Origin of the sequence: Roseomonas sp. E05, assembly GCF_030063475.1 — a bacterium.
Taxonomy (GTDB): domain Bacteria; phylum Pseudomonadota; class Alphaproteobacteria; order Acetobacterales; family Acetobacteraceae; genus Pseudoroseomonas.
Genome location: NZ_JASIRT010000003.1, coordinates 279896 through 335598 on the forward strand (window position 1 = coordinate 279896; position 55703 = coordinate 335598).

The 55703-nt window shown below is 71.5% G+C and carries 51 protein-coding genes, 1 tRNA gene, 1 pseudogene and 1 riboswitch (2 of these 54 running past the window's edge); of the genes and pseudogenes, 35 read left to right on the forward strand and 18 right to left on the reverse strand.

Features of this window, described 5'->3' with window-relative positions; all coding sequences use genetic code 11:
• The 3 genes from QMO56_RS05540 to QMO56_RS05550 form a co-directional block, all read right to left on the reverse strand.
• Window positions 1-1156 carry the start of a glucose/quinate/shikimate family membrane-bound PQQ-dependent dehydrogenase gene (locus QMO56_RS05540; RefSeq protein WP_349362342.1) on the reverse strand. 1289 nt of this gene lie to the left of the window's left edge, so 1156 of the gene's 2445 nt are visible here — the first part of the coding sequence; its start codon is at window positions 1154-1156; the stop codon falls past the left edge of the window.
• A gap of 167 nt (window positions 1157-1323) precedes the next feature.
• A complete protein-coding gene (locus QMO56_RS05545; protein ID WP_283524040.1) occupies window positions 1324-1584 on the reverse strand; it encodes a hypothetical protein in 261 nt (86 codons plus the stop codon).
• A complete protein-coding gene (locus tag QMO56_RS05550) occupies window positions 1581-1826 on the reverse strand; it encodes a hypothetical protein (RefSeq protein ID WP_283524041.1) in 246 nt (81 codons plus the stop codon). The genes QMO56_RS05545 and QMO56_RS05550 overlap by 4 nt, the downstream gene beginning before the upstream one ends.
• Before the next feature lie 188 nt (window positions 1827-2014).
• On the opposite strand from QMO56_RS05550, the gene QMO56_RS05555 reads away from it, so the two are divergent.
• The 9 genes from QMO56_RS05555 to QMO56_RS05595 all read left to right on the forward strand — a co-directional run bounded on the left by QMO56_RS05555 (window position 2015) and on the right by QMO56_RS05595 (window position 11455).
• Complete coding sequence (locus QMO56_RS05555; protein WP_283524042.1) at window positions 2015-2524, forward strand: hypothetical protein; 510 nt, start codon at window positions 2015-2017, stop codon at window positions 2522-2524.
• Between the two features lie 389 nt (window positions 2525-2913).
• On the forward strand, window positions 2914-4806 hold the full coding sequence (locus QMO56_RS05560) for a ribonucleoside-diphosphate reductase subunit alpha (RefSeq protein ID WP_283524043.1): 1893 nt from the start codon (window positions 2914-2916) through the stop codon (window positions 4804-4806).
• A 107-nt stretch (window positions 4807-4913) separates the two neighbouring features.
• Entirely contained in the window at window positions 4914-5954 is a 1041-nt protein-coding gene (locus QMO56_RS05565) for a ribonucleotide-diphosphate reductase subunit beta (RefSeq protein ID WP_283524044.1), read from the forward strand.
• Between the two features lie 92 nt (window positions 5955-6046).
• Window positions 6047-6727, forward strand: a complete 681-nt coding sequence (locus QMO56_RS05570) for an SCO family protein (protein ID WP_283524045.1) — start codon at window positions 6047-6049, stop codon at window positions 6725-6727.
• Window positions 6728-6914: 187 nt separating this feature from the next.
• The gene (locus QMO56_RS05575) at window positions 6915-7217 is read left to right on the forward strand and encodes a hypothetical protein (protein ID WP_283524046.1); all 303 of its coding nucleotides are present in this window, start codon (window positions 6915-6917) and stop codon (window positions 7215-7217) included.
• Window positions 7218-7359: 142 nt separating this feature from the next.
• Window positions 7360-7995: a peroxiredoxin gene (locus tag QMO56_RS05580; RefSeq protein WP_283524047.1), complete on the forward strand. Its 636-nt coding sequence runs from the start codon at window positions 7360-7362 to the stop codon at window positions 7993-7995.
• Window positions 7995-9014, forward strand: a complete 1020-nt coding sequence (locus QMO56_RS05585; protein ID WP_283524048.1) for a cysteine synthase A — start codon at window positions 7995-7997, stop codon at window positions 9012-9014. Before QMO56_RS05580 ends, QMO56_RS05585 begins: the two co-directional genes overlap by 1 nt.
• A gap of 142 nt (window positions 9015-9156) precedes the next feature.
• A complete protein-coding gene (locus QMO56_RS05590; RefSeq protein ID WP_283524049.1) occupies window positions 9157-10698 on the forward strand; it encodes an acetolactate synthase large subunit in 1542 nt (513 codons plus the stop codon).
• A gap of 448 nt (window positions 10699-11146) precedes the next feature.
• Window positions 11147-11455, forward strand: coding sequence for a YciI family protein (locus QMO56_RS05595; protein ID WP_283524050.1), 309 nt, complete (start codon window positions 11147-11149; stop codon window positions 11453-11455).
• Between the two features lie 27 nt (window positions 11456-11482).
• Here QMO56_RS05595 and QMO56_RS05600 read toward each other — a convergent pair whose 3' ends face one another.
• A complete protein-coding gene (locus QMO56_RS05600; RefSeq protein ID WP_283524051.1) occupies window positions 11483-11800 on the reverse strand; it encodes a cupin domain-containing protein in 318 nt (105 codons plus the stop codon).
• The gene (locus QMO56_RS05605; protein ID WP_283524052.1) at window positions 11797-12555 is read right to left on the reverse strand and encodes an isochorismatase family protein; all 759 of its coding nucleotides are present in this window, start codon (window positions 12553-12555) and stop codon (window positions 11797-11799) included. The genes QMO56_RS05600 and QMO56_RS05605 overlap by 4 nt, the downstream gene beginning before the upstream one ends.
• Window positions 12556-12620: 65 nt before the next feature.
• Here QMO56_RS05605 and QMO56_RS05610 point away from each other — a divergent pair, with 65 nt between their 5' ends.
• Complete coding sequence (locus QMO56_RS05610; RefSeq protein ID WP_283524053.1) at window positions 12621-13619, forward strand: GlxA family transcriptional regulator; 999 nt, start codon at window positions 12621-12623, stop codon at window positions 13617-13619.
• A gap of 357 nt (window positions 13620-13976) precedes the next feature.
• On the opposite strand, the pseudogene metZ reads toward QMO56_RS05610, so the two are convergent.
• Window positions 13977-15158: pseudogene (gene metZ / locus QMO56_RS05615) on the reverse strand (O-succinylhomoserine sulfhydrylase); the annotation flags it as partial.
• 62 nt (window positions 15159-15220) lie between these two features.
• A riboswitch (SAM riboswitch) is annotated at window positions 15221-15299 on the reverse strand.
• Window positions 15300-15363: 64 nt separating this feature from the next.
• Here metZ and QMO56_RS05620 point away from each other — a divergent pair.
• Window positions 15364-15438: transfer RNA gene (locus QMO56_RS05620), tRNA-Gly, on the forward strand.
• A 72-nt stretch (window positions 15439-15510) separates the two neighbouring features.
• On the opposite strand, the gene QMO56_RS05625 is transcribed toward QMO56_RS05620, so the two are convergent.
• From QMO56_RS05625 to QMO56_RS05650, 6 genes are all read right to left on the reverse strand, one after another.
• Entirely contained in the window at window positions 15511-16395 is an 885-nt protein-coding gene (locus QMO56_RS05625; RefSeq protein ID WP_283524054.1) for a metallophosphoesterase, read from the reverse strand.
• Entirely contained in the window at window positions 16392-17936 is a 1545-nt protein-coding gene (locus QMO56_RS05630; protein ID WP_283524055.1) for an ABC transporter substrate-binding protein, read from the reverse strand. The genes QMO56_RS05625 and QMO56_RS05630 overlap by 4 nt, the downstream gene beginning before the upstream one ends.
• A 93-nt stretch (window positions 17937-18029) precedes the next feature.
• Complete coding sequence (locus tag QMO56_RS05635) at window positions 18030-19748, reverse strand: efflux transporter outer membrane subunit (protein WP_283524056.1); 1719 nt, start codon at window positions 19746-19748, stop codon at window positions 18030-18032.
• 1 nt (window position 19749) lies between these two features.
• Window positions 19750-21324, reverse strand: a complete 1575-nt coding sequence (locus tag QMO56_RS05640) for a DHA2 family efflux MFS transporter permease subunit (RefSeq protein ID WP_283524057.1) — start codon at window positions 21322-21324, stop codon at window positions 19750-19752.
• Window positions 21321-22631 carry an HlyD family secretion protein gene (locus QMO56_RS05645; RefSeq protein ID WP_283524058.1) on the reverse strand — a complete coding sequence of 437 codons (1311 nt, stop codon included), beginning with the start codon at window positions 22629-22631 and terminating at the stop codon, window positions 21321-21323. The genes QMO56_RS05640 and QMO56_RS05645 overlap by 4 nt, the downstream gene beginning before the upstream one ends.
• 313 nt (window positions 22632-22944) lie before the next feature.
• Window positions 22945-25035, reverse strand: coding sequence for a protein-disulfide reductase DsbD (locus tag QMO56_RS05650; protein WP_283524059.1), 2091 nt, complete (start codon window positions 25033-25035; stop codon window positions 22945-22947).
• A gap of 114 nt (window positions 25036-25149) precedes the next feature.
• On the opposite strand from QMO56_RS05650, the gene QMO56_RS05655 reads away from it, so the two are divergent.
• The 6 genes from QMO56_RS05655 to QMO56_RS05680 all read left to right on the forward strand — a co-directional run bounded on the left by QMO56_RS05655 (window position 25150) and on the right by QMO56_RS05680 (window position 32778).
• Window positions 25150-25977, forward strand: coding sequence for an isocitrate lyase/phosphoenolpyruvate mutase family protein (locus QMO56_RS05655; protein ID WP_283524060.1), 828 nt, complete (start codon window positions 25150-25152; stop codon window positions 25975-25977).
• A 56-nt stretch (window positions 25978-26033) separates the two neighbouring features.
• Window positions 26034-28484, forward strand: a complete 2451-nt coding sequence (hrpB, locus tag QMO56_RS05660; protein WP_283524061.1) for an ATP-dependent helicase HrpB — start codon at window positions 26034-26036, stop codon at window positions 28482-28484.
• Window positions 28485-28568: 84 nt separating this feature from the next.
• Complete coding sequence (locus QMO56_RS05665; protein ID WP_283524062.1) at window positions 28569-29660, forward strand: trypsin-like peptidase domain-containing protein; 1092 nt, start codon at window positions 28569-28571, stop codon at window positions 29658-29660.
• Window positions 29661-29807: 147 nt separating this feature from the next.
• Window positions 29808-30932: an ABC transporter substrate-binding protein gene (locus tag QMO56_RS05670; protein WP_283524063.1), complete on the forward strand. Its 1125-nt coding sequence runs from the start codon at window positions 29808-29810 to the stop codon at window positions 30930-30932.
• Window positions 30929-31987, forward strand: a complete 1059-nt coding sequence (locus QMO56_RS05675) for an iron ABC transporter permease (protein WP_283524064.1) — start codon at window positions 30929-30931, stop codon at window positions 31985-31987. Before QMO56_RS05670 ends, QMO56_RS05675 begins: the two co-directional genes overlap by 4 nt.
• Entirely contained in the window at window positions 31984-32778 is a 795-nt protein-coding gene (locus QMO56_RS05680; protein ID WP_283524065.1) for an ABC transporter ATP-binding protein, read from the forward strand. The genes QMO56_RS05675 and QMO56_RS05680 overlap by 4 nt, the downstream gene beginning before the upstream one ends.
• Before the next feature lie 72 nt (window positions 32779-32850).
• Here QMO56_RS05680 and QMO56_RS05685 read toward each other — a convergent pair whose 3' ends face one another.
• Both QMO56_RS05685 and QMO56_RS05690 read right to left on the reverse strand, forming a co-directional pair.
• Window positions 32851-33669 (reverse strand): siderophore-interacting protein, encoded by an 819-nt coding sequence (locus tag QMO56_RS05685; protein WP_283524066.1) that lies wholly within the window; start codon window positions 33667-33669, stop codon window positions 32851-32853.
• 1 nt (window position 33670) lies between these two features.
• Window positions 33671-34165 carry a PadR family transcriptional regulator gene (locus QMO56_RS05690; protein ID WP_283524067.1) on the reverse strand — a complete coding sequence of 165 codons (495 nt, stop codon included), beginning with the start codon at window positions 34163-34165 and terminating at the stop codon, window positions 33671-33673.
• Window positions 34166-34406: 241 nt separating this feature from the next.
• Here QMO56_RS05690 and QMO56_RS05695 point away from each other — a divergent pair, with 241 nt between their 5' ends.
• Genes QMO56_RS05695 through QMO56_RS05710 form a run of 4 tightly spaced genes read left to right on the forward strand, consistent with a single transcriptional unit; the run spans window position 34407 to window position 38020 of the window.
• Window positions 34407-35087 carry a response regulator transcription factor gene (locus QMO56_RS05695; RefSeq protein ID WP_283524068.1) on the forward strand — a complete coding sequence of 227 codons (681 nt, stop codon included), beginning with the start codon at window positions 34407-34409 and terminating at the stop codon, window positions 35085-35087.
• 10 nt (window positions 35088-35097) lie between these two features.
• The gene (locus QMO56_RS05700; protein WP_283524069.1) at window positions 35098-36519 is read left to right on the forward strand and encodes a HAMP domain-containing sensor histidine kinase; all 1422 of its coding nucleotides are present in this window, start codon (window positions 35098-35100) and stop codon (window positions 36517-36519) included.
• Between the two features lie 58 nt (window positions 36520-36577).
• Entirely contained in the window at window positions 36578-36853 is a 276-nt protein-coding gene (locus QMO56_RS05705) for a hypothetical protein (RefSeq protein ID WP_283524070.1), read from the forward strand.
• Window positions 36854-36862: 9 nt separating this feature from the next.
• Complete coding sequence (locus QMO56_RS05710) at window positions 36863-38020, forward strand: YbfB/YjiJ family MFS transporter (RefSeq protein ID WP_283524071.1); 1158 nt, start codon at window positions 36863-36865, stop codon at window positions 38018-38020.
• Here the strand turns inward: QMO56_RS05710 and QMO56_RS05715 are convergent.
• Window positions 38004-38996 (reverse strand): enoyl-CoA hydratase/isomerase family protein, encoded by a 993-nt coding sequence (locus tag QMO56_RS05715; protein ID WP_283524072.1) that lies wholly within the window; start codon window positions 38994-38996, stop codon window positions 38004-38006. The genes QMO56_RS05710 and QMO56_RS05715 overlap by 17 nt on opposite strands.
• 106 nt (window positions 38997-39102) lie before the next feature.
• Here QMO56_RS05715 and QMO56_RS05720 point away from each other — a divergent pair, with 106 nt between their 5' ends.
• The 5 genes from QMO56_RS05720 (at window position 39103) to QMO56_RS05740 (ending at window position 44132) form a co-directional block, all read left to right on the forward strand.
• Window positions 39103-40206 carry an ABC transporter ATP-binding protein gene (locus QMO56_RS05720; RefSeq protein ID WP_283524073.1) on the forward strand — a complete coding sequence of 368 codons (1104 nt, stop codon included), beginning with the start codon at window positions 39103-39105 and terminating at the stop codon, window positions 40204-40206.
• Window positions 40207-40282: 76 nt separating this feature from the next.
• The gene (locus QMO56_RS05725) at window positions 40283-41332 is read left to right on the forward strand and encodes an ABC transporter substrate-binding protein (protein WP_408906508.1); all 1050 of its coding nucleotides are present in this window, start codon (window positions 40283-40285) and stop codon (window positions 41330-41332) included.
• Between the two features lies 1 nt (window position 41333).
• Window positions 41334-42527 carry an ABC transporter permease gene (locus QMO56_RS05730; protein ID WP_283524075.1) on the forward strand — a complete coding sequence of 398 codons (1194 nt, stop codon included), beginning with the start codon at window positions 41334-41336 and terminating at the stop codon, window positions 42525-42527.
• Complete coding sequence (locus QMO56_RS05735) at window positions 42524-43312, forward strand: ABC transporter permease (protein ID WP_283524076.1); 789 nt, start codon at window positions 42524-42526, stop codon at window positions 43310-43312. The genes QMO56_RS05730 and QMO56_RS05735 overlap by 4 nt, the downstream gene beginning before the upstream one ends.
• A gap of 73 nt (window positions 43313-43385) precedes the next feature.
• Window positions 43386-44132 (forward strand): superoxide dismutase, encoded by a 747-nt coding sequence (locus tag QMO56_RS05740; protein WP_283524077.1) that lies wholly within the window; start codon window positions 43386-43388, stop codon window positions 44130-44132.
• Between the two features lie 224 nt (window positions 44133-44356).
• On the opposite strand, the gene QMO56_RS05745 is transcribed toward QMO56_RS05740, so the two are convergent.
• Together QMO56_RS05745 and QMO56_RS05750 are read right to left on the reverse strand one after the other, a co-directional pair.
• Complete coding sequence (locus QMO56_RS05745; RefSeq protein ID WP_283524078.1) at window positions 44357-45076, reverse strand: LrgB family protein; 720 nt, start codon at window positions 45074-45076, stop codon at window positions 44357-44359.
• Window positions 45076-45447: a CidA/LrgA family protein gene (locus tag QMO56_RS05750; protein WP_283524079.1), complete on the reverse strand. Its 372-nt coding sequence runs from the start codon at window positions 45445-45447 to the stop codon at window positions 45076-45078. The genes QMO56_RS05745 and QMO56_RS05750 overlap by 1 nt, the downstream gene beginning before the upstream one ends.
• A gap of 410 nt (window positions 45448-45857) precedes the next feature.
• Here QMO56_RS05750 and QMO56_RS05755 point away from each other — a divergent pair, with 410 nt between their 5' ends.
• From QMO56_RS05755 to QMO56_RS05785, 7 genes are all read left to right on the forward strand, one after another.
• Window positions 45858-46760, forward strand: a complete 903-nt coding sequence (locus QMO56_RS05755) for a hydroxymethylglutaryl-CoA lyase (protein ID WP_283524080.1) — start codon at window positions 45858-45860, stop codon at window positions 46758-46760.
• A 29-nt stretch (window positions 46761-46789) separates the two neighbouring features.
• Window positions 46790-47284 carry a CHAP domain-containing protein gene (locus tag QMO56_RS05760; protein ID WP_283524081.1) on the forward strand — a complete coding sequence of 165 codons (495 nt, stop codon included), beginning with the start codon at window positions 46790-46792 and terminating at the stop codon, window positions 47282-47284.
• Window positions 47285-47351: 67 nt separating this feature from the next.
• Window positions 47352-48326 (forward strand): tripartite tricarboxylate transporter substrate binding protein, encoded by a 975-nt coding sequence (locus QMO56_RS05765; RefSeq protein ID WP_283524082.1) that lies wholly within the window; start codon window positions 47352-47354, stop codon window positions 48324-48326.
• Window positions 48327-48375: 49 nt separating this feature from the next.
• Complete coding sequence (locus tag QMO56_RS05770) at window positions 48376-49308, forward strand: acetylhydrolase (RefSeq protein WP_283524083.1); 933 nt, start codon at window positions 48376-48378, stop codon at window positions 49306-49308.
• Window positions 49309-49935, forward strand: a complete 627-nt coding sequence (locus QMO56_RS05775; protein WP_283524084.1) for a ribonuclease HII — start codon at window positions 49309-49311, stop codon at window positions 49933-49935.
• 82 nt (window positions 49936-50017) lie between these two features.
• Entirely contained in the window at window positions 50018-51106 is a 1089-nt protein-coding gene (locus QMO56_RS05780; RefSeq protein WP_283524085.1) for a site-specific DNA-methyltransferase, read from the forward strand.
• 327 nt (window positions 51107-51433) lie between these two features.
• Entirely contained in the window at window positions 51434-52507 is a 1074-nt protein-coding gene (locus QMO56_RS05785; protein ID WP_283524086.1) for a hypothetical protein, read from the forward strand.
• A gap of 46 nt (window positions 52508-52553) precedes the next feature.
• Here the strand turns inward: QMO56_RS05785 and QMO56_RS05790 are convergent, their stop codons facing one another.
• The gene (locus QMO56_RS05790; RefSeq protein WP_283524087.1) at window positions 52554-52784 is read right to left on the reverse strand and encodes a DUF3072 domain-containing protein; all 231 of its coding nucleotides are present in this window, start codon (window positions 52782-52784) and stop codon (window positions 52554-52556) included.
• A 561-nt stretch (window positions 52785-53345) separates the two neighbouring features.
• Here QMO56_RS05790 and QMO56_RS05795 point away from each other — a divergent pair.
• Complete coding sequence (locus QMO56_RS05795; RefSeq protein ID WP_283524088.1) at window positions 53346-54290, forward strand: hypothetical protein; 945 nt, start codon at window positions 53346-53348, stop codon at window positions 54288-54290.
• A gap of 221 nt (window positions 54291-54511) precedes the next feature.
• A protein-coding gene (locus tag QMO56_RS05800; RefSeq protein WP_283524089.1) for a hypothetical protein crosses the window boundary here: on the forward strand, window positions 54512-55703 show its 5' portion. Its footprint extends 317 nt past the window's final position; 1192 of the gene's 1509 nt are visible here — the first part of the coding sequence; its start codon is at window positions 54512-54514; its stop codon lies off the right edge, out of view.

A 55703-nucleotide genomic window follows, 5' to 3' on the forward strand; every position in this document is an offset into this window, starting at 1 on the left:
CCATGTTCCAGACCAGCCGACCGGTGAAGACGTCATAGGCGCGGATCACGCCCGAGGGCTCGGTGGTGGAGACGTTGTCGCTGACATTGCCGGCGATGATGACCAAGTTGTGCGCCACCACCGGGGGGGATGTCGAATAGTAGAAACCCGGCTGCAGGTCGGGCATGCCCCGCCAGAGGTCCACATGGCCGTTCTCGCCGAAGCCGGGGCAGGGCCTGCCGGTCTCGGCGTCGAGCGCGATCAGCCGCGCATCGGCGGTGGGGAGGAAGATGCGGCTGGGGCAGGCGCCGGCCGCCTCCGCCTGCTCGGGCGCGGCCGCGTGGTAAGAGACGCCACGGCAGGTCAGGTGCTGCAGGTCCTTGGAGACCTTGATCTGCGGGTCGTAGCGCCACATCTCGCGCCCCGTCTCGGCGTCGAGCGCGATGGCGTAGTCGTGTGGCGTGCAGATGAAGACCTTGTCGCCCACCTTCAGCGGCGTCAGCTCGAAGGTGGTCTCGTTGGGGTCGCCGGGCTGCGGCATGTCGCCGGTGCGGTAGGTCCAGGCCACCTTCAGGTCGGCGACGTTCCGCGGCGTGATCTCGGCCAGCGGCGAGTAGCGGTCGCCGTGGTCGGTGCGGCCATAGGCGTGCCAGTCGCCGCTCGGCACGCCGGCATAATCGGTGGCCGGGGCGGTGTCGGCGCGGGGCAGGGTGCCGGTATGGCCGTGCGAATCGGTGACCATCGTCACCACGCCATAGGCGCCGCCCAGCACCAGGGCGGCGAGCAGCGGCACCGCGGCGCCGGACCATGAGAGCGGCGGCTGCCCCTCACGTCGCCGCAACGGCCGCGTGATCCAGGGCATCAGCAGGTACAGGCCGATGATGAAGATGATGTCGCCGCGCGGCGCGAGCTGCCACCAGTCCAGCCCGATCTCGTACCAGGCCCAGATGACGCTGCCGAGCACGACCAGGGCATAGAGCCAGAGCGCCGAGGGGCGGCGCAGGATCAGCAGCGCGCCGGTCAGCACGAAGGCCAGGCCGGTGATGGCGTAGTACCAGGAGCCGCCCAGGACGGCGAGCCAGACGCCGGCGGCGCCCAGCGCCAGGCCAAGCAGGAGGATGACGAGCCCGGAAATCCAGAGCGCGGGAGGGGAAGTTTGCGATCTGCGCATTGTCATGTCGTGCCCATTTGCCGGTTGCCGCAGCAACCGGCCCCGCCTGGGCGAAGTTCCCCCGTGAAGCATTCCGGCAGGGATGAGAGGATGCGCTGGCCTGCAGCCGCTGGGTGTGGCGGCGGGCCTTCCCCGGGGATGGGGGGCGCCTGGCTAAGCCCCCGCCCCCGCCTTCAGCGGTCCGTGTTGGAGGTCCCGCTGCCAGCCGCCTCCGGGCCGGCCTTGCCTCCGGCGCGCTGGCCGGGATTGGCGCGCCGCAGCAAGGCGTCCGCCGCAGCCTGCGGGTCCGGCGCCGGCTGTCCGCCGCCTGGGTCGAAGGGCTTGCCAGCGGTGTCCGGCTCATGCTCCGGCGGAATGCCATGCGCATTGCCCGGCCCCTGCGCCCCGAGGCCCTGGTGGGTCGGGGCCTTCTCGTCCGGATTCCGGCCGGTCATGCCCGGTCCCCCTTCTTCACGGCGCCGCTCGGCGCGCCGCCGGTGCTGGCGCCGCCCGTGCCGAGGCTGCCGAGGCCGGCGCCTGGCGTGCTGTCCGGGATGCTGCCCCCCGGATGCAGGCCGGAGGAAATGCCGTGGCCTCCACCGGGAGCGGATGAGGTCTGCGCGCCGGCATTCTTCTCCGCCAGGCGGTCGGCGGGGCTCTTGCCGGCGTCGGATGGCTTGCTGTTCTGGTCTGCCATGCGTGGCTCCTTCGCTGCCGTGCCGGAAGCGTTGCCGAAGCGGCGCCTCCTCACCGGCTCAGGACAATAACCCGCCAGTCGGACCGGAGGTTCCGCCGTGAAGCGAGCAGCGAGAGGGCGGGCTGAACCCTGGCCGGCCCGGCCGGTTGCTCTCCGCAGAACGGCCATGAAGGAGGACGAACATGCCGATGCAGAAGCCGCTGCTGGCTCTGGCGATGATGCTGGGCCTGACGGGGGGCGCCCTGGCGCAGGCCGATCCGCGCCAGGCGCCGGTCACGCCCCCGCAGCCGAGCCGGCCGCAGAGTGACGCGAACACGGAGTTTTCGCCGCAGCCCGCCGCGAACAGCCTGCAGGAATACGCCCGTATCCTTGGTGAGGCGCAGTCGCAGCTCGAGACCGCCATTCAGCGCAGCGACGACGAACCGGCGGAGAACCAGCAGAACGCGATGACGCCGGCGCGCATGGACGTCAAGGCGGCCGCCCAGCAGGTCCACCAGGCCATGCGCCGCGCCCCGCGCGAGCTGCATGACGAGGCGCTGTACGAGGATGCCGAGCGGTCGGTGCGGGAAGACCTCTTCAAGCTCTCGCAGCCGCTGACCCTTGACGACAAGGGCGGCGGCGCGCGCCAGATCCTGAACACTGTGGACAACCTGCGCCGGAAGGTTGAGCAGCGCGCCGCCGGCGGCAGAGCCGGCTGACCCGGGCAGGGCGGCGCGCAGCCGCGCCGAGAGGGGAGACTGCGAAGAGGGGGGAGGCCGCGGCGCGGTCTCCCCCTTCGCCGTGCAAGGGGGTGGTGCCGGCCGCCCGATTCCATACAGGCTCCGCGAGGTGCGGCATCTCGGCCACCGGATGAAAAATTTTGCGCCCCGCCGGCCTTGCGAGGCCGCCTGAACAGGATGGTGGATAACCTTGGCTTCACCAGATTTTCCGGGGATTCGGGGGCCGGCGCCGCCTGTGGACAGCGGGAAGGCGGACCAATTTGTAGCGGTCCGTCCTGCATCCCACCCACCACATCTGGGTTGAAGCGCGCGGCGGCAGGGTGCAAAGGTGCGCCCGACAACGCCCCAGCGATTCAGGGATTCTCGCCGTGTTCGATGCCGTACAGCTTGCCGATGACGTCCAGCTCGCCGGGCATGGTCAGGTGCGTGTGGACCGTTCGCGGGACGCCTTGCTCACCGATTTCGGGAAGGCGACGCTGAGCGACCGCTACCTGATGCCGGGTGAATCCTACCAGGACCTCTTTGCCCGCGTTGCCAGCGCCTTCGGCGACGACGCCGCGCATGCGCAACGCATCTATGACTACATCAGCCGCCTCTGGTTCATGCCGGCGACGCCGGTGCTGTCGAACGGCGGCACCACGCGCGGCCTGCCGATCTCCTGCTTCCTGAACGAGGCGAATGACAGCCTGGACGGCATCGTCGGGCTGTGGAACGAGAATGTCTGGCTGGCCTCCAAGGGCGGCGGCATCGGCTCCTACTGGGGCAACCTGCGCTCGATCGGCGAGAAGGTCGGCCAGAACGGCAAGACCTCGGGCATCATCCCCTTCATCCGGGTGATGGACAGCCTGACGCTGGCGATCAGCCAGGGCTCGCTGCGGCGCGGCTCGGCGGCGGTGTACCTCCCGGTCTCGCATCCCGAGGTCGAGGAGTTCATCGACATGCGCCGCCCGACCGGCGGCGACCCGAACCGCAAGGCGCTGAACCTGCACCACGGCATCCTCATCCCCGACGCTTTCATGCGCGCGGTGGAGAACGACGAGGAATGGGCGCTGACCTCGCCGAAGGACGGCGCGGTGATCCGCAAGGTGCCGGCGCGCGGCCTCTGGATCCGCATCCTGATGGCGCGCATCGAGCAGGGCGAGCCGTACATCATCTATTCCGACCACGTGAACCGCGCGCGGCCGGAGCACCACAAGCTGGCCGGGCTGGAGGTGAAGACCTCCAACCTCTGCTCCGAGATCACGCTTCCCACCGGGCGCGACCAGCACGGGCAGGAGCGCACCGCCGTCTGCTGCCTGTCCTCGCTGAACCTCGAGACCTGGTTCGAGTGGAAGGACGAGCCGCGCTTCATCCCGGACGTGATGCGCTTCCTCGACAACGTGCTGCAGAGCTTCATCGACAGCGCGCCGGACTCCATGGCGCGGGCGAAGTACAGCGCGATGCGCGAGCGCTCCGTCGGCCTCGGCGTGATGGGCTTCCATTCCTTCCTGCAGGCGCAGAACGTGCCCTTCGAGAGCGTCATCGCCAAGGTCTGGAACAAGCGGATGTTCAAGCACATCCGCGAACAGGCGGACGCCGCCTCGCGCCAGCTCGCCGAGGAGCGCGGGCCCTGCCCGGATGCGGCCGAGTACGGCTCGATGGAGCGCTTCTCGAACAAGATGGCGATCGCGCCGACCGCCTCGATCTCCATCATCTGCGGTGGCGCGAGCCCGGGCATCGAGCCGATCGCGGCCAATGTCTATAACCACAAGACGCTGTCCGGCAGCTTCATCGTGCGCAACCCGTACCTGAAGAAGGTGCTGGCGAAGCACGGCCGCGACGACGACGAGACCTGGACCACCATCACGGTCAGCAAGGGCAGCGTGCAGCACCTGGACTTCCTGGACGAGCAGGAGAAGGCCGTCTTCAAGACCGCCTTCGAGCTGGACCAGCGCTGGGTGGTGGAGCACGCCGCCGACCGCACGCCCTTCATCTGCCAGAGCCAGTCGGTGAACCTGTTCGTGCCGGCCGACGTGCACAAGCGCGACCTGCACCAGATTCACTACCAGGCCTGGAAGAAGGGCGTGAAGTCGCTCTACTACTGCCGCAGCCTCTCGATCCAGCGCGCCGACACGATCAGCGAGAAGGTGGCGGCGCAGCCGGCGCTGGGTGCTGCCGGAATCAGCATCGAGGCCGTGCTGCCGACCACGCCGGCCCGCCCGACCCGCGCCGTGGCCGGCGAGAACGCCACGAACTACGAGGAGTGCCTCGCCTGCCAGTGAGGCAGGCGCCGGCCCCTCACACAGACTCTCTTTGACCCGCGGCGGCGCCGCCTGTCCCCTCCGGGGACGGGGCGGCAGCCCCACGACCGAATGCCGGAGATCCCGCCATGTCCGCGACCGCCGAAAGCGCGCCCGAGAAGTTCGACCTGCTGACCGCCAACCCCGTCTACAAGCCCTTCCGCTACCCCTGGGCCTATGACGCCTGGCTGACCCAGCAGCGCGTCCACTGGCTGCCGGAAGAGGTTCCGATGGCCGATGACGTGAAGGACTGGCAGAAGAACCTGACCGACGTCGAGCGCAACCTCGTCACGCAGATCTTCCGCTTCTTCACCCAGGCGGATGTCGAGGTGAACGGCGCCTACATGAAGTACTACAGCCAGGTCTTCAAGCCGACCGAAGTGCTGATGATGCTGTCGTCGTTCAGCAACATCGAGACGATCCACATCGCGGCGTACTCGCATCTGCTCGATACCATCGGCATGCCGGAAACCGAGTACCAGGCCTTCCTCAAGTACAAGGAGATGAAGGACAAGTACGACTACATGCAAACCTTCTCGGTCGAGAACAAGACCGAGATCGCCAAGACGCTGGCCGCCTTCGGCGCCTTCACCGAAGGTCTGCAGCTCTTCGCCTCCTTCGCCATCCTGCTGAACTTCCCCCGCTTCAACAAGATGAAGGGGATGGGGCAGATCGTCACCTGGTCGGTGCGCGACGAGACGCTGCACTGCCTCTCCGTGATCCGGCTGTTCCGCACCTTCATCCAGGAGAACCCGGAGATCTGGACGGCGCAGTTCCGCCAGGAGCTGACCGAGATCTGCACCACCATCGTCGAGCACGAGGATGCCTTCATCGACCTCGCCTTCGAGCTGGGCGGCGTCGAGGGCATGACGCCCGAGGACATCAAGAAGTACATCCGCTTCATCGCCGACCGCCGCCTGCAGCAGCTCGGCCTCGATCCCCATTACGGCATCGAGAAGAACCCGCTGCCCTGGCTGGACGAGATCCTGAACGCGGTCGAGCACATGAACTTCTTCGAGGGCCGCGCGACCGAGTACTCCAAGGCCAGCACCCAGGGCACCTGGGAAGAGGCCTTCGCCGAGGGCATCTTCTCCGAGAAGCAGCCGGAAGGGGCGATCCTGCCCGGCTGAGCCGCGGCGGTTACGCAATGAAACACGGTGCGGCTGATCGCGCGGGCCGCACCCCCTGACCAAGCGGCGCGGGATGGTTTAAGCAGGGCGCCATGCAGCGCGCCCTCCGCCTCCTGGTCCTGGTCCTGATCGCCGGCCTCGCCGTGCTCTGGGGCGTCGCCTGGTTCGGCCGCGAGCCCGGGGAACCGCTGGCCGAGGCCTTCACCCGGCAGGTGGCCCGGCTGACCGGGCAGGAAGCCTCGGTGTCCGCCACGCCGGGCAGCGTGCAGCTTCCCGGCGGCATGTCCCTCGGCGGGCCCTTCACCCTGGTGAACCAGGATGGCCGCACCGTCACCCAGGCCGACTTCAAGGGCCAGCTCCTGGTGGCCTATTTCGGCTACACCTTCTGCCCCGATGTCTGCCCGACCGAGCTGGGCGGCATCGCCGGCGCCATGGACCTGCTGGCCCCCGAGGAGGCGGCGCGGGTCACGCCCGTGCTCTTCACCATTGACCCCGAGCGCGACACCCCGGCCCAGCTCAAGGCCTATGTCAGCAACTTCCACCCGCGCATGGTGGGGCTGACCGGCTCCCCGGAGCAGGTGGCCGAGACGGCGAAGCGCTTCCGCGTCTTCTATGCCAAGGTCGAGCGGCCGGAGATGAGCGAATACCTGATGGACCACTCCTCCTTCGTCTATCTGATCGGCGAGGGAGGGCGGGTGCTGTCGCTGCTGCGTCCGCAGACCCCGCCGGAGGCGATCGCCGAGGCGATCCGCGCCCAGCTCGGACGGCTCTGAGCGCGCTATTGACGCAACGTTAACCTTCTGGAAGTCAGGATCCAGGGGCCGCGGCTGATTTGTGCGGCTTGGTTAACCGGGGCATCGTCCGGTAAATTCATACAAACGCGATTCGCCACAACCGAAGAGGGTGTGGCGGAATTCATTGCAAGTGTGTAGCGACATCTTGCTGGCGAGGATGAGGAGTATGGGCGACATGGCGGATGAGTGGTCTGACGGCCCCGCAGGGCATGCCGGGCATGATGCGTCTCGCAGCACGCCTGCGACCCCCCGCCATACCCGCCGCCTGTCCGACAAGATCCTGATCGCCTTCCATCAGGCCTGTGACCAGGGCGACCTCGAAGTGGCGCAGGAGCTGCTTCTGGTCCTCGAGAAGATGGTGACGCGCCGCCCCACCATGCCTGACCAGAACCGGCGCAAGAGCATGGAAAGCCTGGTCGCGGCGCATGAGCGGCTGTGGCTTCTGCGGCATCCGGAGACCATGCTGTAAGCCTGTCCGTGTGATCCGCCGCCCTGCGGAGCACAATTTTACGCGATTTTCTGCGCCTTTTGGCCGCGCTGGCGCGGCTCCGAGCCGATTGACCACCTTCCTGGGGCGTGATTTCTTCTCCCCGAGAGAAGGAGTACGCCGCATGACCATCCAGCTCGGGCAGATCGCCCCGGATTTCACGGCCGAAACCACGGCCGGCACCATCCGCTTCCATGACTGGGCCGGCGATTCCTGGGTGGTGCTGTTCAGCCATCCCAAGGATTTCACCCCCGTCTGCACCACCGAACTGGGCGAGGCCGCCCGGCTGAAGCCGGAGTTCGATCGGCGCAACACCAAGGTCATCGGCCTTTCCGTGGACCCGCTGGACCGCCATGCCGGCTGGGAGGCCGACATCGCCGAGACGCAGGGCGCCGCGGTCAATTTCCCGATGATCGCCGACCCGGAGCAGAAGGTCTCGAAGCTCTACGGCATGATCCACCCGGAGGCCGACCCCTCGGTCACCGTGCGGACGGTCTTCGTCATCGATCCGCAGAAGAAGGTGCGGCTGATGCTCACCTATCCGCCCTCCACCGGCCGGAACTTCCAGGAGGTGCTGCGGGTGATCGACAGCCTCCAGCTCACCGACCGGCACAAGGTGGCCACGCCGGTGAACTGGCAGAAGGGCGACCGTGCCATCATCGTCCCCAGCGTGAGCGACGAGCAGGCGAAGGAGCGCTTCCCGCAGGGCTGGGAGGCGCAGAAGCCCTATCTCCGCTGGGTGGAGCTGAAGGACTCCTGATGCCGGCCTCGCCGATCGCCGACGGCTTCTGGGGTGCGGTGCACAACACGCCGCTCATCCGCCTGCGCCGCGCCTCCGAGGAAACCGGCTGCGAAATCCTCGGCAAGGCGGAGTTCATGAACCCGGGCGGCTCGGTCAAGGACCGCGCCGCGCTGGGCATCCTGCAGGACGCCGTCGAGCAGGGGCTGCTGGTGCCGGGCCAGCCCGGCACGGTGGTCGAGGGCACCGCCGGCAATACCGGCATCGGGCTGGCACTGGCCGCCAATGCGCGCGGCTGGCGCAGCGTCATCGTCGTGCCGGAGACGCAGAGCCGGGAGAAGCTCGATTTCCTGCGCATGATCGGCGCCGACCTGCGGCTGGTGCCGGCCAAGCCCTATGCCGATCCCGGCAACTACGTGCATGTCTCCCGCCGGCTGGCGGAGGAGATGCAGGCGGCGCAGGGAAGCACCATCTGGGCCAACCAGTTCGACAACCTGGCCAACCGCCGCGCCCATGAGCAGTACACCGGCCGCGAGATCTGGGAGCAGACGGACGGGCGCGTGGACGCCTTCACCTGCGCCTGCGGCACCGGCGGCACCCTGGCTGGCGTCGCCCTGGCACTGAAGGCGCGCAACGAGAAGGTCCGCATCGTGCTGGCCGATCCGGAGGGCAGCGCGCTCGCCCCCTGGGTGAACTCCGGCACGGTGAAGGCCACCTCCGGCAACTCGATCGCCGAGGGAATCGGGCAGGCCGCCCGTGTGCCTGGGAACCTGGAAGGCGCCCCGATCGACGGCGCCGAGACCATCCCGGATGCCGAGGCGCTGCAGTGGGTCTTCTCGCTGCTGGTCGAGGAAGGGCTCTCCGTCGGCGGCAGTGCGGGGCTGAACGTGGCGGCCGCCGTCCGCCTGGCCAAGGCGCTGGGACCGGGGCACACCATCGCCACCATCCTCTGCGACGGTGGGGCGCGGTATCAGTCCAAGCTGTTCAACCCGGAATTTCTCCGGAGCAAGGGGCTGCCCGTCCCGCACTGGCTGGCCTGAAAGGGCAGGGGGCGCCGCCCCCTGCGACCCCCGCCGGGGAGACAGTGTCCCCCCGGACCCCGCCATTCCGCTCCCGCCCCACTTGGCCCGCCCCGGTTTTGGCGTCACCCTTCGCGGCTGATTCGCCAAGGGAGGACGGTTGATGAACGGCGCCGAGAGCCTGGTCCACACGCTGCTGAAGAGCGGAGTGGACACCTGCTTTGCCAATCCGGGCACCAGCGAGATGCATTTCGTCGCGGCGCTGGACCGGATCCCCGGCATGCGCTGCGTGCTGGGGCTGCAGGAGAACATCGTCACCGGCATGGCCGATGGCTACTGGCGCATGGCCGAGAAGCCCGCCGCGACCCTGCTGCATTGCGGCCCCGGCCTGGCCAACGGCCTCGCCAACCTGCACAACGCCCGCCGGGCCCGCAGCGGCATCGTCAATATCGTGGGCGACCAGGCGACCTATCACCGCCCGCTCGACGCACAGCTCACCGCCGACACCGAAGGCTGGGCGCGGCCCGTCTCCGGCTGGGTGCGCACCGCGATGGACGCCAGGCGCGTCGGCGCCGATGCCGCCGTGGCCGTGCAGGCTGCGCGCACCGCGCCCGGGCAGATCGCCACCCTGATCCTGCCCGCCGACACCGCCTGGAACGAGGGCGCCGAGCCGGCCGAGGCGCTGCCCGTGCCGCCGGCCACGGCGCCAGACCCCCATGCGGTGAAGACCGCCGCCCGGGTGCTGCGCGAGAAGAAGAACGTGCTGATCCTGCTCGGCGGCATCGGCCTTCGCGCCGAGGCGCAGGCGCTCGCCTGGCGCGCCGCCCAGGCCACCGGCCAGCGCGTGCTGGCGGAGATGTCCAACGCCCGCGTCCAGCGCGGCCGCGGGCGGCTCCAGCTGGAGCGCGTGCCCTATCCGGTGGACATGGCGGTCGAGTCGCTGAAATGGGTCGAGCACCTGATCCTGGTGAACGCCAAGGCGCCGGTCGGCTTCTTCGCCTATCCGGGCAAGCCGAGCCGCCACTACCCCGAGACGGCCGAGGTGCATGTCCTCTCCCGCTACGAGGAGGACGGCATCGCCGCGCTGCGGGCGCTGGTGGAGGAACTGGGCGCGCCGGAGGCCGCCATCCCCGATCCCGGCCCGCGCCCCGATCCGGCCCGTGGCGCGCCGACGCCGGAAGGCCTGGCCCGCACCCTGGCCGCGCTGATGCCGGAAGGCAGCATCGTGGCGGATGAGAGCGTTTCCTTCGGCCGCGGCTTCTACAAGGAAACGCACGCCGCCCCGCCGCATGACTGGCTGCAGATCACCGGCGGCGCCATCGGCTGCGGCATGCCGCTGGCCACCGGTGCGGCGATCGGCGCCGGCGCACAGCGCCGCGTCATCAACCTGCAGGCCGACGGCTCGGCCATGTACACGCTGCAGGCGCTGTGGACCCAGGCGCGTGAGAAGCTGCCCGTCACCACCATCATCCTCTCGAACCGCAAGTACCAGATCCTGATCGGCGAGTATCAGAACGTGGGCGCCAACCCCGGCCCGACGGCGATGAGCATGCTCGACCTCGGCAACCCCGAGCTCGACTGGCTGCGGCTGGCCGGCGGCATGGGGGTGGAGGCCGCCCGCGCCACCACGCTGGAACAGTGCGGCGACCTGCTGGCGCAGTCCTGCGCACAGAATGCGCCCTTCCTGATCGAACTGGTGATCTGAAGGCGGGCCGGCGGGGCGGCAGCGCCGCGCCGGCTTTTTTTCGTCTCCCCCGCAAAGCGCGCTTGACGGGGGAGGGCTGCAGGATTTAACTGCGAATAACTCGCAATTGCATCGAGGGCTGGCGGAACGCGGTTACTACCGTCCCACCGCGCAGAGGGTCCCGCTTTCTCCCCCCCGGATCCGTCAGCCCACACCGCTTTGCGAGATCCGGCGCCGGCCTGCAGGGGAGGCCGGCGCCGGAAGCGGACCGGGGCGATCGGGCGCAGACTTGCGAACCGCCCGATCGACCGCGCGGTGCCTTGAAGGGGGTGCCGCCGGTCACTGAGTTTGCACGCGGGCAGGGCGTGCAGGTCCCGGTCCGCGCCCTTCCTTCCAGCAGGGGGATGGCGCGCACTGCCCCAGGCGCTAGGCTGGCCGTCGCCATAAAACACCGGAGGAACGGCGGCCCATGCCCTACATCATCGAGACCTTCGACAAGCCGGACAGCCTCGCGCTGCGCAAATCCACCCGCGACGCGCATCTCGACTATCTCGATGCCCATGTGAGCAAGCTGCTGGCCTGCGGCGCCAAGCTCAGGGACGACGGCAGCGATGCCGGCGGCGGCCTCTACATCGTCGATGTCGAGACCCGCGCCGAGGCCGAGGCCTTCATCGCCGAGGATCCCTTCAGCAAGGCCGGCCTCTTCGAGCGCGTGCAGATCTCGCGCTGGCGCAAGGGCTATCTGGACGGCAAGAGCTTCTTCCCGCCGCGCAAGTAGCCTGGCCATCGTCGCGGGCCGGCGCCCTCAGTCGCTGCCGGCCTGCTCGACGACCAGCAGGCAGGCCGGGCCTTGCGGACGGGCGACATGCTCGGCGCCCGCCGGCAGGTGCAGCACGTCGCCGGGGCCGAGCGTGACCACGCGCTCCGCCCCATCCTCGCGCAGATGCATCGCCACGCGCCCGGCGAGCACCGCAAAGACCTCCTGACCCGTGTTGACGTGCCAGCGGTAGGGCTGGTCGGTCCAGCGCAGCTTCACCACCGCATCGGGGATCTGCGCCACATCCGGTCCGGACCAGGCCGGGCCGCCCGGCAGGGCGGCGCCATGGAACAGGCTGGCGCTCATGCGGGCACCGCCTCCACCGGAACGACGGCGGCGAAGCGGTCAGCCAGCGCCGCCAGCGCCGCGCGCTGCACCCAGGCGGCGGGAAGGCGCGGGCCGCCGAGCGGATCGGGCAGGGCGCGCGTCGCGGTGGCATCGCCGGCCACTGTCACGGGCAGGCCCAGGTCGAGCGCCGCGCGTGCGGTGGAGGAGACGCACATATGCGTCATGAAACCCGCCAGCAGCAGCTTGCCCCGGCCGGTCCCGGCGATCCGCGCCCGCAGCTCGGTGCCGGCGAAGGCGTTGGGCAGGGCCTTCTCCACGACCGCCTCGCCCGCTTCCGGCCGGGCAGCCTCCAGGAAGGCGCCGCCACGCCCCGCGCGGTCGAACAGGCCGCCCGGCCGGCCGCGATGCGCCACATGGATCACCGGCGCCCCGGCCGCGCGGGCGCGCGCGAGCAGGGCGGCGAGACGGGCGCCCGCCGCTTCGATCCCGCCGAGCGGCAATTGGCCGCTGCGGTACTCTTCCTGGGCGTCGATCACCACCAGCACCGCCTCGCCCAGGCGGGCCGGCACCGGCTGCGCCCCGGCGAGGCCGAGCAGGGTGGGCGGGGGTGGCAAGGCGGTGGCGGCGGCCTCGAAATGCGCGGCCGCGGCGGCGAACTTGTCGCGGCAACCGGGATTGCAGAAGCCGACGGTTTCTTCCTGCCAGAGGGTGAGGGCCTCCGGCACGACCGGCTTGCCTGACCAGGGGCAGGCCTCGTTGATGGGTTTCGGCATGGAAGGCGTTCTCCTGCTTCGTCGGCCCTATCCTGCTGCGGCGCCGCTCTGGCATGAAGGACGTCATGCCCTCCTTTCCTGCCAAGCCGCGCCATATCGTCCTGCCGCTCTATCCCGGGGTGATGCTGCTCGACCTCGCGGGGCCGGCGGAAGTCTTCGCGACCGCCCTCCGCCTCGCCGGGGCGGCCGGGCCGCCTCCCTACCGTCTCCACATCGTCTCGGCCGCGGGCGGCGCGGTGCCCACCGAGTTGGGCCTCGGGCTGGACAGCGCGCCGTGGTCCAGCCTGGAGGGGGTGCCGGTCGATACGCTGCTCGTGCCGGGCGGGGATGGTGCCCTGGCCGCGGCGGAGGATGCCGCGTTCCTGGACTGGCTGCGCGGCAGGGCGGGTGAGGCGCGGCGGGTGGCCTCGGTATGTCTCGGTGCCTTCATCCTCGCCGGGGCGGGGCTGCTGGAGGGCCGCGCCGCCACGACCCACTGGCGGCACTGCGCCGCGCTGCAGCGGCGCCATCCCGGCGTGACGGTGCGGCCCGAGCCGATCTTCGTGCGGGATGGCCGCTTCTGGACCTCCGCCGGCGTGACGGCCGGGATCGACATGGCGCTGGCCTTGGTGGAGGAGGATCTCGGCCATGCCCTGGCGCTGGAGGTGGCGCAGCGGCTGGTGGTGTTCCTGAAGCGCCCGGGCGGGCAGGCACAGTTCAGCGCCGCACTGGCGGCCCAGGCCAGCAGCCGCGACAGCGACTTCGCCGCGCTGCTCGGCTGGATGGCGGCCAACCTCGCCGCCGACCTGCGGGTGGAGGCGCTGGCCGAGCGCGCCGGCATGGCGCCGCGCAGCTTTGCCCGCGCCTTCCTCGCGCAGACCGGCGAGACGCCCGCCCATGCCGTGGAGGGGCTGCGCGTGGAGGCGGCGCGGCATCTGCTGGAGGCAGGAGAACTGCCGGTGGCGGAAATCGCCCGCCGCTGCGGCTTCGGTGACGATGAGCGGATGCGGCGTGCCTTCCTGCGCCGGCTCGGGGCTTCGCCAGCGGAATACCGCGCCCGCTTCGGGCAGATGGCGCCCTTATGAAGAAGGCTGGGGGAAAGAATTCCCCCAGACCCCCATCTTTTTTCTTCGGGTTTCCCGTGCGGGCTGCGCGCGCGGCTTCCCCCGATCGTCCTTGTATCAGCCGCGCTTGCGGCGGGGCGCCGGTGCAGCGAACAGGTCGGGCTCCGGTGCTTCGGCAGCGGCCGGTTCCGCCGCCTTGGCCCTGGGCGCCGCCTTGCGCGGCGCGGGCTTGGCCGGCTTCGCGGGGGCCGGCTCGGCCCTGGCGGGCTTGGCCTTGGTGCGCGCGGCCGGCTTCTTGGGCGCCGGTGCCACGCTCTCCTCCACCACCATCCGGGCCAGCGGCTTCTTCTTCGGCGCGGGGTTGCCCGCCACCACGTCGAGTGCCGCGGCGATATCCTCCACCAGATCCTCGACGTCCTCCAGGCCGACCGAGAGCCGCACCGCACCCTCCGAAATGCCGAGCCGTGCACGCTCCTCCGCCGAGACCTTGCTGTGCGTCGTCGTCGCGGGGTGGGTGATCAGGCTCTTGGAATCGCCCAGGTTGTTGGAGATGTCCACCACCCGCAGCGCGTCGAGGAAGCGGAAGGCCGCCTCCTTGCCGCCCTTCAGCTCGAAGCTGACCAGCGTGCCGCCGCCCGACATCTGCTGCTTGGCGAGCGCATATTGCGGATGACTGGCGAGGTAGGGATAGCAGACGCGGCCGATCTCGGCGCGCTCCTCCAGCATCTGCGCGATGGCGGCGGCGCTGCGGCACATGGCCGGCACGCGCAGGTGCAGCGTCTCCAGCCCCTTCAGGATGACCCAGGCGTTGAAGGGCGAGATGGCCGGGCCGGTGTTGCGGATGAAGGGCTGCAGGATCTCCTCGACCCACTTCTTGCTGCCCAGCACGGCGCCGCCGAGCACGCGGCCCTGCCCGTCGAAATGCTTGGTGGCGGAATAGACCACGACGTCGGCGCCGAACTTCATCGGCTTCTGCAGCAGCGGCGTGGCGAAGACGTTGTCCACCACCACCACCGCGCCGGCGGCATGCGCGAGCTCGCAGACCGCCTTCAGGTCCACCAGCTCCAGCATCGGGTTCGAGGGGGTCTCGATCAGCACCATCTGGCAGGGACGCTTGAAGGCCGCTTCCCACTGCGCAAGGTCGCCGCCGTCCACGAACTCGGTCTGGATGCCGTAGCGCGGCAGCAGGGTGGAGACGATCCAGTGGCAGGAGCCGAACAGAGCGCGCGAGGCCACCACGCGGTCCCCCGCCTTGAGGTGCGAGAGCATCGCGGAACTGACCGCGGCCATGCCGGTGGCGGTGGCGCGACAGGCCTCGGCCCCCTCCAGCGCGGCGAGCCGCGCCTCCAGCATCTGCACGGTCGGGTTGCCGAAGCGGGAATACTGGAAGTGCTGTGCCGCGCCGGTGAAGGTCTGCTCGGCCTGGAGGGCGTTGTCGTAGACGAAGCCCGAGGTCAGGTAGAGCGACTCGGAGGTCTCATCGATGTTGCTGCGCATCTGCCCGCCACGGACCAGCAGGGTGGCGGGGCGCAAGGGGCGGTCTGAGGCGGGCTTTGCCATGGGGCGGGCGACTCTCGGGCTTGCATCACACAAACCGGCCCGGTCGGGCGGGGACTCCGCACGGCAGCCCCGCCGCGGCCGTTTAGCGCGATTGTTTAAGCTCGCCGCAAGCTGGCCGGACAAATCGCGAGCGCCTCTCGCGAGGCCGCCGGACCTTACGCCCGGCTTGCCCCCCGCACAAGGCCGGGCTACAACCACCCGCGACGCGGGCGTAGTTCAGAGGTAGAACGTCAGCTTCCCAAGCTGAATGTCGTGGGTTCGATTCCCATCGCCCGCTCCAATTTCCCCCTTCAGTATCCTGCCGCCCCGGCCGCCCCCTTTCGCGAAGGCGGCAAGGCTCCCGCCATCCGGTTCAGGCGCCGACCAACTCGGCCGGGTCCGGCATCGGCGGCAGGGTGGTGGTGGTGCCGCCATTCGCCTCGGTCCAGCCGGTCATGTCGATCACGAACATGCGCTGCGGCTCCACCAGGCGGTGGCGCGCCGACTGGCCCTCCAGCGTCCATTCCAGATAGCCCGGGCGCGGCAGCCGGCCGTCCCGCTCCAGCCCGCGTCGCGCGCCGACCATGGCCGTGGCTGGCGCCCAGACGATCTCCATCTCCCGGTGCCGCATCCTCCGATAGACGTGCAGGTGCCCGCAGGCGATGACCTTCACGCCGCCCCCGGCGCAGGCATCGAGGAAGGCCCGCCGCGCCTCGAAGGGCATGCTGGAGGTGGTGAAGCGCCGGTCCTCCGGATCGCTGTCGAAGGGAGGCATGTGGGTGAAGACCATCACGGGGCGGCCGCCGCGTGTTGCCAGGGCCTCGGCGAGGAAGGCCTGCTGCGCGGCCTCCTCCGGCAGGCCGCTGCCCATCAGCGCGGTGTCCAGCCCGACGAGGCGCCAGGCGCCGAGGTCGCGCAGCCACCATTGCGGGCCGACATGCTCCCGCCAGGCCGCCAGGCGCGCCGGCGTCAGCGGCTGCTCCAGGCGCGAGAAGCGGGGCGCCTCGCCGATGTCGTGGTTCCCGGGAATGGCCAGCCAGGGAACGCCGAGCGCGGCCATGGCCGCGGCGCCGTAGCGCAGGTCCTCCGGCGCGACGGGGCCGTTGAAGGCAAGGTCGCCGCCATGCACGATCAGGTCGGGCGCCGCCTCGCGCATGGCGGCGCGGAAGGCGGCGAAGTTGACGGCGAAATAGCCGTGGCTGGGCGAGAGATGCGTGTCGCTCACCTGCACCAGCCGGATCGGGGCGTTGTCGTTCATGCGAAGCTCAGATTGTCCGGCCGCAGGTCCATGAAATAGAAGGTGTAGGGGCGCCACTTCACCCGGCTCCGCACGGCGTAGAACTCGGCGGGCTGGTAGAGCACCGTGCCGGGCGCGGCATCCTCCCAGGCATCCAGCATCGCCCTGAACAGCGCCTTGCGCTTCGCCGGGTCGGTTTCGCCTTCCAGCGCACGGCCGGCGGCGTTGAAGGCTTCCGTCGAGGCGAAGGCGCCGGACTTCTGGAACCAGCTCGACGGCCCCCAGGAGATCCAGAGCGAGCCGAGCGGATCGGGCAGGCGCGTCGAGTTGGAGTTGTTGCCGACCTGCCGCCCCTCGGCGCGCATCTGGCTGAAGTTCTCCACCACCTGCAGCCGCGCGTTCACGCCGACGGCGCGCCACATCTCGATCATGACCTGCGCCGCGCGCAGTGCGTTGGTGTAGTAGTTCGGCAGGGTGCGGTAGATGATCTCCTGGCCGTTGTAGCCGGCCTCGCGCAGCAGCCGCTTCGCCCGCTCCGGGTCGTAGGGCAGGGAGCGGCCCTGCAGGAACATGTCGCCGTATTCCGGGAAGTTGTGGCCCGGCGGCACCACCGCGGCGCCGCCCCAGAGCGTGTCCACCAGAAGCTGGCGGTCGATCGCCAGGCCGAGCGCCTGGCGGAGGCGCTTGTCGCCCATGCCCGGGCCGCGCTCGTCGAAGGTCAGCACATGGACATTGGCCAGCACCACCTGGCGGATGTCCACATCCTCGATCGGGCGGAAGGTTTCGAGCTGGTCGGGCGGCACGTTGGTGATCAGGTCCACGTCGCCGGCCTGCAGCGCCGCGACGCGCGCGGCCAGTTCGGGGATCTGGCGGAACACCACCTGCCGCGCCGTCGGGCGCGCCATCCAGTAGTCGTCGAAGGCGTCGAGCGTGATGCGCTGGTAGCTCTGCATCGCGCGCAGCTTGTAGGGGCCGGTGCCGACCGGGTCGCGGCTGAAGCCGTCGAAGCCGCGCTCCTCATAGGCGCGCTTGTTGACGATCCAGGCGCACCAGGAGGCAAGGCGCTGCTCCAGCAGCACGTCCGGCACGCGGGTGCGGAAGCGCACGGCCTTGTCGCCCACCGCCTCGACGCTGGCCAGCGTGGCGAAATAGGATCTCGCCTCCGGCATCAGCGGCTTCTCGCCATGCATGCGGTTGGAGGTGAAGGTGTAGACCACGTCCTCCGGCGTCAGCAGGTCGCCGTTGTGGAAGCGGACCCCCTCGCGCAGCGTCAGCACCAGCTCGCTCGGCCCGTTGCGCGTCCAGGAGGTGGCGAGATGCGGCTTCAGCTCCGCGCCGCCGCCGTCCGGCGCGGCGAGAAAGTCACGCCGGATCAGCGTGTCGAAGATCGAGTAGGTGATGCGGGTGCCGACATTGGAAAGCTCGCGCGCCGGCTCCAGCGTCGGCGGCAGTTCGGGCACCCCGATGTTGAGCACCGGCCGGGCACCGCCCTGCGCCGTGGCGGCGCGTGCGAAGGGCAGTGCCATGCCGGCACCGAGCAGGGAACGACGAGGAAGTTTCATGACAGGTCACCCGTTTGTCCGGGCGAAGAGTTCGCATTCCTCCGTGATGCCGGTTTGACAGAGCTGCGTCGGTTCCGTGACGGTTGCCGGTCCTCAGGGCCGCACCGCCGGCGGCAGCCGCGCCGGCCCGGCCGCCGGGAAGGAGGGCTGGAGCGGCCCGACCCCCGCCGTGGTCGGCACCGGCCTGCCCGGCGGGTCCACCCCCGCGAGGCTGTCGGCCGAGTAGGATTCCACGGGTTTCTCGCCCTCCAGTGGCGGGATGGAGACGACCGAGGCCACCAGCCCTTCCTGCCAGCCGCCGCCCAGTGCCTTGTAGAGCGAGACCAGATCGGTGGTCAGCGCCAGGGTCGCGCGCACCCGCTGCTGCCGCGCATCCACCAGGCTGCGCTGCGCGTCCAGTACCTCGATGAAGCTGGAGAGCCCGTTGTTGTAGCGGCTGCGCGCCAGGCTCAGGGCGGTCTCGGCGGATTTGACGGTGCGCTCCAGCAGGTCCCGCTGCACCTTGTCGGTGCGGTAGGCGACGAGGCTGTCCTCCACCTCGCGCAGCGCGTTGAGCACGGCGCTGCGATAGGCCAGGGCAGCCTCGGCCTGCTGCACGCGGGCCAAGCGGAGGTTGGCGGTCAGCCTTCCGCCCTGGAAGATCGGCAGCGAGATGGCCGGCCCGAAGGAATAGAAGTGGCTGGCCCAGTTGGTCAGGTAGTCGGAATCCACGGCGCGGAGGCCGATGCTGCCGGTCAGCGAGATGTCCGGATAGAACTGCGCCGTGGCGACGCCGATGCCGGCGGTGGCGGCATGCAGCCGGGCCTCCGCCTGGCGGATGTCGGGCCGCCGCCGCGCCAGCGAGGAGGGCAGGCCCACCGGCACCGAGGGCGGCGTCGGGGGGATCGGCGCGGTGACGGAAAGCTCCCGGTCCAGCGCGCCGGGTGGCTGGCCGGTGAGCACGCTGAGGCGGTTCATCGCCTGCTGCACCTGCCGCTTGAAGGGCTGCAGCTGTGCTTCGTAGGCGGTGACCTGGGCACGCTGGTTGGCGACGTCCAGCTCGGTGGTCAGGCCCTGGCGCCGGCGCCGTTCGGTCAGTTGCAGCAGCTCGCGCGCGGTGTCCACGTTCTGCTGCTGGCTGCGCTCCAGGGCCTGGGCGCCGCGCAGCCCGGCATAGGTCTGCGCCACCTCCGCCAGCAGCGTGACGAGCGCGTCGTTGGTGCCCTCCACCGCCGCCTGGGTCTGCGCGTTGGCCTGCTCCACCGAGCGGCGGACGCGGCCGAACAGGTCCAGCTCCCAGCTGGAATCGAAGCCGAGCTGGAACAGGTTGGCCGGCTCGGTGGCGCTGTTGAGCGCGCCGCCCAGTGCGTCCGCCACCCGGTTGCCGAGGCCGGGCTCCTGGTCGTTGAGCTGCTGGTTGCTGCGCAGCTGCTCGATGGAACTGAAGGCGCCCTGCGACTTCAGGATGCCGCGCAGGCCGAGCTGCTGGCGGGTATAGGTGCCGCTGCCGTTCAGGCTGGGCAGGCCGGCGCCGCGGGCCGCCGCCTCGGCCTGCCGCGCCTCGGCGATGCGCAGCACCGCCTGCTGCAGGTCCGGGTTGCCGGCCACCGTGCGCTCGATCAGCGAGGTCAGCACCGGGTCCTTGAAGCCGGTCCACCAGCGCGGGTCCGGATCGGCCTGGAGCGAGACCCCGCCGGCTGGATTGTGGGCGGCATCGCTCCAGGCCGGCGGCACATCGGCGCGCGGCGGGACGAAGTCGGGGCCGACGGTGCAGGCGCCGAGGCCGGCGGCCAGGGCGAGCGAAAGGGCGGCGCGAAAGCTCGAGACGTGCAACTCAATGTCCTCCGGCGCCGCCCTGGATCTTCTTGCCCGTGAACAGGAAGGCGAGCGGGACGATCAGCAGCGCCAGCGCCGCGGTGATCCTGAAGGTGTCGGCATAGGCGAGGATGGCCACCTGCTCCCGCAGCATCTGCGCCATCTGCCCCATGGCGAGCTGCCCCGCGGCGGCGGCGGAGTAGCCGTGGTCGATCAGCGCCTGCTCGATGCGCTGCAGCGTCGTGTTGAAGGGCGCGTAGAGCGGCGTCATGTACTCGGAGAGATAGCTGGTGCGGATCTGCTCGTGGTTGGCCACCAGGGCGGTGGAGACCGAGATGCCCACCGAGCCCAGCACGTTGCGGATCATGGTGAACAGCGCGGTGGCGTCGCCGTTCAGCTCGCGCGGCAGCGTGGCATAGGCGATGGTGCTGATCGGCACGAAGAGGAAGGCGAGGCCCACCGTCTGCGCCGACCGCATGATGGCCAGCTCCAGATAGTCGATGTCCGGCGTCAGGCCCTGCGAGTAGTAGAGCGCGGCGCTGAGGCAGAACCCGCCGAAGGCCACCATGTATTTCGCCGGGATGACGCCCATCAGCTTGCCGGTGACCGGGATCAGCATCACCAGCACCACGGCGCCCGGCGCCAGCACCAGGCCGGACCAGGTGGCGTTGTAGCCGAGCTGCTGTTGCGCCATCTGCGGGATCAGCACCGCCGAGGCATAGAGCACGAAGCCCATCAGGCCGATCGCCGCGCAGCCGACCGAGAAGTTGCGGTCCTTGAAGACCCGCAGGTCCACGATGGGGTTGCGGGAATAGAGCAGCCAGTAGACACCGCCGACATAGCCGAAGGCGGAGACCAGCGCCGCCTTGCGGATGAAGTCGGAGGAGAGCCAGTCGTAGGTCTCGCCGCGGTCGAGCGCCACCTCCATGCCGCCCAGCGCCAGCACGATGAAACCGAGGCCGACATAGTCGAAGCGGAAGGGGCGGGCCTGCTCCTCCTTCACCCAGGGCGGGTCCTCCACCACCTGCAGCACGCCGAACACCGTCAGCGCGCCGATCGGCACGTTGATCAGGAAGATCCAGTGCCAGGAATAGGTGTCGGTGAGATAGCCGCCCAGCACCGGCCCGAGGATGGGCGCCACCACGATGGCGATGGCGGTGACGGAGAAGGCGGTGCCGCGCCGCTCGGGCGGGAAGGTATCAAGGATGATGGCCTGCTGCGTCGGCTGCAGCCCGCCGCCGAAGAAGCCCTGCAGCGCGCGGAACAGCAGCAGGTGCCAGAACTCGGTGGCCATGCCGCAGCCGAGCGAGGCGAGGGTGAAGACACTGATGCAGATGACGAAGTAGCGCCGGCGCCCGATCATCCGGCTGAGCGCGCCGGAGATGGTCAGCACGATGCCGTTGGCGACGAGATAGGTGGTCAGCGCCCAGGTGCTCTCGTCGTTGCTGACCGACAGGCTGCCGGCGATGTGCGGCAGCGAGACGTTGACGATGGTGGTGTCGAGCACCTCCATGAAGGCGGCCATCGTCACCACCAGGGTGATCACCCAGGGATTGGCGGCGGGCCGCCAGCCCCGGCCGGCGGAGCCGCTCATTCCACCTTCACCGTCGGCACGACGGAAATCCCGAGGGGCAGCGGCTCGTGCTCCGGCAGGCCGCTGTCGATGGCGATCTTCACCGGCACGCGGCGGACGATCTTGACGAAGTTGCCGGTGGCGTTCTCGGCGGGGAAGGCGCTGAAGCGGGCGCCGCTACCCATCTGGATGCTGTCCACATGGCCGCGCAGCTCCAGATCGGGATAGGCGTCCACCTCGATCGTCACCGGCTGGCCCGGCTCCATCGCGGTGAGCTGCGTCTCCTTGAAGTTGGCGGTGATCCAGAGATTGGGCGTGACGAGGCTCATCAGCGTGCTGCCGGGCTGCACGAAGCCGCCCTGCTCGACATTGCGCCGCGTCACCCAGCCATCCTGCGGCGCGCGCAGCACGGCGTAGGAGAGCATGGTCTCGGCCTCGCTGAGCTGCGCCTCGGCCTGCGCCACCTGCGCCTTGCGCTGCTCCACCGCCGCCTGGGCAAGCTGGATGTCCTGCTCGGTCAGTCTGGCGATGCGGAGCTGCGCCTCGGCCTGCGCCACCTGCGCGGTTTGCGCCTGCAACTGGGCGTTGGCGGTGTCGATGCTGGACTGGGTGGTGGCACGTGGGTCCACGCGGCGCTGGCGGCGGTATTCCGCCTCGGCCTGGGCCTGGCTGGCCTGGGCGGCCCTGAGCTGCGCCTGCGCCTGCTCAAGTTGCGCCGGGGCGCGCACCTGCGCCACCTGGAGCTGCACCTGCGCGGCGTCGAGCTGCGCTCGGGCCAGCTGGAGATTGGCGCGCGCCTGGTTGCGCTGCGCGGTGAGGTCGCTGGCATCGATCCGCAGCAGCAGGTCGCCGGCATGGACGAACTGGTTGTCCTTCACCGCCAGCTCGGCGACATAGCCGGAGACCTTGGGCGCGATGGTGACGGCGCGGCCTTCGGTATAGGCGTCGTCGGTGGATTCCTGGTTGCGGTGGCTCCACCAGTACCAGGCGCCGCCGATGATCGCGATCAGCAGCACGAGGCCGCCGATGATCAGCGGCCAGCGGCCGGGCCGCTTGCGGCCCTTGTCCTCCTCGCTTTCGCGCCTGTCCTCGCCCTGCACATCCTCCTGGGGCCGTTCCCGGTCGGCCCGGTGCTCCTGGCGCCGCTCGTCGGCGTCGCCGCGCCCGCGTGCCTCTTGCGGAGGGGGGGTGTCCTCCGGCACGGCGGGGCCGTCGGAAGCCGGAGCCGCTGCGGGGGGAGCGGGACGGCTGGCATGCGTGTTGCGTCCGAAGGCATGCCGCTTGTCCGCGACCGGCGCCGCCTGCGCGCCTTGCTCTCGATCAGCCACTTGGAATCCTCGTCACTCAGCACGCAAGTCTGCCCGGCAACAGGATCTTCACATACGAACGCGAATGTATGCAAAACACACTTGGTTGATGGGGTCGCAGGCGCGATCGGCTCAAGGCCGGAGGGCGCTGCACCGGGCGGACAGCGCCGCGCCTCGGTTTTGGGTTCCCTGCGGCGCCGCCCCGCTACCGGGAAATCGCCGCCGCCGCGCCTGGATCGCGCCCGGCCTTGCCGCAGGGCCGTGGACCGGGCGGGTGCGATGGCTCCGCTCAGGTGCATGGCGGCCTCAGATCCCGCCCTGCGCCTGCCGCGGATCAGGCCGGCCCGGCGCCGATGGCACGCAGCACCATGCTCTCGGTGAGGATCTGCGGCAGCACGGCGGGCTCGCCGCCGCCGGCCGGATAGACGAGGTAGAGCGGCACGCCGGCGCGGCCATGCGCGCGCAGCACCGCGGCGAGGGTGGCGTTGCCGTCGGTCCAGTCGCCCTTCAGGTAGGCCACGCCCTGGCGCGCGAAGGCGGCGCGCACGGCCTCGGTGCCCAGCGCCACACGCTCGTTCACCTTGCAGGTGATGCACCAGGCGGCCGTCAGGTTGACAAAGACCGGCCGCCCCTCCGCCCGCAGCGCGGCCAGGCGGGTGGAGGAGAAGGGCTCGGCGCCATCCTCGGCAATGGCCGCCGCGCCGGCGCGGGCCACGGGTGCGGTGGCAAGGCCCGGCAGCGCCGCCAGCGCCGCCAGCAGCGCCAGCGCCCCGCCGGTGCGGCCGAGCCAGCGCCCGCGCGGCGTGCGCGCCCGCTGCGCCGCGCCCAGCGCCCAGGCCGCGAAGCCGATGCCGAGCGCGCCGGCCAGGGCGGCGGCCAGCCCTTCCGGCCCGACCAGCTGCGCCAGCACCCAGAGCAGCCAGAGCGCGGCGCCGTACATCGGGAAGGCCAGGAACTCCCTCAGCCGCTCCATCCAGGTGCCGGGGCGCGGCAGCAGGCCGGCCAGCCCGGGGGCCAGGGCCAGCAGCGCATAGGGCGCGGCCATGCCAAGGCCCATCGCGGCGAAAATCGCCAGGGTCGCCGCCGGAGGCATGGTCAGGGCGGCACCGATGGCGGTGGCCATGAAGGGCGCTGTGCAGGGCGTCGCCACCAGCACCGCCAGGGCGCCGGTCGCGAAACTGCCGAAATGGCCGCCGCGCGCCGCCAGCCCCGTGCCGGCGCCCACCGGCCCGCCGATCTGGAATACCCCGGAAAGGTTCAGCCCGACCGCCAGCATCAGCCAGCCCATGCCGGCGACGAAGGCCGGCGCGGTGAACTGGAAGCCCCATCCGGCCACCACCCCGGCCGCGCGCAGCGCCAGCAGCAGCCCGGCGAGTGCCAGGAAGCACAGCAGGACGCCGGCGGTGTAGCTGGCCGCATGGCCGCGCACCGCCCCCTTCGCCGCGCCGGAGAGGCGGGCCAGCGCCATCGCCTTCATCGCCAGGATGGGGAAGACGCAGGGCATCAGGTTCAGGACCAGGCCGCCCAGAGCCGCCAGCAGCGCCGCCTGCCAGAGGCTGAGGGCCGCGGGCGCCACCTCCAGCGCGGCCGGCACCGGCCCCGGCGTCGCGGCGAGGCTGTAGGCGCTGCGGCTGCCGGCGGCATCGGTCAGCACCACCACGCCGGCCACGGGGCCGGGCGGCAGCGGCGCGGCGCCGCGCGTGAGGCCGAGCCGCAGGGCGCCTTCGGCCACCGTCAGGGGCTGCGGCGCCGCATGGTTCAGCACGGTGGGCTCGGCGGGGAAGAAGGCTGCCTCCCGCACGCTGGCGGGGGCCAGGTCGGTGCCGTCCAGCCGCAGGGCGCCGCCTTCTCCGGCGAAGCCGAGGCTGGCCCGCCAGGGGGAGGGGCGGGGCAGGGCGGCCTCGGCCTCGCGGAAGGCCCCGGCGAGCGCCGGGTCGGGTCGGGCAGCGGCCTCCACCGGGAAGTCGAGCCGGAAGCTGCCCTCCTCGGGCACGCAGACCTGCTCGCAGACCAGCCAGTTGGCTTCCGCCTCCAGGGTGAAGACCTCGCCGGGCTTCAGGCTGGCCGGCGGCGTCACGGTCAGCGGCAGCAGCACGCTGCCCTCATAGCCATAATTGACCAGCGGGCCGAAGGGGATGCGCTGCGGCGCCGGCCAGTCGAAGCCGGTGGTGCGGGTGCCCTCCGGCGCCGTGAAGCTGATTTCGGGCGGGGCGCCGGCATCGCCCGGATTGCGCCAGTAGGTGTGCCAGCCCGGCGCCAGGACCTGCCGCAGCCCGAGCCGGAAAGGCTGGCCCGGCGCCACCGCGTCCAGTTCCGCGGCCAGGCTCATGCGGGCACGCTCCGAGCGCACCGGTGCGCTCTCCAGCGCAAGCGCCGGGGCGGCGAGGCTCAGAATGGCGAGGAAGGGAAGAAGGGCGCGCAGCATGGCAGGACTGAAACCCTATTCCGGCGCTTCGGGGAAGCTTGCCAAGGTGACGAAAGGTTGCGTCCGGGCCGTGTTCCTGTTCTGTTTTAGCCAAAGCGGGAAGGAACGCAAATCATGAACCAGGCGGAGAAGGTGGCGTGCTTCCGCGCCCTGCACCAGGGCCGGGGTGCCTTCGTCATGCCCAATCCCTGGGATGCCGGCAGCGCCCGCATCCTTGCGGCGCTGGGCTTCGAGGCGCTGGCCACCACCAGCGCGGGGCTGGCCTTCTCGCTGGGCCGGCGGGATGGTCAGGGGGCGGTGAGCCGGGAGGAAACCCTGGCCAATGCCGCCGCCATTGTCGCCGCCACCGATCGGCCCGTCTCGGCCGATCTGGAGAACGGCTTCGGCGATGCGCCCGAGGATTGCGTGGCCACCCTGCGCGCGGCCATCGCCATCGGCCTGGCCGGTGGCTCCATCGAGGATGCGACGGGCGATCCCGCGAACCCGATCTATGACTTCAACCAGGCCGCCGAGCGGGTGGCCGCCGCCGCCGAGGCGGTGCGCGGCCAGCCTTTCGTGCTGACCGCCCGGGCCGAGAACTTCCTGCACGGGTGCCCGGACCTCGACGACACCATCCGTCGCCTGCAGGCCTTCGCCGCCGCCGGGGCGGAGGTGCTCTATGCCCCCGGCCTGACCGAGATCGGCCAGATCCGCACCCTCTGCGCCGCGGTGGACCGGCCGGTGAATGTGGTCATGGGGTTGGCCGGCAAGCCCTTCAGCGTGGCGGAGCTGGCCGAGGCGGGGGTGAAGCGGATCAGCCTGGGCGGCTCGCTGGCGCGTGCCGCGCTGGGGGCGCTGCTGCGGGCCGGGCGCGAGATCCGTGAGCAGGGCCGCTTCGGCTTCGCCGCCGAAGCCCTGGGCAGCGCAGAGGCCGAGGCCTTCATGGTGTCGCGCGCCGGGTGAGGGAGCGGGGCTCCGGCGGATACCGCCGCGCGCCGATCTGCTCTATGCCCCGCCCCATGTCCCTGGTCATGCTCCCCGAACTGCCCGTCACCGAGGCCCTGCCGCGCCTGGCGGAGGCGCTGCGTGCCGGCAGCAATGCCGTGCTGGTGGCGCCGCCCGGCGCCGGCAAGACGACGCTGGTGCCGCTGCTGCTGAAGGACGAGCCCTGGGCGGAAGGACAGAAGATCCTGGTGCTGGAGCCGCGCCGCGTCGCCGCCCGTGCCGCCGCCCGCCGCATGGCGGAACTGCTCGGCGAGACGGTGGGGCAGACGGTGGGCGTCGTCACCCGGCTGGACCGGGCCGTCTCCGAGGCCACGCGGGTGGAGGTGGTCACCGAGGGGCTGCTGGTCCGCCGCCTGCAATCCGACCCCGGGCTGGAGGGCGTCGCGGCGGTGCTGTTCGACGAGGCGCATGAGCGCAACCTCGACACCGACCTCGCCCTGGCCCTCTGCCTCGACCTGCAGTGGGCCCTGCGGCCGGAGCTGCGGCTGCTGGCCATGTCCGCCACCATCGAGGCGGAGGGTTTTTCCCAGTTGCTCGGCGGCGCGCCGGTGATCGAGAGCCTCGGGCGGGCCTGGCCCGTGGCCCTTCAGCACCGCCCGCGCGACATCCAGGACCCCCGCGACCTGCCCGAGGCCATGGCCAGCACCATCCGCGCGGCACTGGCTGAACATCCGGGCGACGTGCTGGCCTTCCTGCCGGGCTGGGGCGAGATCCGCCGCACCGCCGAGCGGCTGGGCGGCGTCGCCGCCGATGTGTTCCCCCTGCATGGTGAGCTGCCGCCGGCCGAGCAGGACAAGGCGCTGAACCCGTCCTCCCGGAGGAAAGTGGTGCTGGCCACCTCGATCGCCGAGACCTCGCTGACCGTGCCGGGGGTGCGGATCGTGGTGGATGGCGGCTTCCGCCGGGCGCCGCGGCTCGACCCGGCGACCGGCCTCTCGCGGCTAGCCACGGTCCGTATCTCCCGCGCCGCCGCCGAGCAGCGCGCCGGCCGCGCCGGCCGCACCGAGCCGGGCGTCGCCATCCGGCTCTGGACGGAGGCGCTGCACCGTGGTTTGCCGCAGGCCGACCGGCCGGAGATCCTGGAGAGCGAACTCTCCGGCCTGGCGCTGGACTGTGCCGCCTGGGGCGCCGAGCCCTCGGAGATGGCCTTCCTCGACCCGCCGCCGGCCGGCGCCATGGCCGTCGCCCGTGCCCTGCTGCGCGACCTCGACGCACTCGACGCCGATGGCCGCATCACCCCGATGGGCCGGCGGATGGCGCGGCTGGGGACGCATCCGCGCCTCGCCCGGATGATGGCGGCGGCGGAAACGCCCGAGGCGGCGGCCCTGGCAGCCGAACTCGCGGCTTTGCTGGAGGAGCGCGATCCGATCCGCGGTCGCGAAGCTCCCTGCGACATCCAGTTGCGCCTGGACCTGCTGCACGGCGCCGACGACCCCAATGCCGACCGCGCCGCGCTCGGCCGCATCCGCCGGGCGGTCGGCCTGCACCGGCGCCGGCTCGGCGTGCCCGGCGGGGTGGCGGCGGAGGGCGAGGCCGGGCTGCTGCTGGCCGCCGGCTTCCCCGACCGCATCGCCGCCCGGCGCGGCAGCATGACGGGCGCCTTCCGCATCGCCTCCGGCCAGGGCGCCCGCCTGCCGGCCACCGATCCCCTTGGCAAGGCGCCGCTGCTGGCGGTGGCGGATCTCGAGCTGCTCGGCACCGAGGCGCGCATCCGCATGGCCGCGCCGCTGACGCGCGAGGCGCTGGAGGCCGCCTTCCCCGGGCGCCTGGTGCGCGAGGAGGGCGCCGCCTTCGATCCGCGCGTCAATGCCGTGGTGGCGCGGCGGCGCCTGCGGCTCGGCCCGCTGGTGCTGGAGGAGGCGACGCTGCCGCATGCCGACCCGGCCGCCGTCGCCTCCGCCCTCGCCGCCGCGGCGGCCTCACGCGGCTTCCGCGACCTCGACTGGAGCGAAGCGGCCCGCCAGACCCGCGCCCGCATGGGCTGGATGCACCGCACCGAGGGCGGCGAATGGCCGGACGTCTCGGATACGGCGCTGGCGGCGGCGGAGGGCGCCTGGCTCGCCCCCTGGCTCTCCGGGATGACGAAACTCGCCGAGCTGCGCGGGCTGGACGCCACGGCGATCCTGCGCAGCCTGCTGCCGCACGCCTTGCAAAAGCGCCTGGATGCCGTGCTGCCGCCGCGCGTGGCGCTGCCCAACGGACGCAGCGCCGCCATCGACTATACCGGCGAGGTGCCACGGCTGGAGGCGCGGGCGCAGTGGCTCTTCGGCCTCGCCACCCTGCCGCCGCTGGCGGAAGGGCGCATTCCCCTGCAGGTGGCGCTGCTCTCGCCGGCCGGCCGGCCGATCGCCGTCACCGCCGACCTGCCGGGCTTCTGGCGCGGGGCCTGGGCCGATGTGCGCAAGGAGATGCGCGGCCGCTACCCGAAGCATGACTGGCCGGAGCACCCGGCGCGCGGCACGTAAAGGCCTTGCCTTCGCCGCCTTCACTGCAAATCTGCAACGCACATGCCCCCCAGCACTCCCGCAACCCGGCCGATGGATGATGGAATGACGCCCCCCAACCCCGCCTCCCGCCGCATGGTCCTGTCCGGCCTCGTCAGCCTGGCGATGCTCTCCGCCTGCCAGGCGCCCACCGCCATGGCGCAGCGCGGCGCGCGCACCCCTGTGCCGGACTTCGCCGACCTGGCCGAGGCGGTGCTGCCGGCGGTGGTCAACATCGCCGTGCTCTCGGAGCAGACCACGACGCAGATCCCGCCCGAGCTGCGTGGCACCCCCTTCGAGCGCTATTTCCGTGAGCGGCGGGGGCGGCAGCAGGTGCAGGGCGCGGGGTCCGGCTTCATCGTCGATCCGGCGGGCTACATCGTCACCAACAACCATGTGGTCGGCGACGCGGTGCGGGTGGTGGTCTCGCTGCAGGACGGTACCGAACTGCCCGCCCATGTCGTCGGCACGGACGACCTGACCGACCTTGCCCTGCTGCGGGTGGAGGCGCCGAAGCCGCTGCCCTCCGTGCCCTGGGGCGCCTCGGCCGAGTTGCGGGTCGGGCAGTGGGTGCTGGCGGCGGGCAATCCCTTCGGCCTGGGCGGCACCGTGACCTCGGGCATCGTCTCGGCCCGCGGACGGGAGATCGGCGCCGGGCCCTTCGACGACTTCATCCAGACCGACGCTGCCATCAACCCGGGCAATTCCGGCGGGCCCCTGTTCAATGCGGCGGGCGAGGTGATCGGCATCAACACCGCCATCTTCTCGCCCACCGGCGCTTCCGCCGGCATCGGCTTCGCCACGCCCTCCGATCTGGCGCGCGGGGTGATCGATCAGCTCCGGCGTGACGGACGGGTGGAGCGTGGCTGGCTGGGCATCGCCGTGCAGGATATGGGCGAGGAGGCCGGGCCGGGCATGCGGAACCGCGGCGTGCAGGTGCAGAATGTGGAGCGCAACAGCCCCGCCGCCCGCGCCGGGCTGCGCCAGGGCGACGTCGTCACGGCGCTGAATGGCGAGCGCATCGAGACCTCGCGCGCGCTGATCCGCGGCGTGGCGGGGACGCCGCCGGGCCAGACCATCCGCCTGACCCTGACGCGGGACGGGCGGCAGCGCGAGATGGCGGTGCAGGTTGGCCGCCGGCCGGGCTCGGCGGGCTGAAGCGGGGGCGCGCCGACCCTTCGCGCGGCGCGTTCCGCCGGCTCTCTTGCGCTGGGGAGGGGGCTGGCCCGTAAACAAAGGGTTGGTCCGGCGGTTGCGACTGATTATTGGTTGCCGGTCACTTCTCTCCGCTGGAAGGCTTGCCCGGTGAAGTTCCCCCGCCTGCTCCGCGCCACGGCGCTGCTGCTGTTCGCCTGCGTCCTGCAGGCCGGCACGGCCCGCGCCGAACCGATCACGCTGCACGACCTCGCCGGCCAGGAGGTGACGCTGCCCGGCCCCGCCAAGCGGGTGCTGCTGGGGGAGGGGCGCTTCATCCAGGCCCTTTTGCTGCTGGAGCGGCAGGACCCGGTCGCCCTGGTGGCCGGCTGGATGGGCGAGTTCAAGCGGCTCGACCCGCAGGGCTACGCGCAGGTGGCTGCCCGCTTCCCGGCGGCCGAGCAGATCCCGGTGGTGGGCGCCAGCAGCGCGGAAAGCTTCTCGGTCGAGCGTGCCCTGGAACTGCACCCCGACCTCGTGGTGATGAGCGCCGCCGGCGGCCATTCCCCGGACAAGGACAGCACGGTGGTGGCGCAGTTCCGCAGCGCCGGCGTGCCGGTGGTCTTCATCGACTTCCGCGCCCATCCGCTGGAGAACACGCCGAAGAGCCTGCGCCTGCTCGGCCAGGCCCTGGGGCGGGAGAAGCAGGCGGAGGCGTTCCTCGCCTGGCGGCAGGCGCACCTGGACCGCATCGCCCGCACCCTGGCGGAGGCGAAGCCGGCGGCGCCCAGCGTGCTGATGGAAATGCGCGCCGGCGGCGGCCGCGAGTGCTGCGGCTCGCCCGGCCAGGGCAATCTCGGCGAGTTCATCGAGTTCGCGGGCGGCAACAATATCGGCGCGGCAGTGATCCCGGGGCCGCTCGGGCCGCTGAACCTGGAATATGTCGTCGCGCAGGACCCGCGGGTCTACATCGCCACCGGCGGCACCAACCCGGCCGACGGCACCGCGCCGCGCATCGGCCCGGGCGTGACGCCGGAGGCGGCGCGGGCGGCGCTGCGCGGCACCGTCTCGCGTTCCGGTATCGCCAGCCTGACGGCCGTGCGGCAGGGCCGCGCCCATGCGCTCTGGCACAATTTCTATGACAGCCCCTACAACCTGCTGGCGGCCGAGGCGCTGGCGCGCTGGCTGCATCCGGACCTCTTCGCCGACCTCGATCCCGCCGCCACCCTGGCCGAGATGAACCAGCGCTTCCTCGCCGTGCCGCTCGAGGGCACCTTCTGGGTCAGCCTGAAGTGACGGTCCTGTCCGTCTCCGCGGCCGGCGCGGCCGAGGGCTACCGCGCGCTGCTCTGGCGGCGCTCGGCGCTGCTGGTGGCGCTGGCGCTGCTGCTGACCAGTTCGCTGCTGCTCGACGTGGCGACCGGCCCCTCGCGCCTCGGCCTCGCCGACGTGGCCAATGTGCTGCTGCATCCCGCCACGGCCACCGGCCCGGTGCGGGTCATCGTCTGGGACGTGCGGCTGCCCTATGCGGTCATGGCGGTGCTGGTGGGCGCCGCCCTGGCGCTGGCCGGCGCCGAGATGCAGACGGTGCTGAACAATCCGCTGGCCAGCCCCTTCACCCTCGGCGTCTCCTCCGCCGCCTCGCTGGGCGCGGCGCTGGCCATCGTGCTCGGCGTGGGCCTGCCCTGGATCCCGCAGGCCTGGCTGCTCTCCGGCAATGCCTTCATCTTCGCCTTCGGCTCGGTGCTGCTGCTGCGCAGCCTGTCGCGGCTGCGCGGCGCGGGGGTGGAGGCGCTGGTGCTGTTCGGCATCGCCCTGGTCTTCGCCTTCAACGCCGCCGTGGCGCTGCTGCAGTTCGTCGCCACCGAGCAGGCGCTGCAGCAGCTCGTCTTCTGGTCCATGGGCAGCCTGGCGCGCGCCTCCTGGCCGAAGATCGGCATCCTCGCTCTGGCGCTGGCCCTCGTCATCCCCTTCACCGCCCGCGCCGCCTGGAAGCTGACGGCGCTGCGCCTCGGCGAGGAGCGGGCGCTCTCCTTCGGCGTTGACGCCAACCGCCTGCGCGACGGCGCGCTGCTGCGCGTCTCGCTGCTCTCCGCCGTCTCGGTGGCCTTCGTCGGCACCATCGGCTTCGTCGGGCTGGTCGGGCCGCATGCGGCGCGGCTGCTGGTGGGGGAGGACCACCGATTCTTCCTACCGGCTTCGGCGCTCTGCGGCGCGCTGCTGCTCTCGCTCTCCTCGGTGGCGAGCAAGCTGCTGGTGCCGGGCCTGCTGGTGCCGATCGGCATCGTCACCGCGCTGGTCGGCGTGCCGGTCTTCATCGCGCTGGTCTTCACCCGGGGGCGGCGCGCATGAAACGGCTCGAAATCAGCGGCCTCACCCTCGGCTACGGCCGCCGCCCCGTGCTGCGCGAGGCCAGCCTCGCCCCGCTGGAGGCGGGAGCGATCACGGCGCTCGTCGGGCCGAACGGCGCCGGCAAGTCCACCTTGCTGCGCGGCCTCGCCGGCCTGCTGCCGGCGCGCGGCTCGGTGAAGCTGGACGGGCAGGAGATGGTCGGCCTGCCGCTGGAGCGCCGCGCCCGGCACATCGCCTACATGCCGCAAAGCCTGCCGCAGGGGGTGGCGCTGACGGTGCTGGAGACGCTGGTTGGCGCGCTGAAGGCCAGCCCGAGCGGCTTCGGCACCTCCGGCCTTTCCGCCCGCGCCGCCGCCGACCGGGCGCTGGCGCTGCTGGAGCGGCTCGGCATCGCCGACTTGGCGCTGGTCGGGCTGGACCGGCTTTCCGGCGGGCAGCGGCAGATGGCGGGCTTGGCCCAGGCGCTGGTGCGCCAGCCCGAGGTGCTGCTGCTCGACGAGCCGACCAGCGCGCTCGACCTGCGCCACCAGCTCGCCGTCATGCAGCTCGTGCGGGCGCTGACCCGCGAGAAGGCGCTGGTGACGGTGGTGGTGCTGCATGACCTCGGCCTCGCGGCGCGCTTCGCCGATCACGTGGTGATGCTCTCCCATGGCGAGGTGCGCGCCGAAGGCGCGCCGGAGGAAACCCTGACCCCCGCGCTGCTGGCGGAAGTCTATGGGGTTTCGGCGCGGGTGGAGCGCTGCTCGCTCGGGCATCTCCAGGTGCTGGCGGACGATCCGCTGCCGGCCTGAACCCACCAAAGGGGGCGCCGCCCCCTTTGGAAACCCCCGCCGGGGTGGCAACTGCCACCCCGGACCCCGCGATCAGTCCTCCGCGTGCTGCTCGTGCACCGCGGACTGGCCGAGCTTCCAATAACCTGCCGCCTTCAGCCAGCGCGGCTCGGCGCCCTTCTCGGCGATCAACTGCCGCCGCAGCACCTTCGCCACCTGCGATTCAGCCGCCACCCAGGCATAGAAGGCGCCCGGCGGGAACGCCGCGGCGGCCAGTGCGGCGGACAGACCATCCAGCCGGCCCGGCGCGGCGCCCCGGCGGTGCACCCAGCTGACGGACACGCTGGCCGCGCTCTGGAAAGTCTGCTCCTCCTCCGGCCCCTCCACCTCGGCGACCACCACGGCGCGGCTGCCGGCGGGCAGCTCCTCCAGGCGGCGGCCGATGGCAGGCAGCGCCGTCTCGTCGCCCACCAGCAGGTGCCAGTCGAAGGCGGTCGGGATGACGAGGGAGCCGCGTGGGCCGCCGACCAGCAGCGTCTGGCCCGGCGCCGCCTGTTCCGCCCAGGCGGTGGCGGGGCCGGCCTCGTGCAGGGCGAAGTCGATCGCCAGGGTGCCGGCCTGGGCGTCGTACCGGCGCGGCGTGTAGTCGCGCGCCGGCGGGCGCGGGGCGCTTTCGGGGAAGCTGACGCCCTCGGCGCCGGCCACCGGCAGGGCGTCCCCCGGCCGGGGGAAGAACAGCTTCACATGGTCGTCGAAGCCGAGGCTGGTGAAGCCCTCCAGCGCCGCGCCGCCCAGGGTGACGCGCAGCATGCGCGGCGTCAGCCGCTCGGCCCTCAGCACCTCCAGCGGGCGCAGGCGGACCGTGTGGCGGACGCGCTGCGGCGTGCGGTCGGTCTCGGTGGCGCTGGACATGTCAGATCCGCTCCAGGTTGCGGGCGGTGGCGTCGAGCAGGTCGGCGACCGCCTCCGCCTGCTCGGTGGTGAGCGGCCCGCGCTCCAGCCGCAGGTGCAGCGCCAGGCGCAGGTTCTCGACCGCGCGGACCACCTGCGGCGGCCGCTCGTGCCGCTCCTCGTGCCTCAGCCGCGCCATCACGGCGTCCAGCTCGGGGCGCTGCTCCTCCAGCCAGGAAAGGCCCGCGGCGGTCGCCGCGTAGAGCTTCCGGCCATCCTCGGTCGGGGTGACGGTGGCGTAGCCAAGTTCCTCCAGCATGGTGAGGGTCGGATAGACCACGCCCGGGCTGGGGCTGTAGGCGCCGCCCAGCCGCTCCTCGATCGCCTTGATCAGCTCATAGCCGTGGCGGGGCTTCTCGGCGACCAGCTGCAGCAGCACCAGCCGCAGCCCACCATGCCCGAAGCCGCGGCCGCGCCGCCCCCCGCCTTCCAGCCTGCCTCGTCCGAAACCACGCATCTTTCGTCTCCGATCTATCGTTTGAATTAGATATATCTAAACAGATTATGGACGCAAGCGCTTTGCTGCCACTCTTGCGGGCGGGGTCATCCGGGGAGGGAGGCTGCCCCGCCCGCAGGGAATGGCGGGGGCAGGGCTGCTCTGGCGCGGCGGCGCGCGGCGAGGCATCTTGCGCCGGCTGCGCCTCCCTCCGCCTTGCCGGCCCGCGGGAGGCGGCGCACAGGACAAGGAGCGTGGCACCATGCGAATTCTGCTGGTGGAGGATGATGCCGAGGTCGGCCGCTTCGTGAAGAAGGGCCTGCAGGAGGCCGGGCATAACGTCGAGCACGCGACCAGCGGACGGGACGGGCTGTTCATGGCCGCCGGCGAGAGCTTCGACCTGCTGGTGCTCGACCGCATGCTGCCCGGCGGCGTCGATGGCGTGCGCCTGGTGGAGACGCTGCGCGGCCAGGGCAACCACACCCCTGTGCTCTTCCTCTCGGCGCTCGCCGGGGTGGACGAGCGGGTGAAGGGGCTGAAGGCCGGTGGCGACGACTACCTGGTGAAGCCCTTCGCCTTCGCCGAGCTGCTGGCGCGCGTCGAGGCGCTGGGCCGCCGCCCGGCGGTGGACACGCCGGCGACGCGGCTGAAGGTGGCCGACCTGGAGCTGGACCTGCTCTCCCGCACCGTCACCCGCGGCGGCAAGAAGATCGACATCCAGCCGCGCGAGTTCCGCCTGCTGGAGCACCTGATGCGCCATGCCGGGCAGGTCGTCACCCGCACCATGCTGCTGGAGAAGGTGTGGGACTACCACTTCGACCCGCAGACCAACGTGATCGACGTGCATGTCTCCCGCCTCCGGCAGAAGCTGGACAAGGGCTTCGACAAGCCGCTGATCCACACCGTCCGCAACGCCGGCTACATGATCCGCGGCGAGCCGTGACGCGCGCCTGATGCCCCATACGCGGCGGCGGCAGCAGCATCCCGGGCCGCTCTGGCGCCTGCTCTCCTCGGCCGGGTTCCGCTTCGCCGTGCTCTTCGCGGCGATGTTCCTGATGGCCGGCCTCGCCTTTGCGGCGGTGCTGTGGTGGGGCACCGCCGGCACGCTGGAGCGGCAGACCGATGCCGCCATCCGCGCCGATGCGCATGCGCTGAGCGACCGCTGGCGCGATGCCGGCCAGCCGGGGCTGGTGGGGGCGATCGAGGAGCGGCTGGCGGTGGATGTGGAAGGGCAGACCCTCTACCGGCTGCAGGACGCCGCCGGAAACCGCATCACCGGCAACCTGGCGGCGCTGCCGCCGGCGCGCCCCGGGAACTCGGACTGGTACAGCCTCACCTTGCAGCACGAGGACGGCCAGCCCGGCGAGGGCCGCCTCCTCGTGCTCGATCTCTCGGACGGCAGCAAGCTGGCGGTGGGCCGCGAGGTGGGCGAGAAGCAGCGCCTGCGTGCCCTGCTGACCGACGGACTCTACTGGGCCGCCGGCGCCGCGCTGGCCTTTGCCCTGATCGGCGCCTGGCTGATGCGGCGGGCGCTGGAGCGGCGCCTCGCGCCGGCCTCCGCCACGGCGGCACTGATCGCCGGCGGCGACCTTTCGCCGCGCGTGCCGCTCTCCCTGCATGACGACGAGTTCGACCGCCTCGGCGCCAGCATGAACACCATGCTGGACCGCATCGCCCAGCTGATGGACGGGGTGCGCGGCGTGTCGGACGCCATCGCGCACGACCTCCGCACCCCCATCGCCCGCGCCCGCAACGGGCTGGAGGAGGCGCTGCTCAGCGGCAGCGACGACCCTGCCGAGCTGCGCGGCGCCATCGACCGCGGCATCGCCGATCTCGACAACATCACCCGCGTCTTCCAGGCGGTGCTGCGGATCGCGGAGATGGAGGCGGGCGCCCGCCGCGCCGCCTTCGCCCCCTTCGACCTCGCGCAGGTGCTGGCCGATGCGGCGGAGCTCTACGGCGCCTCGGCCGAGGCGCGCGGCCAGACCCTCGATACCGCATGGCCGGAGGCGCTGCCGCTGACCGGGGACCGCGACCTGCTGCTGCAGGTGCTGGCCAACCTGCTGGACAATGCGGTGAAGTTCAGCCCGCCGGGCAGCACCATCAGCCTGACCGCCGTGCAGGAGCCGGATGCGGTGGTGGTGCGCGTCGCCGATGAGGGGCCGGGCCTTTCGGTGCAGGACCGCGCCCGGGTCGGCGAGCGTTTCTTCCGGGCCGATACCGCGCGCACCACGCCCGGTTCCGGCCTCGGCCTCTCCCTGGTGCGGGCGGTGGTGCAACTGCATGGCGGTACGCTGTGGTTCGCGGATGCCGGCGGACCGCCCGACCGGCCGGGCCTGGCCGTGCTGTTCCGCCTGCCGGCCAGCGCCGCATGACCGAGGCTTCATGCCACGCTCATCGCCGCGCAGGGGGGGCGGGGCCAGACTGTGCGCCATGCCGCTGTACCACTTCTGCCTGCTCTTCGCCTTTCTGGCCGCCGTTCCGGCCGGCGCGGCGGAGCTGCGCGTGCTCAGCCCTGGCCCGGAGGATTGCGAGGATCTCGCGCAGCGCCTCTCCCTCCTGCCGCGCGGGCGGCAGGAGCCGGCGCGCAGCCTGGGGGAGGAGGGCATCCAGCTCTGTCAGGAGGGGCAGGTCCGGCAGGGCGTCGCCAAGCTGCGCCGCGCCCTGCGCACCGCCCAGCACCATCCCCGCGCGGTTCCCGCCAACTGAGGCCTTCCTGTGAGCCGCACTGACCTGGCTGTCCCGCTGGCCGGGGCGGGCGCGCTCTGCGCCGGCGTCGGGCTGGCCCGCTTCGCCTATGTCCCGCTGTTTCCCGCCCTGGTCACGGCCGGATGGGTGGATGGGGCGGAGGCCGGGCTGCTCGGCGCCTGCAACTTCACCGGCTATCTGCTGGGCGCCCTGGGCGGGCGCGGTCTCGGCCGCCGGCTCGGCATACCGGCGGCGCTGGATGCCGGCATGGCGCTGGTGGTGGTGGCCTTCCTGGCCTGCGCGCTGCCCCTGGGGGTCGCCTGGCTCGGCCTCTGGCGCGGGCTGGCCGGCGTGGCGGGCGGCGTGCTGATGGCGCTCGCCGGGCCGGCGGTGCAGGCGGTGACGGCACCCGCGCGACGCGGGGCGGCCGGCGGCATCGTCGTCGCCGGCGTGGGGGCGGGGGTGGTGCTGGGGGCGCTGGCCGTGCCGGCGCTGCGGCCGGCCGGAATTGCCGGGAGCTGGCTCGGCCTGGCGGTGCTCGGCGCGCTGATCTGGGGGGCGCTGCGCCGCTTCTGGCCCGACCCGCCCGCGGCCGAGATCACCCGCCTGCCGCAGGGGCTGCCGGTGCCGCGCGCGGGCGGGCTGCTGCTGGCCTATGGCCTTTCCGCCGCCGGGATGGTGGCGCCGATGGTTTATCTGGCCGATCTCGGCGTGCGCGGTCGCGGGCTGGGCGCGCTGGTGGTGGGGCTGCTCTGGGTGCTGTTCGGCCTTGGTGGCGTCGCCGGCACGCTGGCGGGCGGGCGGATCGCCGGCCGGGCGGGCGGGCGGCGGACGCTGGTGGCCTGGATGGTGGTGCAGGTGGCGGCGCTGGGCGCCACGCTGCTGCCGGGCGCTGTGGCGGTGCTGCTGGCGGCGCCGCTCTGCGGCTTCTCCGGCATCGGCGTCAGCGCCGTGGCGCTGGCCGCCGCGCGGGAGCGGGCCGGCATGGCCGCCGGGCGGCTCTGGGTGCGGGCCACGGCAATCTACGCCCTGGCCCAGGCCGGCACCGGTTTCGCCCTGGCGGCGCTGTTCCGCGCCACCGGGGACAGCCACGCCGCGGTGTTCGGCGCCGGCCTTGGCCTTTCCCTCGCCGCCCTGGCGGTGGCGCTGGCGGATGCGCGGCGCGGCGCGCTCAGCCGAACAGGCTGACCGGGTCCGCCGCCGGCTGCCAGCGCGGCGCGTTGTCCTTGTCCACCAGCACGGCGCGCACGCCCTCGGCGAAATCCGGGTGCCGGGTGACGCCGCGGGTGAGGGACAGCTCCATCTCCAGGCAGGCGGGCAGATCCAGCGCGGCGCCGCGCTTCAGCAGCTCCAGCGTCACCGCCACGCTGGTGGGGGAGACGTGCTCCAGGATGGCGAGCTGCTCGCGCGCCCAGTCACTGTCCTCCGCCCGCAGCGCCGACTCGATGGCGGCGCGCTCGTCATGCGCGAAGCAGCGGTCGATGGCCGGGAGCAGCGCGGCGATCCGTCCCGGCGGCACCGGCGCGGCGAAGCGCTCCACCACCCTCGCGTCGCCCTCCGCGAGCAGCGCCGCATGCAGCTCCCCGAGCCGCTCGCGCGGGACGAAATGGGTGGCGAGCCCCGCCTCCACCGCCTCGGCGCCCTTCAGCCGCCCGCCGGTGAGCGCCAGCCAGCGGCCGAGGCCGCCCGCGAGGCGCGGCAGCACGTAGCTGGTGCCGACATCAGGGAAGAGGGCGATCGCCGTCTCCGGCATGGCGAGCATGGCATGCTCGGTGACGACGCGGTGGCTGCCATGCACCGCGACGCCGATGCCGCCGCCCATGCAGACGCCGTCGATCAGGCTGACCCAGGGGCGCGGGAAGGCGGCGATGGCGCCGTTCACCGCGTATTCGTGGCTGAAGAAGGCCTCGACGGAGTCGTAATCGCCGGCCAGCACCTGCTCGCGCACCCGCCGCACGTCGCCGCCGGCACAGAAGGCCCGGTCGCCGGCCCCCTCCAGCAGCACCAGGCGGAGGGACTCGTCCTCGCGCCAGGCGGCGATGGCCTCGGCCATGGCGTCGATCATCGGCAGGTCCAGCGCGTTCAGGGCGCGCGGGCGGTTCATCAGCAGCCGCCCCACCGCGCCCTGGCGCGTGGCGATCAGGGTGGCATCCGTTTCGGCCATTCTCATCCTCCGGTTTCCTCGTGCCCAGCCTCGCGGCGCGGCGACCGGTTGACAACCCCGCCCGGCCGCCGCGATGCACCTTGCCGGGATGCGAAGGAGTGGGGCGATGGCGGAGCCGCTGGTCCGGTTCGAAGGGGTGCGCAAGGCCTATGGGCCGGCGGCGTCAGGCTATGCCGTGCGGCAGCTCGACCTGGCGGTGGAGCGCGGCGAGCTGCTGACCCTGCTCGGCCCCTCCGGCTCGGGCAAGACCACCACGCTGATGATGCTGGCGGGCTTCGAGCTGCCCAGCGAGGGACGCATCCTGCTGGAGGGGCGGGACATCGCCCGCCTGCCGCCGCACAAGCGGGGTATCGGCGTGGTGTTCCAGTCCTATGCGCTGTTTCCGCATATGAGCGTGGCCGAGAATGTCGGCTTTCCGCTGGAGGTGCGCGGCGTGCCGAAGGCCGAACGCGCCGGGCGGGTGGCGAAGGCGCTCGCCATGGTGCGGCTGGAAGGCTTCGACGAGCGCCGCCCGGCGCAGCTCTCGGGCGGGCAGCAGCAGCGCATCGCGCTGGCCCGCGCCATGGTCTTCGAGCCGCCCATCGTGCTGCTCGACGAGCCGCTCGGCGCGCTCGACAAGGCGCTGCGCGAGGAGATGCAGTACGAGATCCGCGCGCTGCACCAGCGGCTCGGCCTGACCATGATGTACGTGACGCACGACCAGGCGGAGGCGCTGACGCTTTCCGATCGCATTGCGGTGTTCGAGGGCGGGCTGATCCGCCAGCTCGCGCCGCCGCGCGAGATCTACGAGCGGCCGGCCAACGCCTTCGTCGCCGGCTTCGTCGGCGAGAACAACCGCCTGCCGGGCAAGGTGCTGGCGGCGGAGGACGACCTGGTGCGGGTGGCGCTGGACTGCGGGCCGGAAGTGTCCGCCCGCCCGGTGGATTGCGGGCCGCCGGGCAGCCGATGCTGCGTGACGATCCGCCCCGAGCGCATCGCCGTCGCGCCGGTGGCGCCGGAGGATCTGGGCGAGGGGGCGCTGGCGGCGAGGCTGCAGGAGGCGATCTTCCAGGGTGATCACGTCCGGCTGCGGCTGTCGCTTGGCCAGGGGGAGGAGGCGCGCGGCGAGGTGCTGGTCAAGCGGCCGGTCGGCGGCGGGCAGCTCCCCGGCATCGGCGGGCCGGCGGCGCTGGCCTGGGAAGCGGCGCATGCGCTTGCCTTCGCGGTCTGAAAACCCCCTTCGCAAGCCGCGCTCCCCGGCACTACCCTCGCCGCGGGAAGCGCCGGGCAAGGCGCAGAGGGAGAGCATGATGCTGCGGAGAGGCTTTTGCGCCGCCTTGGCGCTGGGAACGGTGCTGCTGGGCGGCCAGGCGATGGCCCAGGGGCGGGACCTGACGGTGGTCTCCTGGGGCGGGGCCTACCAGGACGTGCAGCGGGACATCTTCTTCCGCCCCTTCCAGCAGGAGACCAATATCCGCCTGCTGGAGGAGACCTGGGATGGCGGCGTCGGCGTGCTGCGCGCCAAGGTGCAGTCCGGCGCCAACAACTGGGACGTGGTGCAGGTGGAGAGCGAGGAGTTGCTGCTCGGCTGCGACGAGGGGCTGTTCGAACGGATCGACTACAGCACCATCGGCGGCAAGGACCGCTTCATCCCTGCCGCGGTGAACGAATGCGGCGTCGGCACCATCCTCTATTCCTTCGTGCTGGCCTACGACAAGGACCGGCTGAAGGAGGCGCCGAAGGGCTGGGCCGATTTCTTCGACACCAGGAAGTTCCCGGGCAAGCGCGCGCTGCGGCGCGGTCCCAAGACCACGCTGGAAATCGCCCTGCTGGCGGATGGCGTGAAGCCGGGCGAGGTCTACAAGGTGCTCGGCACCAATGCCGGGGTGGACCGCGCCTTCCGCAAGCTCGACACGCTGAAGGCCGACCTCGTCTGGTGGGAGCGCGGCAGCCAGCCGGCGCAGCTGCTCGCCAGCGGCGAGGTGGCGATGACCGACGCCTATAACGGCCGCATCACCGCCGCCAACCAGAACGACAACCGCAATTTCGGCATCACCTGGACCAACAACCTCTTCACGCTGGATTCCTGGGTGGTGATGAAGGACAGCCCGAACCGGCAGAAGGGGCTGGACTTCATCCGGTTCGCCACCCAGCCGCAGCGCCAGGCGCAGCTTGCCCAGCGCATTCCCTACGGCCCGACGGCAAAGGGCGCGGCGGACGGCATTCCGCCGGCGGTGCAGGCCAACCTGCCGACCACGCCGGAGAACCACGAGGATGCCCTGCGCATCGACGACCAGTTCTGGCTGGACAACCTCGACAAGCTGAACCAGCGCTTCAACAACTGGGTCGCGAAGTAGCTTGCGGGGACGGCTCGCCGCGGCGGCGCTGGTGGCGCCGTTGCTCCTTTTCCTGCTGGCCGTCTTCGTGCTGCCGATCGGCGCCTTCCTGCTGCGCGCCGTGGGCGAGCCGGACGTGCCGCCGGTGCTGCCGCGCACCCTGGCCGCCCTCGATGGCTGGGACGGCCAGGCGGCACCCGGCGAGGCCGCCTTCGCCGCCCTGGTCGAGGACCTGCGCGAGGCACGCGCACGGGACCGCGCGGCCGGCGAGGGCGCGGTGGCCCGCGCCGCCGCCCGGCTGAACAATGACTGGCCCGGCTTCCGTTCGCTGCTGCCGATGACCGCCCGCCGCGTCGCCGCGCCCTTCGAGGGCGGCGCGCGCGAGAAGCTGCTGGACCTCGCGGAGGAATGGGGCACGCCGGCGCCCTGGGCGGCGATCCGCCGCGCCGCCGGGCCGGTCTCGGACTTCCAGCTGCTCGCCGTGCTCGACCTGAAGCGCGATGCCGCCGGCAGTATCGGCACAGCGCCGCCGGAGCAGGCGATCTTCCGCGGCATTCTCTGGCGCACGCTCTGGATCGGCGTGCTGGCGACGCTGATCTGCCTCGCCATCGGCTATCCATTGGCCTGGCTGATCGCCACCGCGCCGCCACGCGCGGTGCCCTGGCTGCTGGCGGGGGTGCTGCTGCCCTTCTGGACCAGCCTGATCGTCCGCACCGCCGCCTGGACGGTGCTGCTGCAGCGCGAGGGCGTGGTCAACGCCGCCCTGCAGGCGCTGCAGCTCACCACGGACCCGCTGCCGCTGCTGTTCAACCGCGGCGCCGTGCTGCTGGGCATGGTGCACATCCTGCTGCCCTTCATGGTGCTGCCCATCTATGCCAGCCTGCGCGCGCTGGACTGGCGCCTGCCGCGCGCGGCGCTCTCGCTCGGCGCCTCGCCCTGGCGGACCTTCTGGCGCATCTCGCTGCCGCTCTCCCTGCCGGGGGTGGGGGCGGGGAGCCTGCTGGTCTTCATCCAGGCGCTGGGCTTCTACGTCACGCCGGCGCTGCTCGGCGGCGCCAACGACCAGATGATCCCCTATTTCGTCGCCTTCTACGCCACCCGCACGGTGAACTGGGGCATGGCGGCGGCGCTCTCGCTGCTGCTGCTGGCGGCCGTCGCCGTGGTGGTCGGCGTCTATGCCCGGCTGGTCGGCTTCTCGCGGATGCGCACGGCATGAGGCCCGCGCGCATCCTGCTCTGGGCCTTCGGCCTGCTGGCACTGCTCTTCCTGGTGGCGCCGGTGCTGGCGGTGCTGCCGCTCTCCTTCTCGGCGGGGGCCTTCCTCTCCTATCCGCTGCCCGGGCTGTCGCTGCGCTGGTATGCCGATTTCTGGACCTCCAACTTCTGGCTGCCGGCGCTGTGGAACTCGCTGCGCATCGGCGCGGGGGCGGCGCTGCTGGCCGGCACGTTCGGCACGCTGGCCGCCTTCGGCCTCTGGCGCGCCCGCTTCCCCGGCCGGACCCTGGTGCTGGCGGTGGCGATGGCGCCGATGGTGGTGCCGGCCATCGTCGTCGCCGTGGCGCTGCTGCTGGCCTTCGGGCCGCTCGGGCTGAGCAACAGCTTCACCGGGCTGGTGCTGGCCCATGCCACGCTGGGCATGCCCTTCGTGGTGGTCACGGTGCTGGCGGCGCTGGAGCAGTTCGATCCGGTGCAGCTCCGCGCGGCGGCGGCCTGCGGCGCCTCGCCCGTGCGGGCGTTCCGGCGCGTCTGCCTGCCGCAGATCCTGCCCGGCGTGGCGGCGGGGGCGCTCTTCGCCTTCGCCACCAGTCTGGACGAGGTGACGATCACGCTTTTCCTCGCCGGCCCGGCACAGCGCACCCTGCCCCGGCAGATGTTCTCCGGGCTGAACGACCAGCTCAGCCTCACCATCATGGCGGCGGCGATGGTGATGGTGCTGCTCTCGGTGCTGCTGCTGCTGGCGGTGACGCTCTTGCGCCGGCGCGGCAACACCTCATCTCGATGAAATCCTGAGTTGCTCCGCATCCGGCGGGAGGCTGCCGTGTTGGAGCGCAAGGCACATCCGGGAGCTCTTCGCCATGACCACGCCCATGCTCGCCCGCCGCGGGATGCTGGCCGCCGGCGCGTCCCTCTTCGCCGCCGGCCTGCTCACCGCGCCGCGCCGCGTCTTTGCGCAGGCCGCCAGCAACACGCCCAACGGCCCCTTCGTCCTGCCGAAGCTGCCCTACGGCTTCGACGCGCTGGAGCCGCATATCGACGCGAAGACGATGGAGCTGCACCACGACAAGCACCATGCCGCCTATGTCAACAACCTCAACAACGCGGTGAAGGACCACAGCCAGCTGGCCCAGATGAAGCTGGAGGACCTGCTGGCCAATCTGGGGCAGGCGCCAGAGGCCGTGCGCACCGCCATCCGCAACAACGGCGGCGGCCACGCCAACCACGCCATGTTCTGGCAGGTGATGGGCGGAAAGGGCGGCAACCCCTCTGGCGAGCTGGCCCAGGCCATCGAGCGCGACCTCGGCGGCTTCGAGGCCTTCAAGGGCAACTTCAACAAGGCCGGTGCCGGCGTCTTCGGCTCCGGCTTCGTCTTCGTCACGGTGGACCGCGACGGCAAGCTGGCGCTGACCACCCGCCCCAACCAGGACACGCCGCTGATGGACGGCCAGCGCGTGCTCTTCGGCAACGACGTGTGGGAGCACGCCTATTACCTGAAGTACAACAACCGCCGCGCCGAGTATCTCGATGCCTGGTGGAACGTGGTCAGCTGGGACAATATCGGCAAGCGCTACGCCGCCGCGAAGGACGGCTCGCTGGGCGTCTGAAGCCGGGTCTGCCCGGGAACAGGCGCGAAGGAAGCCTGGGGGAGCAGCTGTCCGAGGCAGTGCCTCGGACCTTCCAAACCCCCTCCTTTTTCTGCCAGTTTCCGGCTTCACGCTCGCGCCGGGGCTGCGGCAGTCCCGGCGCGAGCGTGAAGCCGGCGCCGTAAACGGATGAAAGAAAGAATTGGGGGTCCGGGGGAGAATTCATTCTCCCCCGGCTGCCTTTGTCAGCCCGCGAAGAAGCGCCAGACCAGCGGCAGCAGCAGCGCCGTGGCCAGCGCGTTCAACCCCATGCCGAGGCCGCTGAAGGCGCCGGCCGTGGTGTTCACCGAGATTGCCCGCGCCGTGCCGAGGCCATGCGCGGCGGTGCCCATCGCCAGGCCGCGGGCGCGCCAGTCGCGGATGCGCGCGGCGTTCAGCACCAGCGGGCCGAGCGTCGCGCCCACCACGCCGGAGGCCAGCACCACCGTCGCGGTGAGGCCGGGCAGGCCGCCGATCTGCTCGGCGATGCCCATGGCGACCGGGGTGGTGACGGAGCGCGGCGCCAGGCTCGCCACCACGGCGGGGGAGGCGCCGAAGGCCCAGCCCAGCGCCACGCCCACCCCCGCCGCCACCGCGCCGCCCGAGACCACCGCCAGCAGTGCCGCCGGGGCGGAGGCGCGGACATGGCCCCATTGGCGGTAGAGCGGCACCGCCAGCGCCACCGTGGCCGGGCCGAGCAGGAAATGGACGAACTGCGCGCCCTCGAAATAGGCGCGGTACTCGACCCCGCTGACGAGCAGCAGCGCCACCAGGATGGCCACCGCGAAGACCACCGGATTGGCCGCCGGATGCCAGCGGCACAGGGCAGCGAGCTTCAGCCCCGCCATCCAGGCGAGCAGGGTGGCGGTCAGCGCCGCCAGCGGGTCGCGGGCGAGATAGACCCAGATCTGCGCGAGATCGATCATCAGCCGAAGCGCCGCATCAGCGCCTGCGCCACCCGCCCGGTGAAGGCGATGCAGAGCAGCGTGCCCGCCACGATGGCGAGCGAGAGTGGCGCCCAACTGCGCGCCAGTTGCGGCCCATAGACCACGACGCCGACCCCGGCAGGCACGAAGAGCAGGCCGAGATTGCCGAGCAGCGTGTCGGCCACCTGCCCGAGGCCGGGTGCACCGGGATCGGGGCGGGGGGCGCCGGGCCAGAACTGGTCGCGCAGCAGCAGGCCGGCGAACAGCAGCGCCATGCCGATCACCGGGCCGGGCACCGGAAGGTGCAGGGCGCGCGCCAGCACCTCGCCGACGAACTGGCAGCAGAGCAGGGTGGCAAGGCCTTGGATCATGGCTGTGCCTCCGCGGCAGGGCGCGGCGGGACGGCAGGGGAATGGTCGAGAAGCATGGGGAGTCCGGCCGGTCGGGGAATGGGAGCCGATTGTCCCCCCGTCAGGCACGGCCGATCCACCCCTGTCCGCGCAGGGCTGATGAGAAAAAAGGGCAGGTTCCCAGGGGAACCTGCCCAAGTGAGGACCGCACCGGGAGGACAGTGGTGCGGGGGGCGCCGGCAGAGAGGGCCGGCACCGGATCGGGAGAGACAGGGCTTCGGGAATGGAGCCCACAGTCATTCTGGCGCGCGAATGTTGACAGTGCGTTTCCCGCCGGCCGGCGAGGCATGAAAAACCTCGCGACGCGCGCCCGCCCCTTGCGGCCGGGCGCAACCTCGCCAAGGCTGCGGCGCGATGTGGAGTGAGGCGGAATGAGCAAGGCGGTTGTCATCAGCGAGGTCGCGCCGCGCGACGGGTTGCAGTCCATCGGCCCCTTCGTGCCGACGGAAACGAAGGTGGCCATGGTGCGGGCGCTCTATGAGGCCGGCGTGCGGCGCATGGAGGTGGGCAGCTTCGTCAGTCCGCGCCACGTGCCGCAGATGGCCGACACGGCGGAGGTGCTGAAGGCGGCCAAGCAACTCCCCGGCCTGGAATGCACCGTGCTGGTGCCGAACCGGAAGGGCTTCGACCTGGCGATGGAAGCCGGCGCCGACCGGCTTGGCTTCTTCATGTCGGTGACCGAGGCGCACAACCGCGCCAATCTCAACCGCAGCCGCGCCGACAGCCTGGCGGAGCTTTCCGCGCTGGTGCGGGAGGGCGCGGCGGCCGGGGTGGCGATGCGGTTCAATCTCTCCTGCGCCTTCCACTGCCCCTTCGAGGGCGTGGTGCCGGTGGATGAGGCGGTGGACATGGTGGAACGGGTCTTCTCGCTCGACCCCGCGATGGAGATCGGCATCGCCGACACCACGGGCAATGCGGCGCCGGACCAGGTGGCGGCGGTGTTCCGCCACGCGCTGGCCTCCTGGGGCAATCCCTTCGCCTTCCACGGCCACGACACCTACGGGATGGGGCTTGCCAACGCGTTGGCCGCCTATGAGGTGGGCTGCCGCATATTTGACGCGGCGGCGGGGGGGCTGGGCGGCTGTCCCTTCGCCCCCGGTGCCACCGGCAACACCGCCACCGAGGATCTGGCCTGGATGTTCCGCCGCATGGGGGTCGCCACCGGGCTGGACTGGGAGAAGCTGCTGGCGGCGGCCGATCTCTGCGCCGCGGTGCCCGGCGGGCAGCCCGGCGGGCGGGTGCGCGGCGTGCCGGGCGCGCGCGCGGCGGCCTGAACGCGCCGGCAGGGGGGATGGGGAACACGATGCGGCGCTGGCTGCTTCTGCTGTCCTTGCTGCTGCCCGCCGCCTGCGGCGGCACGCCACGCGGTCCGGTGCTGGGCGCGGCGGCGCTGCGCGAGCCGGTGAGCTGCGTACCTTATGCCCGCGCCCGCTCCGGCGTGGACCTGCGCGGCGACGCCTGGGAGTGGTGGGACGCCGCTGCCGGCCTCTACGAGCGGGGCCACACCCCGCGGCCGGGCAGCGTGCTGGTCCTCGCCCGCTCCGGCCGGTTGCGGGAGGGGCATCTCTCGGTAGTGACGCGGGTGCTCTCCGCCCGCGAGATCCGCGTGGACCACGCCAACTGGGCCAATGGCAGCGCCAAGGGCCGCATCGCCAGGGACCAGCCGGTGGTGGACGTCTCGCCGGACAACGACTGGTCGCTGGTCCGGGTCTGGTACCCGCCGGTCGGCGACTATGGCCGCACCGCCTACCTGGTGGCGGGCTTCGTGCATGGCAGGCCGGTGCTCGCGGGGCGTTGAACGGGCTGGACGGGGCCGCCGCGCCATGCTGCAAGCGGGGCAAAGGCCAGGAAGAGGACCCGCCATCATGCTGCCCCGCCGCTCGCTGCTCGCCCTCGGACCTGCTTTGCTCGCCGCGCCGCATGTCGCGCGCGCCCAGGCGGCCTGGCCGGAACGGCCGGTGCGCTTCATCGTGCCCTTTCCCGGCGGCTCCACGCCCGACCTGACCGGCCGCTTCGTTGCATCGCATTTCAGCGACGTCTTCGGCCAGCCCTTCGTGGTGGAGAACCGCGCTGGCGCGGGCGGCAATATCGGCACCGACGTGGTGGCCAAGGCGACCGACGGCCATACCATCGGCCTTTCCATCAACGGCCCGCTGGCCACCGCCCCGGCGCTCTATCCGAGCCTGCCCTATGACCCGACCAGGGACCTGAAGATCGTCTCGCTGCTGGTGCGCGGCGGGCAGGTGCTGGCGGTGAACCCGAAGCTGCCGGTGAAGGACTTCGCCAGCTTCGTCGCCTATGCCAAGGCGCACCCGACCGAGCTGACCTTCGGCTCGGTGGGCGCCGGCTCGGGCGGGCACCTGGCGATGGAGGACATCAAGGCGCGCACCGGCATCAAGCTGGAGCACGTGCCCTACAAGGGCTTCGGCCAGGCGACGCTGGACCTGGTGGCCGGGCGCATCAGCGCGACGGTGGCCACCGCCGCCGCCGTGCTGCCGCAGATCCAGGAAGGCTCGCTGCGCGCCCTGGCCGTCACCTCCGAGAAGCGCATGCCGCAGCTTCCGGAAGTGCCGACCCTGGCCGAGGCGGGATTGCCGGACGCCACCTCCTACGGCTGGCAGGCGCTGATCGTGCCCACCGGCACGCCCGAGGAGCGGGTGGACCGCTTCGCCCGCGAGGCGCGCGTGGCGCTGGCCACGCCGAAGGCGGAGCAGGCGATGACAGCCTCCGCCTTCGAGGTGGTGACCGGCACGCCGGAGGAGGCGGCCGCCTTCGTGCAGGCCGAGAGCCAGCGCTGGGGCGAGGTGATCCGCCGCCTCGGCCTCAAGCTGGAAGGCTGAGGCCGGGGCGCCTCTCGCAACGCAGCAGGGCGGCGCCCATCTTCCGGGGATGATACCCCGCCGCACGACGCTCGCCCTGCCCTTCCTGCTCGCTGCCGGCACCGCCCGCGCGCAGGAGGCCGAACGGCAGGACTGGACCGACCCTGCCCGCGACCGCACCCTGCCGGTGTTGCTGCGCTGGCCCGAGGAGGGCAGGGGGCCGGTGCCGCTGGTGCTGGTCTCGCACGGGCTGGGCGGCTCGCGCGAGGGGCTGGCCTATCTCGGCGAGGCGCTGGCGACGGCCGGCTTCGCCGCGCTCCACCTCCAGCATCCCGGCACCGATGACAGCCTCTGGCGCGGCGCGGCCGACCGGCGCCTCTCCTTCGCCGCAGCCATCAGCGATGCGCGGCGGGCGCTCGACCGCTTGCAGGACGCCATCTTCGTGCTGGACGAGGTGCAGCGCCGCCCGGAGCTGGCCGGACGGGTCGATCCGGCGCGGCTGGGCATCGCCGGACATTCCTACGGCGCCTGGCTGGTGCAGCACATGCTGGGCGAGCGCATTCCGGGTGGCGACCGTGGCCTGACGCTGCCGGACCCGCGGCTTTCGGCGGGCATCGCCCTCTCCCCGGTGCCCTCCGCCGGCCTGCCGCCGGCGCTCGCCTTCGCCCGCGTGAAGGCGCCGATGCTGCACGTGACGGGTACGCTGGACGACACCTGGGTGGATGGCACCCGCGCGGCAGAGCGGCGCATCCCCTTCGATGCCATCGCCGCGCCCGGCGCGCTGGCAGTGCTGGAGGGCGCCACCCATGCCAGCTTCGCCGGCGAGGCGGGGGCTGGCGCGCGCTGGGAGGAGGCGACCTACCATCCGCGCGTGGCCGGCCTTGCCGTCACCTTCCTGCGCGGCCTATGGCGGGACGACGCGGCGGCGCGGCAGTTCCTTCGCGAGGGCGCGCCGGAGCTGCTGGCGCCGGGCGACGTGCTGGAAACCAAGGGCCTGGGATGAATGCCGGACTATTCGCTGGAGCGCGAAGCAGGCGGGCGCGTCGCCGGCGTGGACGAGGTCGGGCGCGGGCCGCTGGCCGGGCCTGTGGTCGCGGCGGCGGTGGTGTTCCGCACCGCGCCGCCCGATGATCTCGCGCGGCTGCTGGACGACAGCAAGAAGCTCGACGCGGCGCGGCGCGAGACGGCCTGCGTGGCGCTGCAATCCGCAGCCCGCGCCGACCTGCTGGATTTCGCCCTCGGCGCCGCCAGCGCCGCCGAGATCGGCCGCATCAACATCCTCCGCGCCACGCATCTGGCGATGCGGCGCGCCGTCCTGCGCCTGCCGGTGCTGCCCGACCTCGCGCTGGTGGACGGCAATGCCGCGCCGGGCCTGCCCTGCGCCGTGCGCTGCGTGGTGAAGGGCGATGCGACGAGCCTTTCCATCGCCGCCGCCTCGATCATCGCCAAGGTGACGCGCGACCGCGCCATGGCGCGGCTCGATCGCCGCTGGCCCGGCTACGGCTTCGCGCGCCATGCCGGCTACCCCACGCCGCAACACCGCGCGGCGCTGCTGCAACTGGGCGCCTCGCCGCATCACCGCCGCGGCTTCGCGCCGGTGGACCAGCTCGCCCTTCTCCGAACTTCCTGAAAAAACTGCGACTCGGCTTCCTTGACGACGCGACTCGACCCAACGCATTGTCTCGCTTCGAGTCGCTGGGGGTTTCGCAGGCGTGGGTACGGGCTTGGATCTGCCGCTGGATTGCATCCTTGAAGGGGATTGCATCGAGGCCCTGCGCCGGCTGCCGCCGGCCTCGGTGCATGCCATCTTCGCCGATCCGCCCTACAACCTGCAGCTCCGGGGCGAGCTGCGGCGGCCGGACGAGAGCGTGGTGGACGGCGTGGACGACGCCTGGGACCGCTTCTCCGACCTCGCCACCTATGACGCCTTCACCCGCGCCTGGCTGACCGAGGCGCGGCGCGTGCTGCGCAAGGACGGCACGATCTGGGTGATCGGCAGCTACCACAACGTCTTCCGCCTCGGCGTCGCGCTGCAGGACCTCGATTTCTGGATCCTGAACGACGTCATCTGGCGCAAGGCCAACCCGATGCCGAACTTCCGCGGCCGGCGCTTCACCAACGCGCATGAGACGCTGATCTGGGCGGCGCGCGGGCAGGAGAGCCGCTACAAGTTCAACTACACCGCCATGAAGTCGCTGAACGACGACGTGCAGATGCGCAGCGACTGGTTCATCCCGCTCTGCACCGGCGGCGAGCGGCTGCGCGACGCCGAGGGCAAGAAGGTGCATCCGACGCAGAAGCCCGAGGCGCTGCTGCACCGGGTGATCCTCGCCTGCACCGCGCCAGGGGAGGTGGTGCTCGACCCGTTCCTGGGTTCCGGCACCACGGCGGCGGTCGCGAAGCGGTTGGGGCGGCGCTACATCGGCATCGAACGCGATCCCGACTATGCCGCCGCGGCACGCGCGCGCATCGACGCGGTGGAGGCGCTTTCCGAGAGCGCCGCGCTGGTCATGCCGACCAAGCGCGAGCAGCCGCGCATCCCCTTCGGTGCGCTGGTGGAGCGCGGCCTCGTGCCGCCCGGCGCCAGGCTGGTGGACCGGCACCGCCGCTTCGTCGCCGATGTCGGCGCGGACGGTTCGCTGCGCTGCGGACAGGCGCAGGGCTCGATCCATCAGGTCGGCGCGGCGGTGCAGGAGGCGCCCTCCTGCAACGGCTGGCTGTTCTGGCATGTCGAGCGGCGCGACGGCTCGCTGCGCCTGCTCGACGAGCTGCGCGCCGAACTCGCGCGCAACATGGGCTGAAGCCGCTCCTCTTCCTCTCCACCGATTCGCGATGCGCCGGCCGGCGACAAGCCCGGCAGCCTCGGCGCGCGGGGATTCCGCCAGAAGGATTGTGGCTGCAGGGATGCTGGCTCGGCATGGTTGTGGTCGTTCGAGTAACCCAACTGTGAGAGGATGGACTGTCCTCAACAATCCGAGAGCGTGCACCAAAGGATGGAGGCGTACTGTCTCCGGGCATCAGCGAAGCGGGCTGCGCGCCTAGCATGTGCGGTAGCAGGGTCCATCAGCGAGGACCTGCCCGTGGCACGCGGCGACCCGCCGGGCCGCGGCTGATCCTGGGAGAGTGCCGTGAGTTACCAGCGAGAGTTCACCGACACCGCGGACCTGCAGCCGTGGTCGTCGCAGACCGTCTTCTACAACGACAGCGGACAGATCGAAGGGCGCTATCTGCTGCTTGATGCCGGCGGGCATGTCGAGGTCCAGTACGATGCGGCGGACCTCTCCGCGACGAGCAAGGTCACGCGCGACTTCGACACGGAGGGAACGCTGTGGCGGGAAACCACCAACTGGGATGACGGCCACCGCTCCGTCGTGCTGCACGATGCGTCGGGCAGCGAGACGTGGAGCCGCGTCGCGGCCGACTACACGGCTTCCGGCGACCTCCTGAACCGCGTCGTGCAGTTCGATGACGGGCATTCCCTCACCACGGCCTATGACCGCGGCGACCAGTTTGACTGGACGATGCAGCGCACGACGCAGGGCACGCCGGACCGGCTCTACACCGTGGAGTACTCCTTCGACGACGGACACCGCACCGTGCTGCAATACGACAGCGGTGGTCGCGACTGGACCTCGCAGGAGCGGAGCTACAACCCTGCGGGCGAACTGATCTCGGCCTCCACCCAGTACGACGACCTGCGCTCGCTCTACGCCTGGTACGATGCCGGGGACCTGCACACCTGGTCACGGACAACGCAGACCGGCAGCTACCGTAACGACGAGATCAGCACGCGTGCGGTGGATTTCGACGATGGCGGTCATCTGGTGACGCGTATCGACCCGAATGGCTGGTCTGGCCAGCAGGCATCCTGGGCCGCGCAGGCGCGGGTGACGGACCTGCACAATGATCTCGCCTATTCCGTGCAGTTCAACGACGACCTGAGCCTGGTCGAGCGGCTCGGCGATGCCGGATGGCAGGTGGAGACCACGGCACAGGGCGCGGTGCAGCACCGCAGCCTCGATCTCGGCAACGGCGTTCTCCTCGCGCTCGACTATGACACGGCGCAGGCGCAGGACTGGATGCTGTTGCTGACGCTGAGCGATGCGGGCGGGGGCGATGCCTTCTACGCCGCGGCCTTCGGCGACGACGGGGTGCTGCACCAGACGATGCTGCCCGAGCAGGCCTCCGACTGGATGGTGTGACGCACCGACGCCCTGACCCGCTCCGCCTCGCCCGCCACGGGCGGGGCTAGTGGTCGCGGCCGCGGCCGGTCTTCTCCTGCAGTTCGTCGATACGGCGGGAGGCATCCGCCTTGCTCAGCGTCTCGTCGAACGGCTCGCCGGCTTCCTCGCAGAGCGTTTTCAGGTAGCTCGCCTGCGCGCCGGTCATGCTCTCCTCACCCGTGGCCCAGTCAGCCGGGTCCTTCACGGTGTTGTTTGGCACGGTGTTGTCGGGTGGGTTGCTGGTCTTCCGGTCCATGTCGGGGCTCTCTTCCGGTGAGGGGCGCTGGCGGGCCATTTCCTGTTCATGGCCTGTTCCAGAAGAACCGCTCGCCCAGACGGAGGTTGCAGCGCTTCGCTCCCGCCACCTGGGCTGGAATATCCGTTGAAGTTGTGTTGATCAGCGCGCGCCAAATGCACACTGCCGCGCGAGGCCTTCCGAGCGGCGGCGTGACAGTACGGCAGGCTCCTGAAATTTAAGCCGCTTTTCAGACCGGGCGGCTCTGGGCGGGGAGGGTGCACCAGGAGCGCGAAGGGTAAGGCGCCTCCTTCTCGCATAGATTTCAACGAAGGGTGTTTTTACAGACACCCTTCTTCGCTTCATCTTCATCCCGTAATCCTTGGCTTGACTGTTTCTCGCCGGTTCTCCGGCTGAGGGGCATCGTGCCGGGGAGAGCGTCACCAAGCCTGCGCTGCCCAGAAGAAATCAGGAGAGACAGCGATGACCACCCAGCGCGTGATTACCGACTCTGCGAATACCGCCGCGTGGTCGGCTCAGACCCTCACCTATGACGACGAGGGTCGGCTGATCCAAAGGGATATGACCCTCGACGACAACGGTTCGGTGCATGTCGTCTACGACGCCGCGGACACCGAGAACTGGGCCCGCATCGTCTTCAACTACGATGCTGACGGCCGCCTCCAGTCCGAGATCGCCAACTTCGACGACGGCGCCCATAACAACACTTTCTACGACGCGGCGGGCACCGAGACCTGGCAGTCCCAGGTCGTCGCCTATGGCGCTGACGGCCTGCGCTACCGCCTCGACGTCATGTTCGATGACGGCGGCAAGAGCGTCACCACCTACGATGTCGGCGGCACGGAGAACTGGAGCAAGCAGAGCTTCACCTACGATGCCGACGGCCATGTGACCTTCCAGGCCACAAATTTCGACGACGACAGCCGCACCACCGTGCAGTACGACGTGGCAGGGCTGGAGAACTGGCAGCAGGTGACGTTGAACTACGATGCCGCGGGCCAGCTGTCCCATCAGCTGATCGAATACGACAACGGCACCGGCACCGAGATCTTCCGCGACGCCGGCAACACGGCGGAGTGGTCGAAGTACACCATCACCCATGGGGCTGAGGGCGAGGTCACCCAGCGTGCCCTGGCCTTCGACGTGGGCGGTCAGATGGTGATGCAGTATGACGTCGCGGGAACCGAATCCTGGACGGCGAATGCGCGGATCTACATGCCGGACGGCACGCTGGGTTACGCCGCCACCGTCAACGACGACCACAGCCTGCAGGAGAATCTCGGCAGCGCCGACTGGCAGGAGGTCTACGACGTGAGCGGCGCCGTGGCGCATCGCTCGGCCGAGCTCGGCAACGGGACCACGCTGATCGTGGATTACGACCTCGCCGATGCGCATGACTGGTCCGTCTATGCGGTGCTGTACGACGCCCATGGCGACGCGCTCTACTCCGCCGGCATCTACGACAACGGGACACTCGCCGAGACGGTCGTGACGCCGCTGGCCTGAGGGCGGTTCCGCGGCCCCCAGGGGGCGTCAGGCTGGGCCGGGGAGGTGTGGAACAAGGCCTCCCCGGTCGGCAGGCCATTTACAGCGTCTAAAGCTCTCTTTACATTTCGGTGAGGTTGCCGCCGGAGCGTCAAGACTGCCTGGCCCGCCGCAAGATGCGCTCACATCGCAGGTAGAGACTGCGGCACCCGATCGGACCGCCATCATCGGGAGAGCACGGCATGGCAGCGCAGCGGGTCATCACGGATGTCGCCGACATCGCCTCGTGGGCCTTTCAGACACTGTTCTACGATTCGCTCGGCCGGCTCGTGCGGCGCGAACTGGTGCTCGACGAAGGGGGGGCGGTGTCGTCCGACTATGACCCCGCCAACGCATTCTCCTGGGCCAGCCGGACGCAGACCTGTGATGCCGCGGGGCAACTCCTGGCCGAGCAGGTCCGCTACGATGACGGCAGCATCGCCTCCGTCCGCTACGACTATGATGTTGCGGGACAGCTCGCCTCCGTGATCGCGAAGGAAGCCGGGGGCGGCCACAGCGTCACGCGCTATGACCTGGCGGACGCGGCGATCTGGCACAGCTTCACCATCCACTACGATGCCGCGGGCCTGCGGGACGAAACCCGCGAGGAACGTGACGACGGGAGCACGATCACCGTCGCCTACGATCCCGCGGATGCCGCGCCCTGGGCACGTCTGGCCACCACGCGGAACGCAGCCGGGCAGATCGAGCTGCAGGAGACGCGTTATGATGACGGCAGCCGCGAGGTCGTCCGCCGCGGCTACGATGCCGAGGGGCATCTGATCACCGAATCCGTCAGCCTCGCCGACGGCAGCCGGAGTTCCAGCCGCTACGACTATGACGCGCAGGGCCAGCTGCGCGTGGAGGCGGAGAACCACGCGGATGGCAGCCGCAGGCTCACCTACCATGACGCCGCCGGCACGGAGATCTGGTCGGAGATCGCCATCACCTATGACGCGGCGCGGGTCCGCACGCGCCTCGACAAGGCGCTCGACCAGGGGGGGCATGCCACGGTCGTGTACGACGCCGATGGATCGGTCCCTTGGTCCAGCATCAGCCAGATCTGGGACGCCGCCGGACGCCTGACCACCGAAGCGGTGAACCTGGATGAGGGTGGCCGCCGCGTGACGCGGTATGACGCGGCTGACGCAGCCTCGTGGCACATCCTGGCGCGGGATTACGACGCCGCCGGTCGCCTGCTGCACGAGCAGACGCTGCGGGACGACGGCACCGGGACCGACCGCTTCCTGGATGCTTCCGGAGCGGCGCCCTGGTCCGCCTGCATCGTCAGCCGGGACGCGCAGGGGCTCGCGCCGGAGGGCCTGGTGGAACTCGATGCCGGCTTCCGGGTGGTGCTGCGGCACGACGTGGCGGAGGCCGAGCCCTGGCGCCTGC

Bases quoted from the DNA above. Each gene is read 5' to 3' on its own strand.
- QMO56_RS05545 (WP_283524040.1), bottom strand. From the start codon at position 1,584: ATGACCGGCCGGAATCCGGACGAGAAGGCCCCGACCCACCAGGGCCTC.
- QMO56_RS05550 (WP_283524041.1), bottom strand. From the start codon at position 1,826: ATGGCAGACCAGAACAGCAAGCCATCCGACGCCGGCAAGAGCCCCGCC.
- QMO56_RS05555 (WP_283524042.1), top strand. From the start codon at position 2,015: ATGCAGAAGCCGCTGCTGGCTCTGGCGATGATGCTGGGCCTGACGGGG.
- QMO56_RS05565 (WP_283524044.1), top strand. From the start codon at position 4,914: ATGTCCGCGACCGCCGAAAGCGCGCCCGAGAAGTTCGACCTGCTGACC.
- QMO56_RS05570 (WP_283524045.1), top strand. From the start codon at position 6,047: ATGCAGCGCGCCCTCCGCCTCCTGGTCCTGGTCCTGATCGCCGGCCTC.
- QMO56_RS05575 (WP_283524046.1), top strand. From the start codon at position 6,915: ATGGGCGACATGGCGGATGAGTGGTCTGACGGCCCCGCAGGGCATGCC.
- QMO56_RS05580 (WP_283524047.1), top strand. From the start codon at position 7,360: ATGACCATCCAGCTCGGGCAGATCGCCCCGGATTTCACGGCCGAAACC.
- QMO56_RS05585 (WP_283524048.1), top strand. From the start codon at position 7,995: ATGCCGGCCTCGCCGATCGCCGACGGCTTCTGGGGTGCGGTGCACAAC.
- QMO56_RS05590 (WP_283524049.1), top strand. From the start codon at position 9,157: ATGAACGGCGCCGAGAGCCTGGTCCACACGCTGCTGAAGAGCGGAGTG.
- QMO56_RS05595 (WP_283524050.1), top strand. From the start codon at position 11,147: ATGCCCTACATCATCGAGACCTTCGACAAGCCGGACAGCCTCGCGCTG.
- QMO56_RS05600 (WP_283524051.1), bottom strand. From the start codon at position 11,800: ATGAGCGCCAGCCTGTTCCATGGCGCCGCCCTGCCGGGCGGCCCGGCC.
- QMO56_RS05605 (WP_283524052.1), bottom strand. From the start codon at position 12,555: ATGCCGAAACCCATCAACGAGGCCTGCCCCTGGTCAGGCAAGCCGGTC.
- QMO56_RS05610 (WP_283524053.1), top strand. From the start codon at position 12,621: ATGCCCTCCTTTCCTGCCAAGCCGCGCCATATCGTCCTGCCGCTCTAT.
- QMO56_RS05625 (WP_283524054.1), bottom strand. From the start codon at position 16,395: ATGAACGACAACGCCCCGATCCGGCTGGTGCAGGTGAGCGACACGCAT.
- QMO56_RS05630 (WP_283524055.1), bottom strand. From the start codon at position 17,936: ATGAAACTTCCTCGTCGTTCCCTGCTCGGTGCCGGCATGGCACTGCCC.
- QMO56_RS05640 (WP_283524057.1), bottom strand. From the start codon at position 21,324: ATGAGCGGCTCCGCCGGCCGGGGCTGGCGGCCCGCCGCCAATCCCTGG.
- QMO56_RS05650 (WP_283524059.1), bottom strand. From the start codon at position 25,035: ATGCTGCGCGCCCTTCTTCCCTTCCTCGCCATTCTGAGCCTCGCCGCC.
- QMO56_RS05655 (WP_283524060.1), top strand. From the start codon at position 25,150: ATGAACCAGGCGGAGAAGGTGGCGTGCTTCCGCGCCCTGCACCAGGGC.
- hrpB (WP_283524061.1), top strand. From the start codon at position 26,034: ATGTCCCTGGTCATGCTCCCCGAACTGCCCGTCACCGAGGCCCTGCCG.
- QMO56_RS05665 (WP_283524062.1), top strand. From the start codon at position 28,569: ATGACGCCCCCCAACCCCGCCTCCCGCCGCATGGTCCTGTCCGGCCTC.
- QMO56_RS05680 (WP_283524065.1), top strand. From the start codon at position 31,984: ATGAAACGGCTCGAAATCAGCGGCCTCACCCTCGGCTACGGCCGCCGC.
- QMO56_RS05685 (WP_283524066.1), bottom strand. From the start codon at position 33,669: ATGTCCAGCGCCACCGAGACCGACCGCACGCCGCAGCGCGTCCGCCAC.
- QMO56_RS05690 (WP_283524067.1), bottom strand. From the start codon at position 34,165: ATGCGTGGTTTCGGACGAGGCAGGCTGGAAGGCGGGGGGCGGCGCGGC.
- QMO56_RS05695 (WP_283524068.1), top strand. From the start codon at position 34,407: ATGCGAATTCTGCTGGTGGAGGATGATGCCGAGGTCGGCCGCTTCGTG.
- QMO56_RS05700 (WP_283524069.1), top strand. From the start codon at position 35,098: ATGCCCCATACGCGGCGGCGGCAGCAGCATCCCGGGCCGCTCTGGCGC.
- QMO56_RS05705 (WP_283524070.1), top strand. From the start codon at position 36,578: ATGCCGCTGTACCACTTCTGCCTGCTCTTCGCCTTTCTGGCCGCCGTT.
- QMO56_RS05715 (WP_283524072.1), bottom strand. From the start codon at position 38,996: ATGGCCGAAACGGATGCCACCCTGATCGCCACGCGCCAGGGCGCGGTG.
- QMO56_RS05720 (WP_283524073.1), top strand. From the start codon at position 39,103: ATGGCGGAGCCGCTGGTCCGGTTCGAAGGGGTGCGCAAGGCCTATGGG.
- QMO56_RS05725 (WP_408906508.1), top strand. From the start codon at position 40,283: ATGATGCTGCGGAGAGGCTTTTGCGCCGCCTTGGCGCTGGGAACGGTG.
- QMO56_RS05735 (WP_283524076.1), top strand. From the start codon at position 42,524: ATGAGGCCCGCGCGCATCCTGCTCTGGGCCTTCGGCCTGCTGGCACTG.
- QMO56_RS05740 (WP_283524077.1), top strand. From the start codon at position 43,386: ATGACCACGCCCATGCTCGCCCGCCGCGGGATGCTGGCCGCCGGCGCG.
- QMO56_RS05745 (WP_283524078.1), bottom strand. From the start codon at position 45,076: ATGATCGATCTCGCGCAGATCTGGGTCTATCTCGCCCGCGACCCGCTG.
- QMO56_RS05750 (WP_283524079.1), bottom strand. From the start codon at position 45,447: ATGATCCAAGGCCTTGCCACCCTGCTCTGCTGCCAGTTCGTCGGCGAG.
- QMO56_RS05755 (WP_283524080.1), top strand. From the start codon at position 45,858: ATGAGCAAGGCGGTTGTCATCAGCGAGGTCGCGCCGCGCGACGGGTTG.
- QMO56_RS05760 (WP_283524081.1), top strand. From the start codon at position 46,790: ATGCGGCGCTGGCTGCTTCTGCTGTCCTTGCTGCTGCCCGCCGCCTGC.
- QMO56_RS05765 (WP_283524082.1), top strand. From the start codon at position 47,352: ATGCTGCCCCGCCGCTCGCTGCTCGCCCTCGGACCTGCTTTGCTCGCC.
- QMO56_RS05770 (WP_283524083.1), top strand. From the start codon at position 48,376: ATGATACCCCGCCGCACGACGCTCGCCCTGCCCTTCCTGCTCGCTGCC.
- QMO56_RS05775 (WP_283524084.1), top strand. From the start codon at position 49,309: ATGCCGGACTATTCGCTGGAGCGCGAAGCAGGCGGGCGCGTCGCCGGC.
- QMO56_RS05790 (WP_283524087.1), bottom strand. From the start codon at position 52,784: ATGGACCGGAAGACCAGCAACCCACCCGACAACACCGTGCCAAACAAC.
- QMO56_RS05795 (WP_283524088.1), top strand. From the start codon at position 53,346: ATGACCCTCGACGACAACGGTTCGGTGCATGTCGTCTACGACGCCGCG.